The sequence below is a fragment of the Candidatus Bathyarchaeia archaeon genome, assembly GCA_035283685.1.
GTDB lineage: Archaea > Thermoproteota > Bathyarchaeia > Bathyarchaeales > Bathyarchaeaceae > DATETJ01.
The window spans coordinates 285,296-342,499 of sequence record DATETJ010000009.1 but is presented as its reverse complement, the minus strand read 5'-3'; the positions used below and the strand labels follow the sequence as shown (position 1 = coordinate 342,499).

Genomic DNA, 57,204 nt, shown 5'->3' with positions numbered 1-57,204 from the left:
GACGGTAAAAGCCTATTTCAGTCCGACAAGGACGGAACCCACGATTTCGTGTGCGCCGAATATGGCGCACTTCACACCGAAGCATTCGGAGGTCTAAACGCTTGGAGTCTCCCTGAATCCACACGAAACAAACTCACTAAAATCGATCGAGGGTGCAAGGCAATTCGGACGTCCACCTTCAAGTACATACTCTGGAGGGATAGGGAAGAATTGTACAACATTCGGGACGATCCAGATGAGTTGCTGGACATTTCTAAAGAACACCCTCAAGTAACAAAAGAACTGAAGAAAAAACTTGCTAACACAGTTGATCTGTCATACGCAGGGGCGCGAGAGTTCCCAAAGGAACAGAAAAAGCAGATAATAGATCGGCTTAAGGCACTAGGATACGTGTAGTTTAGTGCTTTAGCAATCTGTTTACACGTTTGTGGTGAATTCAGGCTTGACGACGGTTAACCTCGGCCTAGTAGGTCTCGGAGGAGTAGGAAGATTTCATTTAAGAAACGCTATGCGTCTGAAAAACGCGCGTCTAGTTGCAGTAGCTGATACTCAGGAGCGTGCTCGTGGCGTTGCCAAAGCTATGGGTGTAAAGAAGGTTTACGAAGACTACTCAAGACTCATGGCAGACTCGGAAATAGATTCTGTGGTTATCGCGCTACCCACATTTCTTCACCAGGAATGCGCGGTTGATGCGGCTGAGCATGGAAAAAACATTCTTCTCGAGAAGCCTCTAGCCAGAAATCTAGCTGAAGGGGGAGAAATAGTTGCCAAAACCTCCAAAGCCGGTGTCAAGATCATGGTGGGATATCCGTTGCGATTCTCGAAGTTTGCAACTATCAAGTCGGAGATCGACAGTGGACACTTGGGAGAGGTCGTAGTAGCTCATGCTACAAATGTATGGCACGGGCCATTCTTTCCTGCAATGAATGTCTCGTCTCCTCCACCAATTCCCCAGTGGTGGCTTGACCCAGAACTTACAGGAGGCGGAGCGCTCCTCGACTTGGGCTCACATATGATTAATCTTCTTCTCTGGTATTTCGAAGACGAGCTAGCTGCCGTCCAAAGTTATCTTGGTTACCGATTCAACATGCCTATGGAAGACCACGCCTTATGTCTGATTAGATTCAAAAGCGGAGTATCAGCAAGCGTAAACGTCGGCTGGTTCGCGCAAAGAAAGTCAATATCCATGGAAGTGTTCGGCACATCAGAAACCGTTTCAATGAATGTGGATAGACAAAGGAAAATAACTCATGCGCTTAATCTTCTGGGACTCAAACCAACAGAAGAGGAACAGGCGTTCCATAATGAGCTTGAGTATTTCGTCAACTGCATCTTAAACGATATATCCCCCGAACCCTCGGCTGCCGACGCCTTTCGAGACTTGGAAGTGATTTCAAAGGCGTATGAGAACTCGATTCACTTCACTAAATCACGAGTGAAGACAAAATGAGCCTAGTAAGCCTAGTATCCTCTATAAATTCAGACTTCCAGGAAACCATACAAGAGTCCCTCAGACTGATACAATTTGATATGCATTCGAACATAAAAAGTGTCGTAATCAAGCCTGACTTGTGTTACTACTGGGACCACACTACGGGTCTAACAACTAATCCGCACGTTGTTGGCGACGTCATAGACCTGTTGAGATCATCAACATCACAGAGCCTTGACGTGTTAATCGTTGGTTCAGACACACAAGCTGCACCCTGTGAAGTTCTCTTCAAGTTCCTCGGATACTCTAGGGTAGCCACAAAGAAGAACGCACGGCTTGTCAACCTAAGCAAAACCGACTGCCATGAAATCGAAGTAAACGTCGCAGGAACCCCCTATGAGCTTCTCGTTCCAAGCGTTCTTGACACTGCCGACTTCTTTGTTACCGTCCCAAAAATGAAGTTGTCCTCAGAATTCGTAGTCTCATGCGCACTTAAGAACAGTCTTGACATAATTCAAGCTCAAAACAGGGCGATTAACTCCTCTCCCATCGATGCAGCAATAGTGGCAGCGAACAAGGCTCTAAAGCCAGACCTCTGCCTCGTAGATGGCACGTGGGTTCGAGGAAAGCAAACGAAGAAGCTGGGGCTCATCATGGCCAGCATCGACCCGGTTGCAGTTGACTCGCTGGCCGCCAAAATCCTGGGCATAAACCCACAAAGAGCAGCTCACATAGCCTTAGCCCACAAGGAAGGACTGGGAACAATCACTCCCAAAGTCGTTGGCGATAGCTTAGCGCACTACACCCCCTTCTTTCGGAGAACTACCAAGGACAAAGTTTGGGATCTCATCTCCAAGATGGGCCTAGCTACCGTTAGAAAACTTGGTATTGCGAAGCAATAGGCGACAAGTACTGCCTGTCATTTCCAGACTCTTGGGAAGGGTGGTTTCACAACCGTCGCTTGAGGAAGAGCACCGAAGCAAGAGCGACAACGATCACCACAGATATGATCAGAATCAATATGAAGTTGTTGGATTGCCACGGTTGTAGGGGCTTTTCTTCAACAACGATCTGAGCAACTTCAGTGTCCCACAAGCCTTCGCTGTCTGTGACATTAAGCGCAACGTCATACGTGCCTTTCGCCTGAAAAACGTGTGTCGAAGTTGGACTGTTTCCTGAGGTTCTTGCCCCCTCTCCAAAGCTCCAAGAATAGGCAATTATTGTCCCTCCTTCGGGAACAGAGGCTTCTGCGTTAAACGTCACTGTCTCGCCAACAAATGCGCTTGACGGATACGCGACGAAGCTTGCTCTCGGAGGCTTAATGATGACGACATATTGTGACTCTGTATCCCAGAGTCCTTCGGTGTCTGTAACATTGAGTGTTACGGTGTAGACCTGCGGCAGACTGAATGAGTGTTCCACAACTGATGAGGACTCGTTGACTGTTGTCCCATCGCCGAAATCCCAGTGATAAGACAAGATTGTTCCTCCTATTGGTCTGCTCAATGAAGCGTTGAAGGCCACAACCTGATCGGCGCGCGGTGCGGCAGGCAGATACGTGAAAGAAGCTTGAGGGATTCCTTGAACAACAATGGACTTCCTTTCCAAGTCGAAGAGACCTTCGTAGTCGATAACTGTCAGAGTGATCGTGAAGTTCCCGTTTGAATTATAGGCATGGGTCACTATGGCGCTGCTCCCTTGGGTTCCGTCGCCAAAATCCCATAAATATGACGTGATAATGCCGTCAGGGTCATAACTGCCAGCGGCGTCAAAAGTGACATTCTCGCCGATCAGGGGTCTGTTTGGCAGAGAAGTAAACGATGCTACAGGAAACTGAACCGCATGTGTGAAAACGGCTACGGCACCATCGAACTGACGTACGTTGTCAGCGATGTCAATTTCACCTGCAACAACACTGGCATTTGCCTTGATTATATAGACCCCAAGTGATCCGGTTGTGTTCCAAGAGAAAACCTCGGTTGATGATTCTCCAGCTGCCAAAGCCAGATTTCTCCAGCCAATGAGCGTCGAGTTTGCGTAGGCTGCTACTGTAAAAGTCTCGGCATACGTGCCTTCATTGTGGATTACAGCAGTAACGTTAACGGTTTCTCCCGGAAAGACCGTGATTGGAGATGCAGAGACACCTGTAATGGCGACATCATGAATCTCCAGTGGATTGACGGTAACCGTTCCATCGATGAACACGTTGTCACTTAGATCAGTTTCGCCCTGCACGGCGCTGACCTCTGCCTTAAGCGTATAGGTGCTCTCGCCGACTCCGCTCGTGTTCCATGAGAAGCCCACGAGTCTGCTGTTTCCAGCTGCCAGCGATATTCCTGTTCGTTTCCCGACGACTTCATTATCATAGTACAGAGTAACGTTGAAAATCTCCTGCGCGTTTCCTTGGTTGGTCACAGTAACGTTTACGTTTACAAGTCCACCCCTCATTACGTTCGTAGGTGCGGCTACAACGCCCGTGACCGCCAGGTCGTGAGTTGTGGGCGGTGCCGCTCCTAACTCAATTTCAGTGTAGTCAATGTTACTGTATGGTGGATCGTGCTCTCGAATCCCCAGTCCTGCTGCTTCGCCAGCCAGAAGCTGTGGCTCATTGAGAGCAGCAAGCGTCTGCCCCGCGATTTGATCTTGAGCATTTCTTTCTGCGAGAATATGGTCGTACATTATGCTGTCGATGGCCACGGGGTCAACGCCGAAGAAGAGGACGCTTGGTGCGTCGTTGTTGAATGTAAGCCAACGTTTGGGAATGTCATTTACTTGTGTAGTGAGGGTGTCTGTTCCTCCGTAGCCCCCGGTGAAGTGTTGTCCGGTCCAAGCTCCGTATAATCCGTCTGCGAGAATCAACCTTGTCTTGTCGTTGATGTGCTGGTTTTGGTAAATAAGCACGTCTGGGTTATCCGCCGTTGCTCTAATCAACTGGCCATGAAAAGAGCTTACGTCTTCAATCACTCCTTGCATAAGTTTGATCGAGCCTGTTACTCCCCATGATGGAGTAATGGCTTTCATTATGGGCATGAGTATCAAGTGATCCATACCTGCGATTTGATCATTGATTCTTTTTGAACCTGGCGAGTATGGAAAATTGACAGTCGTGCCTGCGACCGTTCCAAAAGTTGGATTGATGTCTGTGTCGTATCGAAAGACCACGTTAGGATACAGAGCGATGATTTTGTTCTTGTAATAGTCCGGTATCCTCCTCCAGGTGATATCGGGGTCTGTGTTTTCAATTATGTATATGTCAGATTCAGGAACTCCTATGCTCTTCAGCCCCTTAATTGCGCTGTTCACTATCTGAGGTATCGAATCAATTTCCCGGTGATCGGTGTTCCACCAGTCATTGCCGTTGACTTTGATTCCAACTCTGTTCCCCGCTGCATATGCTGACATTATTGTCTGCCAAGCAGTTTGCGCGTCTGAAGCTCCAGTGAGAGCTTTTACTCCTTCTTCCACCATTCTGTCGATCACTGATTGGTCAATGTTTTCCCAGTAATAGCTGGTTGAGAAGTCCCAGCTTGTGGCGTTATTGCTGTGAACTCTGATGACTCGCTGTGTTGGAAACCCGTATGTTATGTTGCTTAGGGTCAATTGTGGACCGCTGGCAACGCTGAATCTATATTGGAAATAGACTTCTGTCAGGGGCTCAGTGAGTGCAACTCCAACCAACGCTAACATACCCACGGTTTTGATTGATCTTCTGTTGAAGAGGGACGTTGACGACAGAATAAGTGCGGAGAGAGAAATTCCCAGTTTGGCGAGAAACAGGCTGAGAGTTGCCTGTTGGCACGGATACAACGCGCGACTGGGCTTTGGTGCAACGCGGATGGAAAACCATAATGCAGCTAATGGCAAGGCAACGTTTGAGAAGTCGCGTTTGGTAACCGTTGAGAAGAAGACTCTGACTCTTTTAGTAAACATGGCCCACCAACCGCATCCAATGTAGGAAGACTTAATAAATCTTGTCGTCTCTTCGTACTCCAAATATACGGAAACCGTGAACTAAAGTATATTCGTTTTGGCGTCTAGGTCAATATCAAGAATCCACAAGGCTTCTTATCCCCATCAAACCTCAACCAACATCACGATGGAGACCTCATCTTCTTGGCATATCAGAAAAACAAGACTTTGGTCATAGGCTTTGACGGAGCATCGCCCAAACTCATCGAACAATGGATAGGCAGTCTTCCGAATCTCGCGAAGTTCAGGGAAAAAGGACTTCTTGGGGAAACTATACCTCCGATTCCAGCCCAAACACCTGTCGCTTGGACAACTTTCATGACTGGGCAAAACCCAGGCAACCATGGAGTCTTCAGCTTCGCGTTCAGGAAAGCCGGCACCTATGAAAGACAAGTCGTCGACCCACAAAGGCTTGAATCAAAGACCTTGTGGAACTTGCTTAGCGCGGCTGGAAAGCGTGTCGGCGTTGTCAACGTCCCGATGTGCGACATAGAAAATCTGAATGGATTCATAATCCCAGGGTTCATGTCAACAATGGAGGGAGTTCCGCATCCAGCAAGTCTGAAGTCAAAGATAGAGCAAATATTCGGGACGGACAGGTTAGTTGGGGACCTGCCGACTGATGTTCTGGATCGAGTTAGCAGCGATCCAGATCGGTTTTTCGAGGAAGTGAACAGGATCACCGATGAGATGGCTGACATATGCTTTTACCTCGTTCAAGAGGAAGAATGGGACTTTTTCATGGCGGTCTTCATGGGCATGGATCGGATTCAACATTTCTTCTGGAAGCATGTAGATTCAACTCACCCAAAATATGAGGAAAACATGTTCAGTGGACTTGTCAAAGATTTCTACCTTAAGGCTGACAGAATCATTGGCAACTTTCAATCATCAATGGACGAAAATACTTTGTTTATGGTTCTCTCGGATCACGGTTTCTGCCCCGTCTTTCAGGAAGTTATTGTCAACAACTATTTGGAAGAAGCAGGATTTCTTGTCTCAGATTCTAGCAAGGTAAACCTAGAAAAGAGCAAGGCTGTCTCCTACGGGTACGGCGACATCTGGCTCAATGTCAAGGGTCGAGAGCCCAACGGAATAATTGACCCCAACAGAGATTATGATGCCCTGAGAACCACGATCTCGGACAGTCTAAGAAAGGTTAGAATAGACGGAAAAAAACCAATCAAAGACACAAGGAAACGAGAAGAACTGTATTGGGGCAAACACCTACAAGAGGCCCCAGACCTAACCATACTGTTTAATCCTGGATGGCAGGCAGCGCGACAGCCTGAAATAACGCAGAGAAATGAGCTCAAGAGGTACGTCAATGATAGCCCACGATGGGATGGTGGTCACGATGGCGCACATGATGCAATGGATGTTCCTGGGATTCTGGGCATCCTCGGTCCAAGGTGGGACCAACGCAGCGACGTAGCTGTTCAACTGTCGAATATTGCTCCCACAATACTCACTTGGATGGGAGTTCAAGTTCCAAAGGATATGGACGGGAAGCCGATGAAGCTTCAACCATCTTGACCGAGGCGTACGCTTTTAAACAGACATCGCTGATGTATATCGGGACGACTTATGTCAAAATACGTGAACCTCTCTATCCCCAAGCCATTGTATGATAGACTTTCGAAAGCTTTGGAGGGAAGCGGTTACCGTAGCCCAACAGAATACATTGTCTTTTTGATCCGTAAGTACATGCCTGAACTGGAGTCTGAGAACCGGGACAGACGACTTGAAGCTCTTGGGTACAAGTAGGAGTTGTAAGTTATATATACGTGAAATAACATTTATATATCACTACATCCTCTTCTGTGTCAGAAAAAGTGGAGCTCATGGAGAGTTCTTCAATGAGCAATAACATCGATTCTTATCTGAACGGGCTTGAAAGAAAGAGCATAGCAATGATCAGGGAAGCTAAGGCGCAGTTCAAAAACCCAGCTGCACTCTGGAGCACAGGCAAAGACTCCTCAGCAGTGATTTGGCTCTGCAAGAAAGCCTTCTTCGGTGGAGTTCCGTTTCCAGTCATCCACATAGATACTGGATGCAAGTTTCCAGAAATCTACGAGTTCAGAGACCGAGTAGCCAAAGAATGGGACCTTAACTTAATCGTGGCCAAAAACGAAGAAGCTATGAAAGCGGGGGTCGGGCCAACGAAGGACAGATTCGAATGCTGCACGCTGCTCAAGACTCAAGCTCTTAAGAATCTCTTAGCCGAAGAAAAATTCGACGCATTGCTTTTAGCGATTCGGCGCGACGAGCACGGTATTCGAGCCAAAGAAAGATACTATTCCCCAAGGGACGAAAACTTCAAGTGGAATTACGAGGACCAACCTGCCGAAGTTTGGGACCTTTATGTGAAGCCATCGGAAGACTTTTCACATATGCGAGTTCACCCGATACTGCATTGGACAGAGCTGAACGTGTGGCAATATGTAAAACAGGAAAACCTGCCTGTGAACCCCCTCTACTTCGCTAAGGATGGAAAACGCTACCGAAGCTTGGGCTGCCAACCATGCACTGTGCCTGTACCTTCAAACGCACAGACAATTGATGAAATCGTCCAGGAGCTGGAGACATCCAAAACCCCAGAGCGAGCTGGACGCGCACAGGACAAGGAAAAGGCGTACATGATGCAGAAGCTTCGAAGTTTAGGCTACATGTAACCGGAAGACACACGCAGTCTGAACGCAAAGAAAGTGCCCAAAATGAGCCTGCCCACAGTCAACCTTGTGATAATAGGACATAAAGATCATGGAAAATCCACTTTGATCGGGAGACTCCTGTACGATGCAAATGCCATTCCAGAACAGAAACTCCAAGAAGTCGAAGCTGAGTTAAAAAAGGCTGGAGATGAAGGCTTCAGGTTCGCCTTCTTGCTCGATTCACTTGAGGAGGAGAGAAGAGGTGGACTGACAATAGATATAGTGCAGACCCCGTTCAAAACCAAAAACCACTGGTACACAATCATTGACTGCCCCGGTCACAGGGAATTCATAAAGAAAATGTTCACTGGTGCATCCCAAGCAGACGCTGCAGTGTTGGTCGCCTCGGCTAAAGAAGGAATTCAAGACCAAACCAAACAACACGCGTTCTTGATCAAGACACTCGGGATAAAACAGTTGATCGTAGCGGTCAACAAGATGGATGCTGTTGGCTATGAAGAAGGGGGTTTCAAGAAAATGCGTGAGGGCTTGTTGTCGATTCTTGGCTCTCTTGGGTACTCACGGTCGCCAGTGGTTCCGCTATCAGCACTTAACGGCGAGAACGTGTTCAGAAAGTCTGACAAGATGCCTTGGTACAAAGGATTGAGTTTGGTCGAGACCTTGGACGCGACGGTCAAGTCCGAGGAGCCGCCTATCGACAAGCCTCTCCGGGCGTGCGTCCAAGACATCTATAATATTGAAGGAAAGAAAATCGTGGTGTGCAAAATCTTGACAGGACGACTCGAGGAAGGCAAGAAAGTGTGCTTTGATCCATCGGGAGAGACCGCTGTTGTCCACAAAATAGAAATGTTTGGCAAAGAAGTGAACGCAGGAGAACCTGGAGATTCTGTCGGGCTAGTTGTAGATGAAGTTAGATCCGCCAAGAGAGGTGAGGTGATCAGTTATCCACAAGACAGAGCCAAGGTTGTCAGTGGTTTTCAAGCCGAGACTATCTTGTTTTCTGATCTTGAGGTTCGAAAAGGCAGCGTGTTTACTATCCGCTGCGGAACAGCCGAAGTCCGATGCAGAGTTGAGGAGATTTTGGAGCGAATTGATCCGGTTAGCTTGACAGTTGACGCCGAGTTTCCGGAAGTCATGACAAATGGAGACGTGGGACTAGTACTCTTTTCGCCTACTGAACCCATGTGCGTGGAGAACTTTGCTGAATTTCCGGAGCTTGGTAGATTCGTTGTTGAAGGTAAGAAGGGAACGGAAGCTGCCGGGATAGTCGTGAAGACAAATCTCAAACCATGACATGGTTTACCACAAGGTCAAAAAGCTCCAGCAGAATGTTCAACACTTGGAGTCGCAAATAGGCAGGCGGTCTAATGGCAGCGCGAATAAAATCTCTTGTTGGTTCAATTGGCTCGTCGAAAAAGATGATACTTGTAGTAATCATTACAGTAGCTGCAACACTCGTTGTGAGCACGTTTGTCTCCATGCTCCTAAGCGAGTCAGACTTGTCTATACCCAGCGTAGGCACAATAAAAGCATCGGGAGTTGAAGCCTACTGGGACAGAAACTTGACAAACAGGACAATGAACATCAATTGGGGCACGATTTCCCCGGGATCATCAGCGAACGTGACACTCTACCTGAAAAGTGTGAGCGTTAAGGACGTTAACTTGAGCCTAGCCCCGGACAACTGGAACCCAGGCAATCTCTCGGTGTTCATGAGCCTCGCATGGAGCTATAACGGAACAGCAGTTCGTCCAGGTCAAGTCATTCAAGTGACGATAGTCCTCTCAGCTTCCTATTCCAACGCGTTCATCCGCTACATAATGAGCAACGACATCAAGCAGTTTAGCTTCGACGTTCTGATCGATGCTCATGAGTGAGGTAGGTCTATTCTTGAGAACGGAAGTTCCGCGAAAAATCGTTGGGTTTGCGAAGCGCAATTTTCATTCAATAATTGCCTTGTCTCTGATTGTGCTTACAGTGTTGGTCGTTTATTGGCAGGATTTGGTGATTCTCTTCAATGAAGCGGTTGGCAGCGATGCAATGAGCCACATATTCTTCGTTCCGTTCCTTGTTTCATACCTGTTTTATCGGAAAAGGGAGGTTATCAAAGCTCACTTCGTCCTAAACGAGGTGAGTTCAGAAAAGCCTGTGTCAGTAAACTTCCTTGTCGGAATAATGCTCTGCTTAACTGCGTTTCTCGTTTACTGGTATGGCTCTTACACCTTTTATCCGCTTGAATTCCACGTTGCCTCTCTTGTCCTATTCGTGGCAGGCGTTGTCCTAGCCCTAACTAGTTTCAAGTTGCTTCTGGCTCTGATCTTTCCTGTTCTATTTCTTGCCTTCTTGGTCTTTCCTCCCTCGGTTGTAGCGTATGAGGCTGGCGCAATCGTGGCATACGTAAACACGCAGGGTTCCTACGCGCTGCTTAAAGCAGCTGGCTTACCCGTGTCACTCTCCTACAATTACGGCGCACCGATAATATCGCTGAGCACGGCTTCCGCTGACATAGAATTCGCCGTTTACCAAGCATCTTCTGGAATCTATTCGTTAATCGCGTTCACCATGTTCGCCACTTTCATAGTTTACATTATGCATGGACCACTCGTCAAGAAAATCGGCGTGTTCCTATTGGGCATGCTTCTCTTGCCAGTTCTGAACATCATACGAATCTCGGTAATTGTCTCAGTTGCACTCTGGCTCGGCGAAGAAATAGCTATGAACGTTTTTCATACGTTTGCTGGCTGGATTCTGATTTTTGTTGGAACGTTGTTACTATTGCTAATCGGGGAGAAACTGCTTCACCTGAGGTTGACTAGGGACAGGAAAGAGGCTCTTTGCCCAGAGTGCATCGAAAGCTCCAGAACACAAGCTCCGTTCTGCCTAAACTGCGGAAAGCTTCTGCACACCGCTCGTTCAAGAATTTCAAAGGTTCTCTGGGCGAAAGTAATGGGTCTGTTAATCGGTGCTTTGCTGGTTACTGTAAGTCTTCAAGCGCCTGCCTTCGCCTTTGCTCCCGGGTTTACCGTTTCGAGTTCAGACCCGCAGTCTAACACAAGCATGTTTCCCGAGGTTCCTGAGCATCAGCTACGGTTTCTGTATAGGGATGAAACCTATGAAAGGGTTGCCCATCAAGACGTGTCCCTCGTATACGTCTATTCACCTGAAAACTACTCCACCCTACCAATCTATGTGATTGTAGGTGTTGCCAGCTCAATATCTAACTTGCACAACTGGGAAGTCAGCCTTATCGCGTGGCAGACTTCAAGAGGACAACAACCCCTGGTATCGCTTATAGACTCCGCAGACTTTCAACTCACCGAGAATCCACGAATAGTAGCTCGCTTCTTGGTATTCGAACACCCGTCCAACTGGACCTACGTCGCTGTCTACTGGTACCAGCGGGCCTCATTTAACACAGGATTAACGGTTGAACCCAGATACGTCAGAATAAATCTCTTGGTGTTGACAAGGAACCAAGAAGACTGGCTTGAGATCAAGGATCGGCTGCAAACTGTTGGCGAGTCCATAGCGGTCTACTGGGAACCGCTTCGAGTTCAGTCGCTATTTTCTCTGGCAATTCCATTGCAACAGCTTCTATTAGCATCGACGGCATCTGCTGCCGTGATAGCCCAAGTGTCTCAATACGCGCTGAATCAGAAAAGAAAGAAAACCAACACACAAATCTTCATCAAACTCGCATCGTCGGATGATAAATTGCTGCTTCAGGCTGTGAGAGAAACCAATCAGAAAACAAGAGAAGCGACCAGTCAGGCTGTTGCTTCGACCCTTACGGAGACCGCAAACAAATCGATGAAGTTGAACAGGTTGGATGCAGCATTACGTACCTTGGAGAAATCTGGAATAATCAAAGCAGACCTTGTAAACATGTTGGATCAACCTAAACTTGTGTGGACATCCTAACAATCTTATATTTTACAACGTGTAACTGATAGACTGACTAAAATGGTTTCATTGCTGCGCAAGAGAAAACCTAAGAACCGGCAAGAAGACGAAACGAAACCCGAAGCGGTCACGGTTCAGTATCTTTTGGAAACCGTGAAAACCCTACAGAAAGAGAACGAACTTCTGAAAAGAGATCTGTCCAAATCACGACGGACACCGACTGCCACAATAGCGTCCCTGTTCCTTATCCTAGGAGCGTTGGCTCTCGCGGGATCTTATATAAGCACCTCCACAGTCCTTGCATTCATTGGACTAGGCCTCGCGTTCTGGGGAGCCTTGTTCCTTTTCGCAAGACCAATCAAATTTGTCAGAAGCACACTCCTCGACAGTACAGCGATCTCGTCCTACACCACGATCGACAGAATTATAGATGACTTGGGCTACAAAGGAAGACCAGTGTACATTCCACCGTACCCAAAAGAAGCCTATCTTCCCGACTATCTGAAAAGCCTCAAGGAAATGATCGTCTTCATTCCTGCAGAAGAAGTTGCCGGCACACCGACAATAGAGGTAATGGCCAAGAAGCAATTCCTTCTACGAAACCCACGAGGAATATGCATTGCACCCCCTGGCTACGGGTTAACCGACCTCTTCGAGAAGGAACTAAAAACCGAATTCACTAAGATTGACTTGGACCAGCTCTTCAACAGCTTGCCAACGATCATTGTGAACAATTTGGAGCTGGCCAAAGAAGTTGAACTAAGCTCAGAAGACAATCTTGTTCATGTCAAAATAATTGGTTCGGTGTACAGGGAACTTTACCTGCCTCAACAAGGCCTAAGAAGCATACACAAAATCGGTTGTCCCTTAACAAGTGCCATAGCTTGTGCACTTGCTAAGACAACAGCTAAGTTGGTTACATTAGCAAAAGATTCAGTTTCCACAGATCTGCAAACCATTGAAGCTTGGTATCAGACCTTGGAGGCCTGACACACGTCTTTTCCGCTTTCTATTTGGGATATAAGCCTGTGGATAGCAATCACTGCAACCATTCTCTTGGTAACATCAGAGCTTCTAGCCCCCTACTCGAGTTATTTCGGAGATTTTGTCATAGAGAAGACACGTCTGCGCCTTGTGGCGTTGATCCTTGGAGTCGCTTTCACAGTAACTGTTCTCTTGAGAATAGTTGTGCCGCCTTGAAGCGGCGTCGTCTTGTGAAGTAGAGGCATGTAGTGGTAGATTTTTCTAGAAAATACTTGTGCGATTTCTAGTTGCCCATACCATAGGTGCTTAAACGTGGCGACGGTGTTGATGAAGTTTAGAACTAACGGGAAATGTGTATGGCAGCTTTAACGGTGTCAGTGATTATTCCAGCCTATAATGAAGAGAGGAGTATCGATGACGTATTGTTTAGGGCCGAGAAGGCACTTGATGCGTTGAGTCTGCCATATGAGGTCATAGTTGTCGACGACGGTTCAACTGACAGGACAAGGTTTCTAGCTGAAAACCACAAAGTGACCGTAATAAGCAATGGAGTCAATTATGGCAAAGGATACGCTCTTAGAAGAGGACTCAAAGACGCCACCGGTGAAGTTGTCATTATGATGGATGCTGACGGTTCACATAGACCTGAAGAGATCAAACGCCTAATTGAACCGCTGACAAATGGAGCTGACGCCGTCATTGGATCAAGGTTTGCCAGCAAAGAAGGAAGACGTTCAACCAAAAAGCTCCACGTTCTCGGCAACATGATGTTCAACCTATTGCTTCGAGTCTTCACTGGGAGAAGAATAACTGACAGCCAAACAGGATTCCGAGCTTTCAAGAAAAGGGTATTAGAGGAAATCCAGATAACAAGCGATGGTTACGCTGTGGAAATCGAACTAACCGTGAAAACACTTAGAAACGGATTTAGAGTTCATGAGGAACCGATTACATTTGACAGAAGAAATCACGGTAACTCGCACGTTAACCCTTTGCGAGACGGCATCCGAATTCTCAAGACAATGGTTCAGGCAACAGTCAAGGCACGAATGCAGAGATAGAACATTGAGGAAGATTTTCCATAGTCAACTATCATACCCGTTTAAATATCACAGCAAGTTCTATCATGATTTAATGGGTCGGTGAAATCCACGAAGAGATACCTATTATTGATCGCAGCAATTTCACTGGGGTTGCTCAGCATGGCAAGCTTGGCATATGCGCCTTGGGCAAGTCTAGGAACTGGCTATGCGATCACCTCAAATTATCATGGGATAGACGTTTTCCCGAGCACGCCAGTAACTGTAACTGCAGGCACACTTGATTCCAATGTCGTGCGGGTGATCTTCCGATGGCACATGCCCAATGAAACTGTTGCTAGAGAAGTACCCGTGCCTGTTTTCACCAACGGGACAACTGGACAGTGGAATGATGGAACCACCGCTCTAATTCGCTATGCTATGGACACCTTTACACCAGATGTGATTGGCGATTGGGGGGTCCAAGCATTCTTTCAAGGCCCAACAGGAAGAGATAGAGCAGGACTTGAGGATACCATAAAGATCCGAGCCACATCTTTCAACGCTATACCTGAAGTTCCGTTCGGCACGTTGACGATCCTGTTTGCCATGTTCGGAGCCCTGGGGTTCTTCGCGTTAAGAAAGAAAGGCACTTTCTCGAACGGAAGGCCAACCTAGACATCGTTTCTGAAATCCTTTTTTCTCAGCCCGAGAAATCTCCGTGGTGACGAGTCAACTTACTTTCAAAAATGCTTGTACGCTGAAAAAATTGTGTGTGGGTGATGTTTGCTATTCGTTTGCTGTAATTGTTATGTCAAAGCTGAAGTTCGTTATGCCTGTGATGTTAGATGATACTGTGAGCGTGAATCTGGCTTGAATGACCTCGTTTGCGTTCAGCGTCTGCCCACCGTAGTTCCAAATCAGCGTCATATAGTTCGATGCGTTCGAAGGATTCCAGTTTGATGTTGTCATTGCTAACGTTATGGGACTGTTGCCTGTATTCTTGATGTAGATTGTGGTGCTCTTGTTTGAGCCAGGGTCAAGCGTACCCCAGTTTATTGAAGAAACAGGATTAGTGCACGCCTGATCCCAGTAAACATCAACGCCGATAGCTTTCACAGATCCTGCATTAGATACCGTTCTGTTGGCAAGTGCCGATGAAACCATAGGTCCAATCATCGCGAGAACGAGAGTGTACAAAACGAGTCCTATGGCGGCGCCCGCGACAATTTTTTCTTTTCTTTCCACGGGTTACACCCAGATTTATCACATGTCTGAAGACTTAATAAACGTTCTCGTATTCATGCTGTACACAGATACAATACAAAACAATGAGATATCGCAACAGAACAGCATCCTAGCCGACTTAACTGTGAGACAGCGGGTAACGGATGCTACTTAGCGATAACTAGCCGATTCCGGCAATGACTATGTCAAAGCTGAAACCCGATATTCCGCTGATATTCGGTGAGGTTGACAGTGTGAGTATTGTCTGGCAGACGCCCGCAACTTCAATCACTCTTTCATCATAATTCCAGCCTAGAGTCAAATAGTTTGCGGCAGCCGAAGGGCTCCAATTAGATGTGTTTAAGGCTAAGGTTACTGGAGAGTTACCTTCGTTTCGAACGTAGAAAGTCGTGGCGCTGTTTGAACCTGGCTCGATCAATCCCCAATCGACGGATGAAACAGGGTTCGTTAGTGCGGAATCCCAGTAGATGCCCACCCCAATTGCCTTAACAGAGCCGAAGCTTGATATGGTCCTGCTTGTCCAGAAAAGCGATGTAACCTGAGTTAACATAAGTAGGATCAAGATGAAGGCCGCGACTGCTCCGATCAAGGGCATGACCCTTATCTCGGAGAAGGATGCTCTATTAGTCCCTCTTTTCAGAAGTGCATGAAAAAGCCTTCGTATTGATTGCACTTTCACTAACTAACATTCTCCTTTAGGATGATTTTCGGTCTGCTGTTGTTGAGAGGATTTATCGAATAAGGTTTTTTGAGAAGATGATTTCTGCATCTAGTGAACTCTTGCTGGAAAGCTGCGAATCGAAGTTGACAAAGTCTGCGAAGAGTGTTAAACAAGAGGTAGACGAGTTAGATTCTTAGGTCTATCACCGTTGTGCCGACGAACTTGTCGAAATATCTGACGTATCGTTCGTCCTTGACTTTAAGGCCAATGAGCAAGTCGAAAGGCAATAGAAATGCCTTGCCAAAATTTCTTACGGCGGCGTAGTCGTATGATAAGCCCTTTCCGTCTGTTCTGACAACCATCAGTCCAATAATACGTTTACCTATGCTTTGCCCTTTGAAACCCTCGAATAGGGTAGAGTAGAGCCACAAGAGGGCAAGGGTGAGAAGAATGATGTTAGGGTCGAAGCCTAGGATATTTCCTGCGGCAAGCAGGGACAACGTGTTCGGCAATGTTACGAGAACTGCGATTGCAAGCATCATGAACAGGTCGATAAGAAAAGCAAGGGTTCTCTTCTTGAAAGAGGCAATTGGAAGTGTGGGTGTTTTTCTCTGAGCTTCAACCTCTTCTGCCCATAATTTCAAATCCATGATCAACCGTATCGCGTTTTCGCCTACTTTGCTCAGCTTGTATTTTCCAGCTGTTGTCTGTTCTAGAAAAGGCGCAAGTGTTCGTATGTGAAAACTTAGCTTTCCTGTGTCGACGTTAAGAGCGTTCATCAGGTCGGTAAAGGAAGCCTCTCCCTTATCACTGAGGATCTGAAGGATCTCTCGTCTCAGGGAATGAGACAAAACGGATAGTATTCGGGACACGCTTTCCTGATTTACCGCCATCCCTCGGGCTCCAGTTCATTGTGCAATACACCCTTGAGTCAAATAAAGCTAGCGTGGAAACTAAATCGAGCGGCGAAAAACTCAGTTCATGGTCTTTACCGGTTTGGAAACACGCAGCGCATTGTTTTTGGGCAACCTGCACATTCATCTGGTAGGATAGAGCCGTCGGGAAGATTTCTCAAATAGCCAAAATGGTGAGCGCATTTCTGGAAGCTTGTTGCCGGACGGGTCGAAGGGGTCTCTCCTGAAATCGTCTTGACGGCTGCCCCCTGGTTCTCGAATGGTTTTTTTTGATTCAATCTGATGCTTTCCGACTTTGCTGACTTATTCTGCATTTGCGAGAGAAAAAGCGCCAGGACAACAGCAATAGCTATCAACAGCACGAAATCCACAACGGACAACTCGAAGGATAGCATCTTTCACACTAGAGTCTTCTTGGTTCCAACTCGGATTTAGATTTGATGAATCTCATTTAAAGAGCCTGCCTGTAGATTTCAACAATGAATCACAGGTATTATCGTCTGTCGTTTGCCCGGTTGTTGCATCGCTGGTTTTCTGCTGAATGAGCCCTACAGCAACTTGCGATTATTAGCGGTAGCTAGGCAGCTTTTCAGGTTATGTCTGAATGGGTCAGAGATGCAGGGGTGTTAGATTCCGTATGCAAGCATGCCTGCCAGAGAGAACACTGCTACCAATAATAGCATTGTGACGACCAGCGCTCTTTCTCTCATTGGTTGCATTCTTAAGATGATGCTTCTCAGGCTCCAAAGGCTTGGGGCTGGAAGAGTCCCGTCTGGATTCATCTGCGCATCTCTTGGCGGCGGCACTTTCTTGAGTTTTCCAATGAAGAACAGAAATGCGTTGACGAAGTAAGGTATGAACATTACAAGGGCTGCTCGCTCTAGATCTGCAAGTATCGCCACACAGGCAACCACTGCACCCATGCCGAAGGTGCCTACATCTCCTGGAAAAACACGGGACGGGTACTTGTTGAAGTACAGGAAGGCGATTAGAGCTCCAATGAACGGCAACAGGATGATGTAACCAATTGGTTTTTCGAGGCGAAATGTGAGAAACAACAGAGCAAGAGACATTATGAGGGTTGACCCTGCCTCTTGTCCGTTCAATCCTGCAAACATGTTGATTCCGTTGGCTGACGCTGTAACAGCGAAAAGAAGTACAACCGCAAAAAGAACCAGTCCTATGGCGCCTAGAGCTGCAAAATCTAGAACACCGAAAGGGGTAAGGACTGTTGTTCTGCCAAGGCGCATAACTGCAAGCGGAACGCCCCCAAGCAACGGGGTGAGGACTTTTGTGCGCCACCTTATCTCAAAAATGTCGTCTGCGAATCCGATAAACGACGTCAACATTACGGTCGCAGCCGTTCCAATGATCTCCAGATTTAGCAACTCACTGTTGAATGGTATGAAGAAAAACAATCCGAGCAAATAAGCCAAAATAAGTATCACTCCGCCGCATTCAGCAATAGCAGGTGAACCTGGCTTGTGAATGTCCTTTCCAGTGATATCCACTTGTCTGGCTCTTTTGATATAATATGGGAGCGCTACCAAGCATGTTACCAGTGAAATAATGAAGCTCTCCACGAGAATTATCGTTGTTGTCAGGTCGACCATCAGTTCCCATCCGAGGTTTGAAGGCTTATCATCTGTTTATGAGTGGTTTAAGCGTTTTCTATCGACCTGCTTCTCGCGGTTAAGGCCGTTTCGGACTTGAAGTATACCACTCGACCAGTTTCCTCAAGCCTTTGTCAATAGTGAACATTGGTTTGTATCTCAAGGTTTTCTTGGCTTTCTCGATGCTGGCGTAGCTGTGCTTGATTTCACCAGGTTTTAGCTTTCCGTATGATGGCCTGCGATGCGTCTTGGTCATGGTTCTCATGAGCGTCTGTACCAAGGTGTTTATGCTTGTTGCTGTGCCTGTAGCGATGTTGAAGACTCCGCCGGAGGCTTCTTTTTTTGCCAGTGCTAACATGTTTGCCCTAGCGACGTCTTCAACGTAGACGAAGTCTCTGGTTTGCTCGCCGTCGCCGTAAATCGTCAATGGATGGTTGTGTAGAAGCCGGTTCATGAATATGGTTATGGCGCCAGTGTACTCGCTGTATAGCTGTCTGGGTCCATAAACGTTGAAGTATCGGAGGCAAATGGTTTCTAATCCGTAGACTTTGTGGAAAACTCGGGCATAGTTTTCGGCGGCAAGTTCCGAGACAGCATACGGAGAGATGGGTTGCGGAGACATATCCTCGGTCACTGGCAACGTCTTTGTTTCTCCATAGATCGAAGCAGACGAAGCCTGAACAAAGCGTTTCACACAGCAGTCTACACTGGCTTTCAGTAGGTTTAATGCGCCATTGACGTTGACGGCATTTATTAACAGTGGATTCTCGACCGATAGGCGAACACTTACCACAGCGGCGTCGTTGAATACGGCGTCAGCATTCTTAATTGCTTCTCTTACGTGTCCAGCTTTGCGAATGTCTCCTTTGACAAAATGTAAGTTCTTGTTATGCCTGTGCTGTTTCAGGTTTTCCATGCGGCCTGTTGACAAGTTGTCTAGGACAGTGACGTCAATGTTCGCCTTCAGCAATTCGTCGACTATGTGGCTGCCGATGAACCCTGCGCCGCCTGCTACTAGAACTCTTTGATATTTCTGAAGCACATTGCATCACTTTTTGGCTTTGATATGAGAGCGTGGTGGTAAAAATGCTTATTCCCTAAGGGTGCGCTGTGTCAACGACTAGTTTAGAATAGATATTGTTATGTCAGAGTTGTCTTCTCAGAGAAAGCTTTACTCTTTGGCGGGAGAAATAGTCCACAGACTAAGTTGACTGCGCCTCATGGTTGAAGCGAGAACGGCTAGGAAGATTGTGTTCTGTATCTTGTCTTTTCTGAGAAAAGATCCATAACCCTTGATCTTCTTCGAAATCGAGCATGGTGTCTTGCATGAGCAGGAATGACATATTCGTCACCTTTTCTGCAGACTTGTGTCTTGCCATCGATGGTTAATTCCATTTCCCCGTCTATCATGAGTCCCCATTGAGCATAATCATGCCAGTGCTCTGGTACTATGGCAGAAGGTTCCATTTCAAAAAAGACTATTTGATGTTTTTCGCCTTGCGCTACCCATGCCTTTATGCCTTTAACCTGAATGTCGGCTTCTGGAAAATCTGTTATAACCTTGGGATAACCACGTAATCGCTTGCTCTTTGAGTAGTTCATATGCTCTGCCTCGAGACATGAGCAGGGAAAAAGCTGTATTAATGCTTATGTCTTCGTCATGGAGCAACAAGGTTTTCGATTCTGAGGTCGCCTGAGAGGCTACGGTTTTGCTGTTAGATTAAGAATACCTGCTATCTCTAGTATCATGTTCGCTACTTCCGTCCAAAGGCTTCGCGATGAACAATGTCACTTAAGGATCTTCTGGGTCTTGCTCGAGGGTTTTCATCAGCGTGACCAACTGGGATGATGGCAATAGGTCTCAGGCCGTCAGGCGCGTTCAAGACTTGCTTGGCTTTTTCTTCTTTGAAGGCTCCTACCCAGCATGTAGCTAATTCCATGGCGTGCGCTGCTAGCAGAATGTTTTGTGTAGCCGCCGCTGTGTCTTGCAGACAGTAGAGGTTGATGCCTCTTGAACCATAGCCTTGGCCCGATCTCGCTGGATTGGCGCACACCACTATGACGACTGGAGCTTCTTCAATGAACTTCTGGTTCAACGCAGCCTCGCATAAGCCACGTTTGACCTCCGGGTCTCGAGCTACAATGAATTCCCAAGGTTGAATGTTGCCTGCTGAAGGCGCCCACCGTGCCGCGTCAATCAGCTTTTCGACTTCTTCCTCTGATACTGGTTGATCAGTGAAGGCTCTTACGCTTCTGCGACTCTTTATGGCCTCAATAACATCCAATGGCTGTGTCTCCCAGAATCCTAGACAATTCTGACGGCTGTTTCTATGGTTATTCCGCGTTCAGTTATGTTGAAGGGAATTAGTCGTGGTTCGTATACTGCCCTGCGCATTTTCTTGATTCTTATACGCCGGTCGATTCCGCCTGCGGTTTCATTTGCTGTGAACTCCATTACTCCGTCAGCCAAATGTTGCATGGTTGTTTCAGTCTCAGTGTCATGCATCTTCTGAGTTAGCAGTAAGAAGTGGATTCCGCCGTTTTTCCGAGCGTTTTCGAGCAGAAGCTCCACCGCTTGCACGACTGGATAGTATTTCTGGGTGAGAATGAGGTAAGAGAGTGAGTCGAGTATTACCCAGCGACCTTCGGCGACAGCTTTCGGAATATTCTCGGTCATGACTTGTATGGCATCCGCCACAGAGGCGTGATGATGGACCCAGTTGCCCTTTTCTTCCAAAGGTGCAATATTCCAGCCAAAAGTCGACAAGTCTTCTTTCAGTGTTTCAGCTGACCGAGAGGTTGAGAAGTAGGCTACCTTTTCATTGTGAAGAGCACGCTGGTACATTATTTGTTGAGCTAGAATGTCATATCCCGAGCCGGGTTCGCCAGTCATAACAATTACGCTTTTGTCAGGTAAGCCGCCGCCCAACATTTCGTCTAATCCTTCAATCCACAATCGAAGAAGCTTCACACCTTAAACCTCGGCGTAGTACGCTGTTAATATTGGCTGTCAGGCAGATATTTTACGTTTGTTGCACAAAGGTCCACTTTTTCAGAAAACTGCGGCTGCTGTCCCATGTTAGTAGTTAAAATCGCATTCGAAGATTTTGGGCCCGGGTTTCCATACGTGCCCAGACAAGTCCATGAATAGCTCGATGAACCCAAGGTTCTTGAACCCCTGTTCATACAGGAATTGTATCGTCTTGCGGTTTCGAGCCACCGGCTTTACGTTGAGGTTTCTTGTGCCTCGCCCTCGCGCTTCATTGATGACGTAGCGTATTAATTGCGTTCCTATTCCTCTGCCTCTGTAAGCCTTGGAAACTATGAGAGGCTCTATCTCTGCTTCCCTTTCCTCGACGATCAGACCGATGAGTCCGACTACGCTTGAAACATCAACTGCGACCCAAAGATTGTCTGATCCCACCTTGCTAAGATGTTTGTCAAAACAGTCTTCTGGATGCTCTCCTCCGATTTTCGTGTCCTCATAGATCTCGCGGTGCCACTCGGTTAGTTCCCTCCACAAGTTGCGGCATTGCTCGTGGTCGTCAAGCTGATATTTGCGGACAATGATTGATGCGGCCATTTATTTCACCACGATTCAAGCTCTGAGTAAGCCACAATGGGTCAATCGCTGCATAAAAAGAAGGTTATCTAACAGAACGTGTAATCCGCAAATATCTAGCAAGAGGGTTGTGACATGTCAGAGGCACAGGCGGGGTTGGCGCATCTGAGGTTCTGAAGCGTATGTTCAAAGGCAAAGGCGTTGAACGTGTTGAGTTTCGAGCACAAACGTCTTAAGGTACTTGTATCACCCTTCATATTTGGATGATGAATACGAGAGTCAACAGAGCATTATGCTGTGATGAACTCTCGACGGGCGAACTGACAAACCTAACATAAGTATTAACATCTAGCCTGCAAAAAGCTTATTATACGAAGAGTTTTTAGACACAAATGCGTCACAGTGAGGTAGGTGAAAAAGGGAACATGCCGTGCTCGGTCGTGGTTTGCGGGTTCTTCGGAGACACAGGCAAGGGCAAAGTCATTTCTTACTTGGCGTTAAAGGACAAGCTGGACATCACTGCCCGTGGAGGAGTTGGACCAAATGCTGGACACACGGTTGTTTTTGAGGGCAGGAAATACGGGCTTAGGATGTTGCCCAGCGCCTTCATGCAGAAGAAATGCCGCCTACTGATAGGACCCGGCGTTCTGATCAACCCGGAAATTTTGCTGCAAGAAGTTGAACAGACCAAGTCTAAGGGGAGAGTGGGCGTCGATCCCCAGTGTGCCATTATTGAAGCAAGGCATATTGAAGCAGACAAAGCTGGTCATCTTGCTCGAAACATAAAGACTACCGGCACAGGAACTGGACCTTGCAATGCTGAACGCGCGCTTAGAAAAGTCAAACTGGCAAGAGACGTGCCAGAGCTTCAGAAGCACTTGGCTGATGTTCCGCTGGAAGTTAACAGAGCCATTGATGAAGGAAAACACGTCTTAATCGAAGGTACTCAGGGCACTTATTTGTCGCTTTATCACGGTACATATCCATACGTCACTTCCAAGGATGTAACTGCTTCAGCTGCGTGCTCAGATGTAGGCGTCGGACCCAGCAAGATTGACGACGTTATAGTTGTGTTCAAAGCTTTCACGACACGAGTCGGAGCGGGACCGCTTCAAAACGAGATTTCATTGAAGGAAGCAGAACAACGCGGATGGGTAGAGTATGGAACAGTGACAGGCAGACCCCGTCGTGCCGCGCCTTTCAACATTGACCTAGCTAAGCGTGCGGTGATGCTAAACGGTGCAACTCAAGCGGCTATAACTAAGATTGATGTGTTATTTCCGGAATGCAGAGGAGGAAAATCATACAGTCGATTGACCAAAGATGCGAAGATGTTCATTGAAAAGATTGAAAGCGAGATCAAGATTCCAGTGGTTTTGGTGGGCACTGGACAAGACGCTTTGGAAATGGTGGATCTCAGACGTAGCTAGAAAGTTCTTTTAGACACCTCCGTTCAACTATATTGCTTTCGCATATCAGCAAACGCTTAGCAATGGGAAAAATGGCTTGGCAAACTCCAACATAGTGAAATATCTTGATCGGCTTTCGTCTCAACCCGTTTTGCGACATCTGATTTACTCTTGTTCATTAGTCTTCTTTTTCGGGATAATTCTCATTCCGCCTATTTTGGGCATTTTTCTCAAGTGGAACACCATAGGCGAAATGTTTCAAGATCCAACTTTGATGGCGAGAGCGTCGTCAGCGATTTACGCGTCATTCGCCATCGCCTTTCTGGTTGCCTTTCTCGACCTGATCGCAGGGCTACCTCTCGCATGGTTTGTTGCTAGAGGCAAATCACGATGGCTTAGCATAATCGACACGCTGGCAGACTTGCCGTTTATTATACCAACGGTAACGCTCGGCTACTCCCTTCTTTTGTTCTGGAACCAGTCGGAGGGGGTCTCTCGGTTTTTTGTCGGTGGTGCTCTTGTTCCAGAAGGTTGGCTATTAATCGCGCTGCTGCACTTTGCATTTTCCTATCCAGCGGCGGTCAGAGTCATCGTTGGCGCAATCTTAGACTACAAAGTAGTGTATGAGGAAGCCGCAAGGACATTGGGCGCTCCCCCTGTCACTGCTGACAGAACCGTGACACTGCCCATCTTAAGGTCAAGTCTTATTGCAGCTTTTACTCTGGCTTTTTCAAGGTCGCTTAGTGAAACTGGGGCAACCGTTATTGTGGCGGGAGTTTTCGAAACAGGCGTCGTCTTCATCAACAACACTAGGGCTCAAGGCCAAGAAGGTCCAATGGTGTTTGTAAGTTTCGTGTTGATACTAGCTGCGAGTCTGGTGTATCTCGCCATTAGATTGCTCGGGCCAAGGTTCAAGATGCCCGTGAAACGAGTCTGGCCGTATGCTGAGAGAAAGTTAAGTGGTTTCAAAGTCAGAGTTTTCAGGGATTCCTTAACAAGCCTCGTATTCTTTGTCTTCGTGCTGATTCCCTCCCTCTTCATTGTCTTGCCGATTATCGGCGCTGTTATGGGCGGCACGCTGAATCAAGCGATAGCGGGCGTGGGCGTTTGGCAAGGCTACTGGCAGAGTCTTCTCTTGTCCTATTTGGTGGCAACCATAGTTACATTGCTCAACGTCCTGTTCAGCTTGCCCATGGCAGTGTTGATTGCTCGAAAAAGATGGGGCGCTGGAACTTCCACGGCTTTGGATGTGCTCTCAAATGTTCCGTTGATTGTTCCATCCATTGCGTTAGGAGCGTCGATGGCCATTTTCTGGAAAAACTTCGCGTTCATTCCCGAGGTAGCTTTGATAATATTTGCCCATCTATCCATCACCTATCCATATTTCGTTAGAGCAATGGTTGGAACCATAGAGAGGGTAACTATGGACCTTGAGGAAGCCTCTCGCACTCTCGGAGCCAGACCCTTCGCAGTCTTCAGAACCATCATCTTGCCCTTGAGCAAATACTCTCTGTTCGCTGGAACCATAATGATGTTCGCAAGAAGCGTTGACGAGACAGGCGCAACCTTGGCCGTCGTAACCCAATTGAAGACTGTGCCGGTTTTGCTCGTAGGCTGGGTTAAGAAAACAACAGTCCCACTTGCCACGCCTTTAGACATTGCCTTAGGTGCCGGGGTGCTCGTCTTATTCTCTTTCATTATCCTCTTGGTTTTGAGGCTGGTTGTGAGAGGGCGGTATTGACATGATTAATATAGCAGTACTTCGCATCACCAATAGTTCGCCCTCTTAGACGGAGGCCTGCACACACTGCCCGAAATCAGAGTCGAAAAGGTTTCCAAACGGTTCGGCAAGAAAATCTTGGCAGTGGACAACGTCAGCCTCCAAATTTATGATAAAGAGTATTTTTCGTTGCTGGGTCCAAGCGGGTGCGGCAAAACCACTCTGTTACGCATGATAGCAGGCTTGGTTGATCCCAGCGAAGGCGAAATTTACATCGACAACAAGTTAGTCAATAAGTTGCCGCCTGAAGACCGAGGCATAGGCTTCGTGTTTCAGACCTACGCGCTATTTCCACATATGGATGTCTGGGACAACGTAACTTATGGACCAAGGGTGAAGGCTTGGGAGGAAAACAAAAGCGAAAGCATCGGGCGCGAAATGCTGGAAATGGTGCGTCTCCATGAACGGAAAGACGCTTTGCCCCATGAGCTCAGCGGCGGAATGATGCAGCGTGTTGCGTTGTCAAGGGCGCTGGCGGCGGGAGCCAAACTGCTCCTCTTAGATGAGCCATTGGGCGCTTTGGACGCCAAGATTCGGTTTGAACTTCGATATGAAGTGAGGAAACTTGTCAAGGACTTGGGCTTAACAGCCATTCATGTAACGCATGATCAAGGTGAAGCCATGGCGATTTCAGATAGAATCGCCGTGATGAAGAAGGGTGGAATTCTGCAGGTTGGAACCCCTCAGGAGTTATACATGAATCCCCGGCACATTTTTGTAGCCAATTTCATTGGAGAGAACAACTTTCTCGAAGGCCATGTCACAAAGACCACCGATAATGTTATCCAGATTGAACTACGTGGCGGGCTTACCGCGTCAGGTTCAGATACATCTATCAAGGAAGGCGAACGTGTGGTTTTGGCGGTTCGCCCAGAAACCTTTACAATCGAAAAGGGACAGAAGAAAAGGACCAATTCGTTGATTGGAGTTGTTGAAAGGGTGAGGTACGAGGGTACGAACGTGCGTTACGAGGTTAGGCTGGAAAACGAAGACCTTGTTGTGGTTGTGCGGCCATCTCTCATGGAGGAATGGTTTAGCGCAGGTGACAAGGTCACGCTTAGCTTTTCAAGCGGGAAAAGTTATGTGTTCCCATATCCAAGTCGAGGATTAAGGGAGGAATTAGCTGTTGAGTGAGCTTATGAAATGGTTTGAAAAAAGACGCGAATCAAAAGCTATGTCGACGATGCAACGCCACTTGGCGCTTACCATGTCTACAGTTGAAGACTTGGAAAGAGCGGTCAAGGCGTCGGTTAGCCTGAATGACAAAGAGGCTAAAGCTGCAATTGAGAGAGTAACAAGTTCGGAGCGGGAAGCTGATAGACTAAGGAGAACTGTTATGACTGAGCTGGCAGGTGGAGAGTTGCCGCCTACTGACCGAGAAGACCTGATGCACTTGATGAAACGAGTGGACATGGTAGCTGATTGGTGCAGGGAGTCAACGCGCGTGCTTTCAGCTATTTCAATGAAAGACGTGCCCGAAAGTCTTCGTGAAGCAGCCGTGAAAATGGCGGAAGGCGTCAAGGAATGTGCCGCTGCACTGCGAAAAGCAATTGGTCGTATGGCGGATAAACCTGAGGAAGCGTTACGGGCGGCTGATGAAGTTGAGAGGCTTGAGGAGAAGGTGGACGACCTCTTTGAACAGTCTAGGCAGATATTGGGTAGGGAGGAGAAACTCACGGTAGGCGTAGGCATTTTGATGAATGAGCTTTATGAGGCTATTGAGATGGCTGCTGACTGGTGTGAAGACGCTTGCGACCAACTGAGAGTGATAATAATCCGTCGATAATGATGCGCAAAGAGGTGAAACAATTGTCTAACATGGTAATTGATATTTCTGAATTGCGCGCTGCCGAGAGCGAGCTGATAAAGGAGCTTGAGGATTTCCTCAAGGAACGAGTCAAAGCTAAAATCAGTGTGGCTGATCGAGAAATCACTTTGGAGCCTGCTGAGAAAGGGGAAATGCCCTCAAAAGACTACCTTCGAGTGCTTCTGAAGAAGTATTTGCACAGGGCTGAGCTGAAAGAGGACTTTCGAGTGATCGCTGGCAAAGAAAGCACATTCATGATCAAAGAACGTAAGATGGCTGGCGAAGCCGAGTAGCTCGGTCAAGTTCGAGGACTTATTTTCCTGGTGTCACGTGGCTTATGCCTGCTTCCTTCTCCACTCGTATCACGTGTTCGGCTTTTTCGGCGAAGACCTCGCTGTGCGTGACTGCGATTATCTGCTCGATTGCTTTGAGCCTCGATACTGCTTCTGCTAGGCGGTCGATGGAGCCGTCTTCGGGTCCTAGGCTTTCCGTGGGTTCGTCGAGAAGCATCATGTAAAGCCCGTGACCGGTCCGTGACTGCATTATGAGTTGGCCCATGCCCAATCGATAGGCGAAGGCTAAGAGGGTGCGCTCTCCGCCTGAAAGATTCGCAACTTCGCGTTCAAAGCCTTCTTCACCTTTCACGACAGGTGAATACGTGTCGTCGACTTTCACGATAAGTGCTGGGCCTACTCCGCCAACAAGTTCGTCTAAGGATTGCTGAATCATGCGTTGAAGATAGGTTACAAACTCGCTTCGCATTTTGGGTTGGATGCTTCGGTAGGCGTCGCGGACTCCAACGGTTGTTTCCAACAGCTTTTCAATGCGCTGTTTCCGCTCAAGCTTCTCCTGCGCATTGTCTAATCGTTGCTTGAATTCTTCCATTCTGCCTGCTAAGTCGTTTTTTCGGTTCTTCGTCGTTTCGAGCTTGTTTTTGACGTCTGAGAACTCGACGAAGGCTTGGTCTCTCATCATGCGAGCCGTGTCTAACAGAGTGAGGTCAAACTTCGTGATTTCCGCCTGCACTGTACTCAGTTTCTCATGCAGCGACTTTTCAAGTAGCTGTTTTTCCTCGAACTCTTTTGAAAGCCTGTCAAGCTGTTGCTGTTCATCGGAAATGCGGTTTTGGAGATCCTCAATCTTGGGCACAGTCATTTGCATGTTTCGTTCAACAGTGCTGATTAGGTCTCGCATTTCGTCGAGTTTTTCAAGGCTTTTCTGAAGCTCAGCAAGTTTTTGTTCTCCTTCAGCGTTGCCCTTGTTCAGTCGGTCCAGCAGATTCGTCTTGTACTCCGAAGACAGGTCTTGTGAGCATAGTGGGCATTTGCTTTCAGCGGTTAGGGTGGAGATTTTTTTCCATGCTTCCTGTATCTCTTTGCGTGAGGCTTCTTTCTCTCCTCCAAGGATGCGCAGTTGCTCTTCTAAGGTTTGAAGGTGTTTTCTCAGTTCGTCAGGCGTTTGGTCTGGGTTTAAGCCTGCTTGCTTGAGTCTTTCGCGGTGTGTTTTTAGCTCTGTTTCGAATGACTGTAGTTTTTCGTTGACGCCGTCTATGTTGCTTGTTTTCTGTTTGATTTCGTCTGCTAGTCGTGTGATGTTGTCTGCGGCGTTTTCAATGCTGGTTTTCAACTGTGCTTCGTTTCGCCGTAGTTCTTCGGTTTGCTTGCGTAGCTCTTCCAAGCCTTGAAGCCTTTCTGTTGCTTCCTTCAATGTTTTCTCTGCTTCAGCGTGTTTTTTCTTCAGTCCATCAATTTGGGCTTCGATGTTGACGAATTCTTGCACAGCTTTGTCGTATTCTGTGTGGAGTTTGTCCATTATGACGATGTCGGGGTCGCGTTCGTAGGCTTTCTTTTCACCTTCGTATTCTCTCTGAATGCCCTGCAGGTTCGTCCAGCCCACTTCATAATCAGATAATCCGAACAATTCGTCTAGTCGTTTTTGACGTTCACGTGGAGTCATGTCCAATAATTGCTTCAGCTGCTCTTGACGAACCCAGACGATTTCGCGGAACAGGTCTTTGTCCAAGCCTGTTATGGCTTTCAGCTGTTCTGCCACGGCTTCACTTTTGACGCTGGCTACGGTGGTGCCGTCTTGCGTGAGCTTTAGTTGTTCCCAGTCTTGGCTTATGCCTTTGCCGCGTTTTCTCATGCCCCGCGTGATTGCGTATGTTTTGCCTTCATGAACGAATTTGAGCGATACTTTGCCTGAGTCTTCGCCTTCTCGTAAGAGATAATCATAGCTTCTGCCGATCGGGTCGCCGAACAAGGCGAAGTCGATGGCGTAAAGCACGCTGGATTTGCCCCAGCCTACTCCGCCGACTAGGCAGTTGAATCCTCGCAGAAATTCGATTTTGGTCTTTGTATGTGACCTGATGTTCTCTAGTTCGATTGATTCAACTCGCATTCATGTATGCCTCCATTTCTTGTTTCGCTTTTTCTTCATCCTTTCGAACCAAGGGTTCCAGAATGTTCACGGCTAGGCGGGCGATTTTTTCAGCCTGCTCGCGGCTGTAGCGTTCGCTGAAAATTTGCACGAAGTATTCGAAGGATTTCGTTTTGAGGTCTTTTAAGCCGCCTTCGAATATGGTGCGGATGAGTTCTTCGGGGATTTCGGTTTCTCTTAGGCGCAGTATGGGATATACGAATAGGGCTTTTTTGGCTGATTCGCGGATTTGAGTCAAGTCTACCTCGGCTCTGCTGGCTTCGGCGGGCAAGACGCCTTTCACCACCAACACGATAACCGCGCCTTCTTGGTCGTTGTCTTTGATTTGCTGGATAGCTGCTTGCGTGATCTTTGCGGGTAGCATGCCGGTGTAGTCTGGTTCCAGAACGATGAAGCGTCTGGGCGTTTCCAGTTTGACTCGGTTTATTGTGGGTTCGCCGTGGGCGTCAACTTCAACGTGGTAGAAGCCTTTGTCGATATGGGCGTCGTCGTAGTTGACGGTTTCTGTGCTGCCGCTGTAAGCCAAGGTGCCGTCTTTGAACTTGCTTGTTGATGGTTTGTGTACGTGTCCGCCTGCGAAGTAGTTGAATCCGTCTGGCATGAGTTCTGGTGAGCCTTCGGCTTCCATTTGGTAAGGCTTGTCTATGTAGGGTAGGTCCATGGCCATGTGGAACATGAAGATGTTGAAACGTGACTGATCAGGCGTGGGTTTGTTCTGGTTTAGGAATATGGGTAGTTGTTCGTCGGTTTTGCGTCTGGTTCGGTAGTTGGGGACGCCGTATATGTAGCTGCTTTCGTTGTGCCAGCTTGCGCCTTCATGCCTTGGTAGGTATTGTAAAAGTCCGGCGCTGTCTAATGGGTTTAGGATGGTGCCAGTGACTGTGTTGGGTGCTGAGTCGTGTCCGCCGTCTACGGCGAGTACGGGTATGCCTGCTTCTTTGAGGCGTCGGAAGTTGGATATGCCTGTTTCAAGCGTTACGTTTGATGGTCTGGGCTGGTGGAATAGGTCGCCTGCGACGAGCATGAAGTTTGGCTTGAGCTCGATGGTTTTGTCTACGACTTCTTTGAAGGCGTTGTCGAAGTCTTGGCGACGCGTGTCCAAGTTGTATTGTGCGTATCCCAGGTGTATGTCGGCAACGTGGACGAAGCTGAAGGGTTTCAAGCCGGGCGTCTCCTCTCTTTTTGCTGTATTCTAGTTGAGGCGTTTCCTTTTAAATATAAGAGCATTGTGAAACTACTGCAGCTCTTTGGGGGAAGATTGAAGCGTGAGTAGGGAGTATCCGACTCGCCCTTTGGTGGGCACTGGCGCTTTGATTCTGCGGGAGGGTAGGCTTTTGCTTGTTCGGCGTGGGGCTCAGCCGGGTTTAGGCAAGTGGAGTATTCCTGGGGGGATGGTGGAATTAGGCGAGAACGTGCAGGATGCAATGGTGCGTGAAACAAAGGAGGAAGTGGGTTTTGATGTTGAGGCTGTGAAGCTTATGGATGTGTTTGACAGCGTTACGTTGGACGATAACGGGCGGATTCAGTATCATTTTGTGGTGGTTAACTTTTTTGCGCGCATTGTGGGCGGGGAGTTGAAGACGGCTAGCGACATCTTAGAGGCTAAGTGGGTTTCGTTGGATGAAGTGGAGAAAGTTAATTTGACTAGGTCTTTTCGGGAGTTTTATGCGAAGCATCGTGAAAGGATTATGGAGTTAGCTGCTCTTAGTGGTGAAAAATAGTCGGTTTGTTCTCTTTGTTTGCATGTTGTTTGATGTTATGTTATGTCGATTTGTATGGTGTTTGTTTTTTGAGAGGTTGAGATGGTTATGTTATCTTGCGTGATGTTGTAGAAACTGCTTAGTGGAGGAGGCAGGTGAACTATGATGGAGTCGTCGGTTTTTTTAAACTCTACTTCGCCTTGCCAAAGCGCTTTTTTAGCCCATTCGTGAACGGGGTGGAAACTTAATGCTATTGTGTTTTTTGACAAGGCGTATGCCCTTAGATGTCTAACTCTGGGAACCTGAGATAGCATGTCTTTCGGTATTTCTACTTCGTTGGTTTCCATCTTTATGATTTGGGTCAGGTTATTTTCTCCTCACGTGTAAACCATAGACAATGTACTCGTGTATTAACCTATTGTGCCATTTCTCTCTGACGTAGATTTCGACTAGAAGAGGTGAAGCCTTGCCCTTTCTTACAAGGTAGGTCAGTTTGAATGAGCCGTCTGCAAGATGCTCCTTTTCTTTTTCTAGAGCCAACAAAACCCTTCGCCTGACAAAATCTTCTGTGATGCCATCTTTTATGTGCTGAGAGATCTGGGTAGGCGCCTTTCCAGCAAACCGTATAACTTCAAATGATTCGGGCATGGTAGTCTTGCCAATCTATGAGGCAGGAAACCTTATTACGCTTTCTCGGAGTGTCGCCTCTTAGAGGCAAGGGCGGGATGAGCGATGGAGTTCATTGTTTTGCTCTAGCCCTTCGTGGTAAAGAATAGTCGTGTTTGTCCCATTGTTTGCACGTTTAGGCTGCGTACTCTGGCTACGAGTGGGAAGTCTTTGACTGCGTTGCCTAAGAGTATGCAGTGTTGGGGTGGTAGGTCTGCGGCTATGGATTTGACGGTTTCTGCATCGACTTTGGCTGCGCGGCTTACGGTTTCGAGGTCGTGTTCGTTGGTGAAGTTGAAGAGGAATATGTTGTCTGCTTGGCGGTAGATGTTTTCTCTTATGGTGTCGGGTTGGTTGGTGATGAATGTTGTGAATACGCCGTGGTGTCTCATGCGGGTTACGATGTCGTCCCAGTAGGTTTCGCGTAGGTAGAGGTGGGCTTCTTCGGCGAATAGGAAGACAGCTTTGAGTTTGTGTTGGGTTAGGAGGTCGGTGAGTTTGCCTAGCATGTATTCTACTACGATTTGGCGGTCGAGTAATGCTGTGTCGCGTAGGTTGATGACTAGGCTGCCGCCGTTGCGGATGCTATAGAAGTGGTCTTCTAGGTTCAAGGCTTGTGACGGGTTGTCTGTGAAGAAGCCTGAGTTGATGAGTGCGTAGTAGCGTGAGTGGAGGGCGTCTTTGACGTGTTGGTTGCATTTGAGGTTGCGTAGTGCTTCGCCTAGGTTTTTTAGGGTTAGTTCGGCTCTTTCATCGAGCACTTGCCAGATGCGTTTGAATTCTCTGGCTGATGTGCCGGGCAGGTTCAATGCGTGGATGAGTATGTTCATGATGACGCGGAGTTTCATTTGGGCTAAGGTTACTTTGAAGTTGCTGCCGGGTGTGAGCACATGGATTTTGTTGTGGTGCTGGTTTTTTGTGCCGTTGGCTTCGTAGCCTATTTGTGCGTATTCTCCGTTTAGGTCGAGTACGACTGTGGGTGCGCCGTGTTGGATCAAGCCTAAGACAAGGATTTTTGACAGGTGTGATTTGCCTGTGCCTTTTTTTCCTGTGACGATGTTGAGTGCGCCGTCTAAGGTTGTGGCGTCGATGTTGAGTTGGGTGTTGTCTTTGGTTTCGCCGAGGTTGATGGGTAATGCGTGGTTGATTTTGATGAGGTTGAGCAGGGTCGTTGTCGATAGGCGCTTTATGGTTGATTGTGTTCTGCTGGGTAGCCATGTGCCGCCTGTGGTTAGGCGTGCTTTTTCTAGGCTGGCTCTTATTTTGCATATGAGTATGCGGCTGTCTTGTATGATGGTGATTTGGCTGGCTATTTCTAAGGGGTCGTAGTCTGAGCCTGTTGCTTCGCTTTCGCCGTTTGATGAGTCGCGTAGTAGGTCTTCGATTAAGCCGGGTATGTTGGCGAATTGGATGTCTATGACTTGGACGATTTGAGCTCGGTTCTGCTGAGGGTCTTCGATGAGTAGGTAGTCGCTTTTTTCGACTGTTTCGTTTGGGAAGCTTAAGATCTGAATCGTGTTGCCTTCTTTTTTGTACAGCCGCATGTTGGGTGGCTCCTTCAACTGTCGTGTCTGGTTCCGTATGGTCCGAATAACAGGCGTCGTATGTTGGGTCTCTGGACTATTTTGATGCCGTAGGCTTGGCTGAGAAAGCGTTGGATGCCTATGACTTCGTTGGCTGTGAATGTGGCGTAAATGTGGGCTAGCCTGAGGGTTTCGGGGTAGCCGTCTGTGATGAGGTCGTTTGCGATGAGGTGTTCAACTGCTTCAACCGCCTGCTGGCTGGGTGTGTCTGCGTCTATGTCGAGGCGGAATGTGTATGGGGTGTGGTTGAGTTTGGCTACGTAGATGGCGCCCATTAGGCGTATGTGGTTGTAGGCTCGGGCTGTTTGGTAGCCGTCGAGTTGGAGTAGGCATGGTTTCTGGTTTGCTTGGATTAGGTTGGTTATGTTGTGTCCGTTTAGGCGTAGCCTTGTGATTTTGGTTAGGGCTAGTATTGTGTTGTGGTTGTTGCGTGCTGTTTCTAGCAGGTGTGTGACTGCGCTGGGTGGGTTGTCGTTGGTTCCTGCGGTGAGGCTGCCGTCTAAGAGGATGAGGCTGTTTCTGGCTTGGGCTGCGGTTTGGGTTTGGAGCCATTTTTCTAGTAGCGCTGTTATGCGGGTTTGTGTTTGGTTGAGTTCTGGTATGCTAGTTAGTTGATTGAGTAGGCTGTTTGTGCGTTGAGTTGGGCTGGGTTCGTGGAATAGGTTGAGGATGTCGTGTTGGTTTTGGTCTGTTATGTGTATTGGGAATGGTCCGAAGCGCATGTAGCGATATGCTGTGCCTCTTTGTTTCCACACGGTTGCGGCTCTCAAGGCGAGTAGGATGCCTGTGTCTGTTTCGCCTAGTCTTATGCTGGACACATCTATCGCTATGACTGGTGTCTGATCGGGCTTGGGCTGGAGTGGGATTGGTTTGTGTTGTAGTATTGTTTGTCCAAGGAAGGCTGGCGTGAATTCCTGTTGAGTTTCGTCTGCTTCTTCTGCGGTGGGCTGAGGAGGCGGGGTGTGGGCTGTGTTGTTGTGGATGTTTTTTATTGTTCTTAGGCTGAGTTCCATGAAGCGTTGTGGTAGGGCTGATGTGTCTTCGAGTCTCATTAGTGGAAAGTTATATTTGCTGGTTGTTGGCGTATATTGTGGTTGTTGAATCAATTGAATTCACCAATAGGCAATATGTGGTATGTTGGTGAGTATTTAAGAATTGCGCATGTGCAAGTTGCGCAATACAATATGCAATAAGGAACCATCATGACAGAACAGCCCCAGAGTGCTCAGCCGATTAAGGTTAAGATGAAAGTGGGCAACGTGGAATTCGAGATAGAAGGCACAGTGGACCAAGCCAACGAAGCGGTGGGCAAATTCCTGCAAACAGTAACGGAGAAACTGAAGGAAACACCGCTCATATCAGGACAGGAAGCAGCAGCGCCCAGAGCAGAAACATGCAAAGTAATCATACAACGCCTCTGGGAGGAAGGATGGTTCTCTTCTGGACGAGGACTTGGGGAAGTGCACAGTGAAATGGCAAGACGAGGATTCCACTATGACAGGACAGCAGTAGCACACGCACTGATTGATTTGGTCAAGGATGGAGTCCTGAACAGAGAGGGACGACCAAGACGCTACCAATACGTGCAGAAAAGACCGCCTTTAGCAACTCGCCAGTAATCTAAGCACGCTCAATCATCTTCAAAACCTTAGCGTCTGGAACCTCAGCAGAGCTAACATTAATCACGTCACGTACATCATCAACGGGCACGCTTGCCGCTGTTGGCTCTGGCCCCAAACAGAAACGAGAAGAAAGCCTAATTTAAGGAATTTTGGCTAGAAAAATCATGTCGAAAAAACTGTGTCGAAAATGATTCGCGTGTATGCGTTGTGCCTATTCTATTTTGCCTCTACCTGAACACTGGGAAAAACCTGCCATCTGGATTCTATTATGTAGCCGTCAGCGTTGGACAGACTGCTTATCCCTATTGTGTAGTTTCCAGAACCGAATTGAAAGACAGGTGGCGACAGGTGGAGTTCAGTGAATCCATCAATTGCAATCCAGGCTGTAGTACTCATAACCTCTTTAGTTAGATGTCTGATATAGAGGATGAATGCACCTCTAAACGCTGTTCCATTAAGATAGGTTATTGTAACATTCCCCGAAACGGGATCCTTATAATAGTAAGTTGTGCGATGAAGAGCTAACGTGATATTCAAGTCATTGACCGTCGTGAAGTTCGATACAGGTTTGTTGAGAAGGTTGTAATGAAAAAGCAAGTCCTCATATTCTCTTAACAGTTCAGTGTAACTTTCGTTCAAAGCATTGATTTGAGTTAGTTTGCTCTGGAGTTGAGCATCAAGTTCTTCTATCCTGTCAGACAAGTTATAAACTTGATTTTGAAGCGTCTGAATTTGGTTATTTTTCGCATTTAACTGAGTTTGTGAGTCATTTACCTGACTTGTTAATGCGGTCTTATCCGCTTGCAGACTCGTCACCGTAGTAAACAGCCAAAAATTCGAAACTCCCAATAAAACGATGAGTGCAAGGCTTCCTGCAAAAGCAATTTTGACTCTGCTCAATACTCATTCCCCTACCGAAACATTCTGGAAGAGACAAGATATGCGTTTCCGTGCCAAATTTAAGGAATTCTGGAAAAATCATGGGAGAAACTGTGTTGAAATAATTCTTGCCTGTGCGTGTTATGCCAATTCTATTTTGCCTCTACGAGAACCCTTGGTCCTGGCTCATCAGCCACAATATAGCCATCTGCTGTGTTAATCCGTGATATTTCTATACCGTAGGAACCCGGTCCACTACGAAAAACTGGCGGTGGACACACAAAGTCTGCGAATCCATTCGATAGCCTAAATATAAAATATACGGCCAATCCAGGTCCTTCAGTCTGAATAGCAAAAACGCGTAGGATGAACTCGCCCTCAAAAGCCGTTCCGTTAAGGTATCTTATTGTGGCATTGCCAGAAACTGGATCTTTGTAGTAGTAGATTGTACGGTCGATGGCAAGTGAGATATTTAGGTCTTTGACTGTGGTGAAGTTCGATGCGGGTTTGTTCAGGATATTATAATGGAAAAGCAAATCTTCATATTGCCTTTGAAGTTCGGTGTAACTTTGGTTTAGAGCGAGGTAATTTTGATTCAAAACGTTGATTTGACTGGATAAGTTTTCAACTTGGTTTTGAAGCGTTGTTAATTGGCTGTTTTTCTGGTTCAGCTGATTTGATAGGCTGTCAACTTGGCTTTGGAGAGTTTGAACTTGGTCGTTCTTCTGGTCCAGCTGGGTTTGTGACTCCTTTACTTGACCCGTTAACGTGGTAAAAAACCAAATATTTGAAATGCCCAACAGTACAATGAGGATAAAGCTCCCTACAAAAATCAATTTGAATTTGCTCACTATCCATTCCTCTGTCAGAGACATTCATGGACAAGCAAAATATGCCTTTCTGTGACTACTAAAGCGGATTACACTTTATGTGATGTGCGCGTTAAATCAGAATTTCTAAGAGTTTTTCACCCTTTTGCGTGATTATGTAGACGCCTCGGCTGACTCGTTCAACATAGCCATTGATAAGCAGATAGTGATAAAACTGTTTTCTAACGGTGTTTGATGTTGCGAAGCGTAAGCATGTTGCAACCGCTTTCTTCTCAAATATCCGTATAGTGCACATGACCCTTCTTGACGAGTTCAAGAATGGTTTCGCGGAGAACATCTCTCCTAGTCTTTCATGAGAGAGGTCATGTCTCTCTTGGAACTCGACAATGTGACCAGGGGCCGTTGTTTGAGGAATGAGTCCGCCGCAGTATTGGCAAGGAACAATCACGACCTCCTTAACTTCAGGCTTCAGCAACAGCTCATTTACATCGTCCAAGCCGCTATCACACTGTTTGGCGTATCTTGACATAAGGTCTCATACCACGTTTATGCAAGAAGCCTCACAGAAAAAACCATCAGCACCGCAAAGACAATCTATGCTGCCGCCTCAGACCTCCAACCTACCATGCACGCGCAGATTTCCCCAATCGACTCGCGTTCAAAAAGGCATAAGTATATACCACGTTACATACATCGTTTCTATTGAAGGCAGAACATGACACTCGGAATCATTGCTGTTTTCGTTCCAATTCAGACATCCCCGTATAGACCAGTGGTGCTCATCTGTCCTAAATGCCAAACTCGTATTCCAGTAAGTTCAAAGTTCTGCCCAGAATGTGGAGCAGATCTTCAACCTAAGAAGCAATAATAGTTAGCAGTGTACGCATTCTACATCTAATTGTACGGTCATAATGGTAACTATGCACTGTGAAACAATGGGCTGGAAATTATTAGATCCGCCGTCGCCCTGTTACAGGCAGTGGGCACATTGTACAAGACAGCTATTCTAAGAAGTGCCTTAACGTCGACGTCGTGGGGAAGAGACTGCAAAGGATCCCAGAAGAAAATCAAATAGTCCAATTTCTCATTAGCAATCAAAGCGCCAAGCTCCATGTCGCCGCCATAAGACCCGCCTTTAAGCAAAGTAAGCCTCAGACTAGTCTTCTCCATTATCCTCTTCCCAGTATCCCCAGTCGCATACAAGTTATGAACAGCCAAAGTTCCCTTGTTAAAATCAGCCCACTCCACCAAATCATCCTTCTTATTATCATGCGCCACCAACGCAATATTTCTACGAGGAATCAAAATCTCACACCAAACCAAGCCCAATATTCTCTAGGAGCTTAAACATTTCTGAACACCAATCGACCGCGCACATCCTCACAAAACAGAAAACGCCCTTTCACCCACAATTCAACAAACACTAAACAAGTTTGAATCTAAACACCGCAGCGACCTTAAAAAAACTCGAAATCTAACATTATGCAGTTTCTTATTCGGTTTTCGGACATTTCGGCAAAAGTAATGTGGCGTTCCATGGAATAACGTCTATATCAAATCATGCCAAAACAATAAAATGACATCACGCTGCGGTTGTGACGCATATTGAACAATAAAGGTCGCCTCGCTCTTCTTCTGGGATTAATCTCGTGGGTCACAGGCTGGATAAGCATCGACTGGGTCTTGAACTACTCAGTTTACCGCGGCATGACCGAACTCTGGTTAATACAAATACCCCTCACATCCATAGACGTGGTCACAAGCCCATGGCAAGCATACTTCATATCCTTCATCCAAATACACATCGCATTATTCCTATTCATCTACGGAATGATAAAACTGACGAAATACCCCACTTAAACCGCAACTTACACGTGAAGTCTCAAAGGCTTAATCCATAATAGCTAGAAACCGCTGGTGACCGTGGAAACCTCTCTGCCAAAGACAAACGAACCTTAGAACTCAGAGACTCGTTTGCGGCATGATGATGGTTCTGAGCCAAGTTTGACTTCAACATTCAAGCGGTTGATGTACGAATAACAGAACACCCTGTTCGAATGCCCAAGCAAAAAATCAAGCTTAAATCCTATAGGCCATTTACTGGATATTCGAGCAGAACGGTCCTTGATGAAAGACCCAGCATACCGCGCAAGATGCATCGACAAGGTCCTAAGCAAAAACTCCAGCCTAGACGTCATGCTAGGTCTAGCCGACATAGCCTACGACATATTCCTCATCAGTCTAAAAGAAGAAAACAAGAAACTCACCACAAGACGCATGCGACAAATAATAAAGGATCTCAGCAAATTGAAAGAAGCCACATCAAAAACCTAATCTCTTCACAACACACACCCGCGACCCCTCAACCTTGACATAGAAGTAGTCGGCGCAAAGCACTGCCCAACTGACGACGGCTCTGACCTGATTCGGCGCGTTCACGCTAAATCTTAAGTGCAGAAAGCCTTGCTTTCAAGATAAGCGGGTGATCGCCATCAGCTCACTTGAATCCGTAAACATCCTTCTAAAAAAATCAAAAATGTTTATGAGGTCAGCCGAAGGCAACATTGAAAGAAGATTGTACGATGTGACATGTTTCGACGCTGAGCAAGCAACGCAACTGTTTCTGAAAGCGCACATATTGAAGCATCTTGGATACGTGCCGAGAACACATAGCATACGAACCTTGTTCAGCCACTTAGCGTCTGTTCCAAAAATAGACAGGAAAACACTAAACAAGTTTGGATCTGAACACCGCAGCGACCTAGTCATGCTTGAGGTCGCATATTTGAAATCGCGCTATTCAGGTGAAGAATATAATAGGCAGGATGCACACGAGTGTGTTGAGATCGCCAAGAAAGTGATACAGCTTGTCAAGCGAGTCGCCGTCCATCTATGAAATCAGACAAGACTGGAAGAACATAGTTAGGAAATTGAGCGACGCAGCTAAAGCGGTTCTAGGTGAAGCTGAAGTCGTGCCCTTCGGCAGCGTCGTCGCAGGAAACGCGGCAGCAGCAAGCGACATAGACGTCTTGATCATAGCCAAAGATCTCCCCAAAAGCGCTTGGCGCAAAGCCCAAATCATAGGCAAAATAGAGGAAGAAACTGGTCTCCCACCGTTTCACCCAGTTCAAATACACCTCGTAACATGGCGGGAAGCCCAAACCAACCCGATATACACAGAAGTCTTGAAAACACGAAAGAAATAGCATAGCACAAAACAAGACGACTACATTGAGAAAAGCACGAAAAAGAAGAATCTCTCCCGCGACCCAGACCACTACTGCTGAACAAAAATCGCCTCGGTATTATTACAATTTCTAAGCAAAAGTTAACGACCCATGAAAATCCAGACCCGCTACAACAGTCCTGCGCTTGCATGTTCAACTACAACCGTCCAAGCCAACACAGCCGTGCCGGGCGTTGATGTCACCCGGAACACTCTGACGACGATGTCCACACAGCTTCAGCCACACCCAAGATAGAAGAAGGCCCTAAGCGATTGTCCCCTTCTTCTCTTGAAATTTCTCTTCCCACAACTACCCATGGATCCATCCTGATCATCCTGGCAATTGGGTCTACTTCATCGAAGCAAGCTCAATCTACTAAGTAGCAACACCTGTACAAGCGTCGAGCAGATGCCAGAAAAGATATAATATTAAGTCTTACGACATATGATTCTGGCTCCTGAAATGGCATACCCTTCTCAAAATAGACAAATCGTTGTTCTAATCGCAGTCGCAGTAATAACCATCCTCATAACCGTCGTCGCTCTCTACACAGTCATGCTACAAAACCCAGGAAACGTCACATACATCCAAACCATCGACATTGAAGCCTACTGGGACACCAACCACACAAACAAAGTGTCAGCAATCGACTGGGGCAACATCGAAGCAGGCACCACAAAGAATATCACGATTTACGTGCTTAACACGGGCAACACGAACATTAGGCTCTCAATGAACACAACAAACTGGACCCCGACAAACGCCTCAGAAAACATAACACTAAGCTGGGACTACCAAAGCCAAACACTAAGCCCAAACCAACTGCTCAAAACCACCCTGATCCTAAACGTAGAGCCCAACACTCGAGGAATCACAACATTCAGCTTCGACGCCATCATCAGCGCAACCCAACCTCCATAGCACCCGCATCGACACTCGACCCCTACGATAATTCTACCTGTACGAATCGCAGAACACCCTGTTCGAATGCATGGAATTAAGTCCCAATCTCGCCCCATAACACAATGGTAACCTTGGCATGCTGAGAAACAAAACCACGATCAGGAAATTCCTGATAGGTCCAATAATCCTAGGATTCCTTCTAACATTCGCATCAGCATTGTACAGGTCCGAATTCGTCTTCCCTCAACGCGCAGAGCCATGCATATACTCAATTTTCAAAGTTCCACTAAAACAAACCAGCTACGGTCTGCCAACTCCATGGCTCACCACAATCGAAGGCGTCTACAAATACGGCTGCGGACCCATCGTAAGCCACTACACAGAATACCAACTCATATGGCAAGGCATACTCACAGACACAGCAGTCTACGCACTCATCTGCGCATCACTCCTCTACCTCAAAGACAGAATCAAACGCACAGCAAAGACCACGACTTCTGAACCCATTCACCCCAACATCCAAGAGTTGTTGTTGTGACACTGTAACTACTGAAGGCAACAACAACTTCGAAACCGCCCACAGCCCACAGGCACACAACCTTCAACTGCAAAACGTGCCCGCAACAAGGGTAGAAGAAAACCTTAAGAGTATGTCACCTTCTTCTTCCGAAATCTCTTTTTCCCGCAAAGACAGCAACGGTCAAAAGCAACATAACAACCCCCACAACATCTAGAGCTACCCCGACTGCCCCACCTCAAAGCCTCAACCCAGCTGAAACATGACACAACTCTAAAAAAACCAAAAGAATTAAGTCCACTAACCCCGACCCGTTACTCCCTATTCAACTCCCAGGAGTTTGACCAACACGCCAAACACTGAACCCCTAAAAATCGCCCCCGATGTCCACTGGGTAGGAATCAACGATGAACAAATAGAACTGTTCGAGGGACTCTGGGAAATCCCCGAAGGCGTCTCCCTCAACTCCTACCTAATCCTAGGCTCCGAAAAAACCGCACTCATCGACTCAGTACTCAACCTCTACGCCGAGGAGCACCTAGAAAAAATCAAACACTTAATCAACCCTTCAAACGTCGATTACATAATCCTCAACCACATGGAACCAGACCACACAGGCGCCTTGCCCCGAATCCTAGAAACCGCACCCAACGCGCAAGTAGTCCTCACACCCATGGCATTAAACCTACTCAAACACTACTACCACACAGAACCCAAAACCATCCTCACTAAAAGCGACAACCTAACCATCAACCTAGGCGGCAAAACCCTCAGATTCATCCAAACACCATGGCTCCACTGGCCAGAAACCATGACCACCCACCTAATCGAGAACAACATATTATTCACCTGCGACACATTCGGCTCATTCAAACGGCTCCCCAACGGCTCAATCATGGAAACCGACATCAAAAACATCAACGAATACATGCACAACGCCTCAAAAAAATACTTCGCAGGCGTCTTCAGCGGACAAAGAGAATGGATCCTCAAAGCCACAAAAAAACTCCAAGACATGAAAATCGAACCAAAAATCCTAGCTCCAAGCCACGGCCCAGTCTACACCGTCAACGCCAAAAGAATCATGAACACATGGACCTCATGGAGCAGACCCGACTACACCCGAAAAGTGGTCATAGCCTCAGGCTCCATGTACGGAATGACCGCCAAACTAGTCAAAGCCATAACCGAAGGCATCGAAGAAGCCAAGGGTCAAGCAGTCGCCTTTGATCTTTCACACCAAGTGCCCGTTGACGTATTGACCGAAGTACTGGACGCGCCCGCCCTGATGATCGGCTCCCCAACATACGAACACGAAATATTCCCCAAAGTAAAACAATTCATAAACCTCCTAGAACTAAAAAAACTCTCAGACCGACATGTAGGAGTCTTCGGAAGCTACAGTTGGAGCGGCGAAGCCACAAGAAAACTAGCGGAACAGCTTGTCACAATAGGCTTCAGACTCGTAGGAAAACCAATCACAGTTCTAGGAAGCCCCACACAGGAAGACCTGGAAAAAGCGAAAGCACTCGCCAAAAAAGTAACGGAAACCGCTTTCTCTGAACGCGGACTATGACACTTCACTGTCTTTATTCGCCTGCTTACCATCCATGTGATATCGTCGAAGGCGGAGTGCCTTCTCTCCTCCGCTTCTCTTGCTTCTTAGCCTTCTCAAGCAACGTAACCTTAACAACCTCGCCCTCTAACGCGACCCAATACCTTCGATTCAAATTTCTGCGGTAAACAAACTTGTTCACTAATCGCTTCAACTCCTCCGACGACACCTGCCCAGAATCAACGAACACCTTACCACCACTCAAAACAACGTCAACACCAAGACCAGAACGCAGAAAACCACACAAAGACTCTCCTTCAACCGACTCCAACCCGTTTAAATCAACTTCCAACCGCTTCCTACGCCGCAAAAACACACCAATCAACCTCAACTACAACAAGAAGCCCTCAGAATAAAAGACACGCCCCAAGAAACATAATTAACAAACACGTAACGCAGACTGCGCTTGCGAACATAGACCGCTCGGTATTATTACTTGTTCTAAGCCGAAGTTAATAACATCCAAAAAGAAACCAGCCCCACACGCCGTCCTTGACAAAACCCACCTGAACCGTGACAAAACCTGACGCAAAACAGCGCACGAATAGAACCCAGAGCATCATACAGAAACCCAAACAGACCCGAAAGCACAACGTCCAGACTCGTTGATGTCACTGGGAACAGACTGACGACGACATCCATACAGTCACAGCCACACAACCCATCTCGACAAGGTAGAAGAAGACCTTAAGGGAAAGGCTTCCTTCTTCTTCGACAATGTACCGTTCAGTAAGGTCAAAGATTGCTGATTTCCCGCGCCTTAACCAGTCCTGCTTGTGACCCTAGGAATATGACGTTGTTGTGAGCCTTGATCAAGTCAACAACAAGTTGAACCTGATCCTGCTGCATAAGAACGGGCAAGCTGTAAGCACATATGGCAATCAACGGCACGTCAAGAACCCTGTGCAATGAATTCTCATATTCCAACAGCTTCTCTTTCATGTCACATTTGAAAAACCATGTAGTGTCACCTGCCACTCTCAAGCCCTTAAAGCCGTCAGCTAACGCATCGCCGAGAAGCCTAGCCCAAAGAGCAATCGTCCTCTGCACATTGAACTCGCCACCGATAAGGTACCAGTCCTTGTAACTCATTATCTGCAACATACCCTTCTTCTCACACAGGTCCGCATCAATTCCACGCTTCTGCATAAGATTTCTGACTTGGCTCGGCGTCTCATCAATGCCGGCAACGTAGGCTACAGCTTCCTGCGAATCCAAACCAGCCTTCAAATAATCAAAAAGCACACGATACTTGTCCTCAGGATATTCATAGAACATGATGGCATGATCCGTGGGCTTCAACTGCGGCACCAAATCCAACACAGCTTCCTTCTCCATTCCGCAAATCATCCTTCAGTGCAATTACACTCCACTCTAATAGCAGCTATAAAGAAAATGTGAACCACAAATCAAGACCAACACTACGCAACGCAGACTAGTCCAGGAAAACCCCAAACCCTCAACATCCCAGAAGTTACTATTACTTGTTCTAAACCGAAATTAATAACACATGAACAAAAACAGCCCCCAACCCACACATCAACACAGCCACAGAGCCACAGACAAGTCTGCGTTTGCCTGTTCAACTACAACTGTCCAACCCAGAGTAGAAGAAGGTATAAGAGGCTTATCCCCTTCTTCTTTTGAAATTTGTTTTTCCGCAGGCACATGCTCGAACCCCCTAGAAACAGAATGTTGGCGCACGCTAAAAACGAGATTTACCACTACGACTCGTTGAGTGAAATCTTGCTTGTTTGCAGCCGAAACGGGAGTAACTAGGCTATTTCTTGAGCAGAACCTGAACGTGCCAATGCAACTTATCCGACAAACCTGCAGCATTGACATCTAGCTTGTTCTTCTTAACGTAATCCGAGACCAGCTTCTTGACCTTGTTCTTCACAGCTTCTGATTCAAGTTCCGTTACAAGCATTTTTCCAACACTATCAGACAGTTCAACAACCTGCTTATCAGTTAAACCGTGTACCATTTTCTCACACTAAACGATTGTTATCACTTAACCCATATAAATAACCTCTCAAAAACACGCCCAAAAAAACTACAAATACGCCATACTTCTAATCAAAACCATCTCGGACCAGCTTCCTCTGCAACGTCTTAAGCCAATCAATATCCCGCCTATAACGCTGAAGCTCCTCAGACTCCTTCTTAAGACTAGCCACCTTACGCTTAAGCTGCTCAATCCCCTCACTCATACTTCCACAAAAAACAGACACATACTTCCTAAGGGACAAATGCGTTATGAAGCCAAAGTAAATATCCATAATCAACGAGCCGCGCACCACAATTAACGTTGAGGTTCGGCTACTACTGTGAAGGGGTCAACTTGATCTCATAAAGCTGAGACCATCTTTTACCGGTTACAAAAAGCCTGTCTCCCACAGCATCATAAGCGATTCCATTAAGCACATCCGCACCCGGACTCTGCAAGTCTCGTAAACCAGTTAAGTCTATCCACTTCACGACTTGCCCACTTTGAGGATCAATTACAGCTATTCTCTCTTCCTGCCAAACGTTAGCATACACATACCCCTCGATGTACTCAAGCTCATTAAGCCTAGCCACAGAACCAGCTTCAGGATCACGAACCTCAACCTGCCCAACACCCTCAAACGTCACAGGATCCAAAAAATACAAAGTCGCAGACCCATCACTCATAATCAACCGACCACCATCATGCGTGATTCCCCAGCCTTCCGTAGGATAAGAGAACTCCTGCAACAAATCAAAAGAATACTTATCATAAACAAAGCCCTTGTTAGACCGCCAAGTCAACTGAATAACCCGGTCACCAAAAACCGTAACACCCTCACCAAAAAACTCCCTCCCTAAATTGTAAACCTGCAAAACCTCACCAGTCTCCAACTCAACACGGCGAAGCGACGACTGACCATAAAGCCCCGTGCCCTCATACAAAAAACCATCCTCAAACACAAGCCCCTGCGTAAAAGCACCGGCGTCATGAGGATACACATTAACGATATCAAAAGCATAGTGCAGCGGCACAGGATTTTCAGGACCATTCGTCAGCAAAACAAATGCAACAGCGCCAAACACAAGTACCATTATGACAACTAGTACACCGGCTAAAACTCGCTTTCTCATCGCGCCTCACAAAGCCTACACACAATGACAACTTTAACATTTCCACGAGCACGCAGTTGTTAGTGTTTCTAAGACAACGTCAACACTAACACGCACGCAGCCTCAGCCCTCTAAACCCTACATTGCCACAACTTCGCAAACAAAAAAAAGAAAGAGAGAAACGCGCACTCACACGTGCGCTCTTCAACGCGTTCAGGTTGGCGCTTTTGGTTTCCTCAGCGCGTAGATAACAGTGCCTACGCCCATCAAAGAAAAGCCGAGAGCAAAGCCCATGCCGATGAAAAGCCATCCGTTAGCGTTGGTCCACGCTGCCTCAGCCTGAAGTTTGGTAGCGTTTGCCTCCAACAGAGCCGCGTTTGCCTCAATCACAGCCGCATCCGCCATCTTAGCGTTAGCAGATGCCTCAGTCAAAGAGATATTCAAATCAGCAGTTTCCATCTTAGTCCTCCAAACTTCCTCAGCCGCAATCGCTTCCTCCCACAAAGTATTAGCCAAATTGTACTTCGCCAAAGCTGAAGCATAGTCTCCACGATCGTAGTACGTGTCACCTAAACCTTTCTCCACCACGGCCAAAGTTGCCTTCTCCTGCGCAGCAATGCTCTCCCAACTGTACCACCAGTAATAATCCTCGTACGCCTCGTATTTCTGAAGACTATCCAAAGCATCCACTTGAGCAGCAGGGAACACTTCAAACCGCTCCATGCCAAGCCACTCTCTCTGCCACAGCTCATAGCCAACGATCTTCATAGGACCAGATGTAGCATTGACCCACTCAATAATCAAATCAAAGTCCCACGAGCTCCCAGGAGGAAACTCAGCAACATCAGCAGTGAAGCTCAACGTGAAAGTCCCCACCTGGTCATGCTGCAACTGAACTGGACTCGCCGAGAGATCCAAAGTCTTGTTTATACCCAACGAATAGAACTCGAAGACTATCTTGGAAACATTCATCAAGATTGTAGGAGACACATCATTGACGTAACCCACCATCGCTGAAGCCGTTGCACCGTGTCTATACGCCACTCGACTTCCGTCGATATCAGCATAAGGCGCCAGCCACTGACCAAACGTGAACTCCGCTCCAGCAGGCTTTATCATGGCCACCGAAATCGCTGAGATCAAAGCGAAACACAAAAGCATCACAATAGGTTTTTTCATTCTTTCACCTTTAAGCTGACGGTTATCATCAGAAACACTATAAAAAACTTCTGGAGCCAAAAGACAGAAAAAACAACACAATCGGCCGCTTGAGAACGGAAGAGCTTGTCACGTTTTCCTTGGAGCTTGACAATTAGGGCATCTTGTCGCTGTCGTAGGCATAAGCCCGCCGCAATATTGGCAAGGCACCATAACCACTTCTTTGACAATAACTTCCCGAGGAGTTGCGATCCGCGCCTGCTCCAACGGCTTATGAACCTTCAAGAAATAAATAATAACGAAAACCATAGGCAAGCCAATAACAAAGAACAATGAAAGAAAGACTATCAAAGCCGCGTCAACCATAGCCTACTGCCCTTCCACCCACTATAGCCGTTTTACGTTGAAAGTGAGATTATAGATTTATGAACCACAACTAAGTGAACCCAGCTTGAATGTACATTTGACAAATCACCCTAGCTCTCTCAATACTGAAACCATCCGTAAACGAGGTCAAAATGGACCCGGACGCGTAGCAAGAAACCCCGTGTAGGTGTCCCACAACTCTTAAGCTCGCTTAAACATGCGCATCATATACTGACTCAAGCTTTTTCCCACGCGCACCATCTGTGGAAAAGCAGCTTCACGAACCTTGAGTCAACAGCGCACATGCGCACTTGCACCCAAAAAGGGTCATAGCAAAAAGCTGACTCGGTTCGAATTGAGCCGCTTTTCCCACAGGTGGCATGTGAGGGTTTATTAGAAACATTAGGCGCAAAAACCTTGCGTGGTTTGAAATGTGGTTCAAGTACACTGGAATACGCGTCAGAGACATGAAACGTTCAATCAACTTCTACACCAAAACCATGGGCATGAAAGTCATACACCGAGGAACCATGCAAGCAGGCGGCGAATACGTCCAGCTGAAAGGTGACAACTCCCCACAGGAACTGGAACTCAACTACTACCCACAGGGCGCCAAACACCACGAAGAATACGCTGAAGGCTCAGAGCTAGACCACCTAGCATTCTGGTGCGAAGACGTTCGGAAAAGCTACCCCAAAGTACTCGCCGGCGGCGCAACGTCAGCCATCGAACCATGGGACGAAAGAGGCTACACACTAGCATTTGTCAAAGACCCGGACGGTGTCTGGATCGAACTAATCGGAAAGAAAGTCAAATCAGCTAGGCACAAAAGAGCATAGGCAATTTACTCCTTTTGTAATGTGTAGTGAAAGCTTAAAATTCCTGTACTTCGCTTGAGATGTTCAATCAGCCTGCGCTGACTGAGGAGAGCACCAATGAAAAAGGAAGAGGTTAGAACAGAGGAAGATGTGATTCGTTTCTTATCCGACAAAACTGAGTTCGAAAGAAAGGTCTTAGTTGCAACGTTTAGGATTCCAAGTGGAAAGGTCAGCACTTACAAAAGGATAGCGGAGAAAATTGGAAAGCCTCGTGCCTACCGGGCTGCCGCAAACGCTTTGCACAAGAACCCTCTGCATCCCGTCGTTCCGTGCCACCGCGTTGTTAGATCCGACGGAAGATTCGGAGGGGAAAAGAAAGCCGCGGCTTCAAGAAGAAAGCTCGTCGAGAGAGAAGGCGTACCAATAGAGAACGACGGAGTCAAAATGAGCGAGAAGACTCTATATTAGTTTCCCGAAGAAACGCATGTTCACTTTTTCTTGCCGGTGAGATAGAAACCTCGTTTCTCAAGTTGTTCTAGCAGTTCATTCGGCTCCGGGTCCCATTGACCTAGCTTGCGGCTGATGTGTTCTGTCCAGCTGTAGTTGTCGTACGTGAATGCTTCTTCACGGTCGACTGATAGTGGTATTTTTGCGTTGAGCTTGCGGTAATAGTCTTGGCTAAGGTATCCCTCGTCCATTTGCTTCATGGCTTTTTGGACAGTGTCTTCATCCAGCTTTGGATATTTGTCTTCGAAGAGAGTAAACTCCAAAGGATATCTTGGTCGCGGCGGAGGGTCTTCCGCTGGAAATCCCATAACCAATTGCACGAGTGGGAATACTCTCTGTGGTAAATCGTACTCTTCCGCAATCTTGTCTGCTCTGTAAGGTGCATTTCCCAAAAGACAGCTCCCAAGTCCGAGGCTTCTTGCTGCAATAATCATGTTCTCCGCCATCAAAGCCGCGTCTTGAATTGCCAAGAGCAACAGTGCAAGGTCGTTTATGATTAGCTTCCAGTTTCTTCTAGCCATAATAATCTCGAACTTGTGGCAGTCAACGCAAACCGTGAACAACAAAGGCGTTTTGTAGGGATTTCGTCTCTGGTCTCGCGACAATAGTATGCTGTAACACTGAGTGGCGAAAGGCGCTTGCTGACCTGCTCTCACAATTGCCTTTATCACATCGTCCGAAGGCATCTTGTCAGAGTATTTTCGGATTGATTTGTGGCTTAGCATAGTTTCAATGACAGGATTCTTCTTCATGGCATCGCCCTCTAGGGAAGACAGTAACTAGCTTTCTAGGCATATTTAACCGAATCTGGCATATTGAGAACGCTTCCTGAGTTCGCATGTCCGCGCAGGAACTGGACGCGCTTAAATGGTTAAATGCAGCTTAATTGAAGTGGTACCTCAGAGGGTATGAGATGAAGAGACCAAAGGACACTGACCGCAGGATAATATCTGAGTTAATCAAGAACGCCAAGCTTAGCGACAGACAGATAAGCAGGAAGCTTGGGGTGTCGCAGCCCACTGTGACAAGGAGGAGAACTCTGTTAGAAAAACAGCTGATAGAGGGTTACACGCTTGTGCCAAAATGGGACAAATTCGGATACGAAATATTCGCCATAACACTTGTCAAGAGCAAACCTAGCCTCTCCACAAAGGAACAATATGAAGCAGTTCGTAAGCGAGGGACGGAGTGGCTGATGAAACAACCCAACGTAATAATGGGCGGCGGATGTCGAGGGGCAGGAGCGAATTCATTCATGATTTCCCTTCACAAAAACTACAGCGAGTACGACGAATTCATGTATCAGTACAGGCGTGAATGGGGAGACGCCATAGACGATGTTCAACCTATCCTCGTAAATCTGGTCGGAAGAGAGCTTCTAAAGCCCCTGAACTTGAAGTATCTTGCGGAAACCACATAGCCTTAAGATAGTTCCTACAACATCATTTCTTTCTTTCTTTGCAGTTGCGCTATTGCTTTGGTTGTTATTCTGTAGCTTCCCTCTTCCGTCTTGATTACGTTTCCCTGCTTGATCAACTCGCCCAGTCTTGTGGTGGTTATTTTCATATTCTTGCCAAGTTTTACCTGCAGTTCCTCTTTTGTCATCATGTCTTGCTGCAGTTTTCCAAGTCGATGGCCTATGTGAGCTGCTAGTAGGTGGAGTTGAAGAGTTTCACTGTCTGTCAGCCTCTCTTTAGATATGAGTAGCTCTGGGCCTTCAGGGGTGATGGCTACGACATCCTTAAAGTCTTCGATCAGTTTAGCCAAGTCAACCGTCAAAGTTACCTTTCGAGCAATGTCAAAAGCTGGAACAACTTCACTGAAAAACCTGTTAACACTAATCCAGACGTCATTGACATTTCCATTGAACGTCTGCTCGACGCCCTGATACTTGACGTTAACTGTAACCGTGTGCTCCGCCTCACTCAATTGGGCTCACCTGTCATGCTTTCCCTCTTGCTGGCACCATTATTCAAGAACATGGCATAACGCTTTCGCAGATACCGGCACAGCACATAAGAAGATGCCTGTTACTTGGCATTATTGAGTTACGCCTTTCAACCGAGCCAGCACGTCATCTTCTATCCATTTTTCGCCTTGCAGTGTCAATTTGAACTCGGGTCTTGCTGGGTCAGGTTTGAACACTAATCCTCTTTTGGTCATTTCATTTAGCCGTGCGGGCACCATGGACTTTATGCCGCTTGACTTGAGCAAATCGGCTATCTTTGTCGCTGTGCCTGTCTTTCTATCCGAAGCAAACAGAATGAGTCCAATGGCCTCATAGTGACTCAGTTTCTCGCGAGTTGTCACCACTGGGCCTTCAGTCGTTATTTCGACTACACCTTCCAACCCAGCTTTTGAAGAAACAATGACCCTGCTGGACACCAACCCACCAACTTCGCCAATAAACTCGGGTGTAATAGTCTTCAAGGCTTCAATCAGATCCTGCGCTGATTCGCCTTCAACTTCAAGTTCGCCGAAGCCTGTCCTGATGTGCGCTTTAATCTTAGCCACTGTCTTCATACTCCCTCAGTTGACGCTTCAGCTGTTTCGCTCGGCGTCTGCGTTGGTGGCTGGTTTGGCATAGCGGTTGCTTGAGCCAGAACATATACGTAACCCTTATCGGTCTTCCAACGTTTCACCTTGCCCTTCCTAACCAACCAGTTCAGAACGCCCGACAACGTCGTCACAGGATAATGAACAGCATTGATCCGCATGGCCTCAACAATCTCGGGCAACGTCCGAGGCGCGACCCTACCCCAATCAGTTACCAACAATCTCACAACAGCATCGGCACAACCACCAGACGACTGAATACTCGGATAAGCGCTTGCACCAGCGGAAGGCGACAGGGATTGAGACAACGGCATCGGAGATGCGGACTGCATGGGCGTCTTATTCGACGGGGCTTCTGCGTCAGCCTGCGAGAATGCCTCTGAAACCACGGCAACAAGATTCAGCAGGTCCTCAAATGTGCGTAGAACATCGTCTTTGCTGCCACTGACCTCAACTTCGTACTGCCCCAAACGAACGCGCAGCGAGAAAGGCACGTTTGTCGACACTCTCTTTCGCCCAGAACGAATACTAGCAACCTACACTTTTAGAATTTGCCATCCCAACACACGACTGAATCAGGTTTTCTCCTGTGTCGTCTCAGGCTTCCTGTTGTTCAACCCTGCCTCAACACCAAACAGTCGCATAAGGAACTTAAACACGTTAAAAGCCGCGTTCTTATCGGCTTTCAGGCCTGTCGTTGCACCGAGCAGGCAGATGCCTTCCCATCTGCGTTCCTTTGCCAAGCCCAGCATTAGACCAGCCGCGCCTGCAATCCGCCCACTGCCATATAGTACGGCGCCTTTTTCCATGGTTTCAACTGCCAACTTCGCCGATGTCGCCGCAACATAAACCTCGCCAGCTGGGCGAGGTTGAGGCACGCCGCCCATAGTCGCCAGAAACTTGCAGCCAAACTGCTCCCCAAAATCCAAGATTTCGCTACAAAGCCTGTAATGAGCCAAAACGTCGTCACGTGCAAGCTGAGCCTCGCCAGTCAAAACCAGAAACTCCGCTTTGCCAAAAACCGCCCTACTAAACTCGTAATGAGGCGGACGAGCCACACCATCCTTTTCAACGTTCACAAAGTCTGGAAACGCAGGCGAATACAACTCAGCAAAAGTCTCACCACGCGTAAACTCGATCAGCAAACGAGCGGCCAATCTACCCACATTGCCAAAGCCGGGCAACCCCTCAACTAAAACAGGCTTCTCAAACACAGGCTTAGACAACACGCGGAAAACAGACTTGTCCAAACTCGGAACACTCACCTATGGTGCCAAACGGGTTATAGCCATATCCGATGCAGCCATAAAAACCTTTTAAGCTCGCGAATCCATCAACTCTGAAGATGGCGGGGAAAAACCGTAGCGAGACCTAGCTGCAGGTCCTACACGGGTGGGGTAGCCAGGTTAACCCGCTGGGCTCATAACCCAGAGATCGGTAGTTCAAATCTACCCCCCGCTACCAAACATCGCAGCCTCTGCCCTCGTTGAAAACTTTAATAGAGGCTAAGCTTAATTTGCCGAAAGGGATTGCGGATGATTCAGTTGCCCACTTCTCTCTTGCCTCAGTTAGGCTTTCTCTTTGAGGTTATTCTTCTGCTGGTGCTTCTCGTCATAGGCCTTATCGTGATTATAGTCATCGCCAAAGTCATGCTTTTCTTCTTACCTGCAGCCATTATTGCAGTGGTTGTGTGGTTCCTCACTGGCGGCAACTTCTTCTGGGCTGGAGTAGCATTCCTCGCAGTAGCTCTTCTCTCAGTTATCAAAAGAAAATAGCCTAGTTTCTATAGAAAGAAAAGAGATGCTTAGGCTCGCGCAGCTGCCTTCACTAATGCTACGACCCCTGGTAACTGCTCGCCCATGAGGAATTCTATGAGAGCGCCTCCAGCCGTGCTGACGTACCCCATTTTCTTGGCTAGTCCAAGCTCTTCGACCGCAGCGATTGAATGTCCACCTCCCACGAGCGAGAAAGCTTTAGACGAGGCTATGGCTTCAAAAGTCTTAGTGGTTCCGAGAGCGAACTGTTTGTTTTCAAAAACTCCCATGGGTCCGCTGACAACTATTGATTTGGCGCCTTTGACAATTCCCACATATTTTTTTGCTGTTTCGCTTCCAATGTCAAAGATCGGATACTTGGTTGGCAGCTTGCTGACTGGGATTTCCATCCGTTTTCCATCTGTTTCTACAGCTAAATCCACAGGAACTTCAATGTTCCTCGCGTAGTTCTTCATGAGGTCTTTGATGCCCGAGATGAACTGAGTCAGTTCTTTTTTCTCCAAGAACTCCATGTTGGGCTTGCCCAAGTCGATTCCCTTAGCTGCTAGGAAGAGATGACCGACCACACCTCCCGTCAACACATGGTCGGCGATCTTGTTCTTCAGCACATATTGGCTGATCTTAAGCGCATCATCAGCTTTGGCGCCGCCTAAGACGTAGACGCATGGCTTCTCAGGATTTTGAACAACTTTCGTCAACGCTGTGACTTCACGTTCCATGATTCGCCCCGCCACACTAGGCAATACACCTGTGAAGCCTACAATTGATACATGGGCGCGGTGTGCTGCTGCAAAGGCGTCGTTTACGAACACATTGGCTAACGGAGCCAGTTTCTCAACCATTTCTGTCTTTGCGTGGTCTTCTGGAGTTCCCTTCTTTTGTTCGTCTGCAAAGCTACGAACGTTGTCTAGGATGAGAATTTCTCCGTTTTTTAGCTCCTTGATGGCTTTTTGAGCTTTTTCGCCGAAAACGTCGTCAACGTACTTCACTGGTTTTGCCAGAATTTTGCCGAGTATTTGAGCATGTTCTTTCAAGGGTGTGAAGTCTGCGTCGCCGGGTCTGCCCTGATGCGCGAGAATCACGACTTTGGCGCCTTTCTGAGACAACTCCTTAACGGTAGATTCCCCATGCGCTTTGATGCGCGTGTCGTCCAAGACTTTCTTAGTTTTTGGGTCAATGGGGCTGTTAAAATCCACCCTGACTAGGGCGGTTTTTCCTTTAAAGTCATAATCATCCATCGTCAGGATTCGTGGCATACTATTCACCTGTTTCTGAACGTGTGATGCTGAGAGAAGCGTAGTCTAAACTTGCTGTATTTATCACTTGTCCAACAAAAAATAAAAGAGAGGGTTGGAATTCGGCTCTTAGAATCCTGCTTTCTTGCCGATGAGCTCGATGAGCTCCGTCATTCGGCAGCTGAAGCCCCACTCGTTGTCATACCAGGCAAGCACTTTAACAAAGTTACCACCAATGACCATGGTTGACTGCGCGTCAAAGGCCGCTGACCAAGTGCTGTGCAGAAAGTCCTGCGAGACGACTGGGTCGTCTGTGTATTCCAGAATACCCTTTAACGGTCCTTCAGCTGCTTTCTTGAACGCCTCGTTGATCTCTTCCTTGGTTGTGCTCTTCTCTAGGACACAGGTCAAGTCTACGATAGAGACGTCTGGAACAGGGACTCTGAGGGCGATTCCGTCCATTCGTCCAGTTAGTTCCGGCAACACTAGCGTTGCTGCTTTCGCTGCCCCCGTTGAGGTCGGTATAATGTTTACTGCACCAGCTCGCGCTCTCCGAAGGTCCGAGTGAACCAAGTCTTGTATTCTCTGGTCGTTTGTGTATGCGTGTGCTGTCATCATGAAGCCGCTTTTGAGGCCGAAGCTGTCATGCAGAACCTTGGCAACGGGAGCGACGCAGTTGGTTGTACATGAAGCATTGGAGAGTATGTTGTGTTTTGCGTGATCATACTGATTGTCGTTTACGCCCATGACGATGGTTATGTCGGGGTTTTTAGCTGGCGCTGAAATCAGGACTTTCTTTGCTCCAGCTGTCAAATGCATTGCGGCTTTTTCGCGGTCGGTGAACAAGCCTGTAGATTCCACGGCTAAGTAGACATCAAGGTCTTTCCACGGTAGCTTTGATGGATCGCGTTCCCTCAGAGTCTTGATTTTCTTGCCTTTGACGATTACGCCATCGGGCGCGGCTTCAACTGGGAAAGGTGCGCGTCCGTGCACTGAATCGTATTTCAGCAGGTGTGCTAGGGTCTTTGGGTCTGTTATGTCGTTGACTGCGACAAAGTCGATGTTGGCGTTGCGTTCCACTGCAGCTCTGAAGAGAAGTCGTCCGATTCTGCCGAATCCGTTTATGGCTACTTTGATTGGCATCCTTTCGCATCTCCATCTTTTTTCATGCTTGTTGTAAAGAGATTCACCTAATAGGGCTTCCCTCATTTATAACTTTCACAATAGGAAAAATGAATGAAAAGGGATGGCGCAGACTAGTTGTGGGCAGAGTCTATCTGCCAAGTTTTATTATTGCTGCTTCAGCTGCTAACGCCATCAATTCCCATGTTTCGCATAGCGGAGGCGCATAGCAAGTGTCCGATTTCGCCAACTCATGCACTGTTATGTTCTTCTGTATTCCAATCGATATGGCATTAATCCGCTGTGTGACTTCTTCTCCACCGGTGATCTGTGCGCCAATGATCCGTTCCATTGCTTTCTCAACCACAATCTTGACCTTTATCGGCTGAGCTCCGGGGTAATACTGCGCTCGTGTTTTGCCGCTGATTACGCCTGAAACCACGTCAAAGCCAGCTTTTCTTGCAAAGAATTCGTTCAGTCCTGTTACGCCGATCTCGGTGTCAAAGAACTTCGTAACCGCGGAGCCCATAGCGCCAGGAAATATGGCATATCCACCTGCAGCGTTGGTTCCAGCCACTTTGCCCTGTCTAACGGCTACTGTGCCCAGCTGTGGGCAGTATGGTCTTTGAGACACCATGTGGGTAGTTTCGGTGCAGTCTCCAACGGCATAAATGCCTGGTACACTGGTCTCCATTCTTGGATTAACTTTGACAGCTTTGGTTTCGCCTAACGTTAGGCCCGCTTTCTGTGCGAGTTCAGTGTTGGCTCTCACGCCAAATGCGGCTACGCACAGGTCAGCGTTGATTTGTTCTCCTCCAGCCACTACGCCAGTGACTGTGTCGCCTCCGACGAATTCTTCTACGCCTTTACCAGTCATTATGGTTATGCCTCGGGCTTCCAGCATTTCATGCACAGTCTTAGCCATGTCAACATCGAGCATAACGGGCATGATCTGAGGCAGCAATTCGACAACGGTTGTCTTCACGCCTCTCTCTGTCAAACCGATGGCGACTTCGAGGCCTATTAGGCCAGCACCTAGGACAACTGCGGTTTTGGCGCCTCTCTGTATTGCTTGATCGATCTTTTCTCCGTCGTCAAGTGTCCGAACAGTGTGTATGCCTTGTTTTTCTTTTCCTTTGATTGGTGGAATGAACGCGTTGGCTCCAGTGGCAATTACAAGGCTGTCGTATTGGAGGTTTTCTTGCTTTCCGGTTTTGTCCACGGTTTCAACTGTTTTGGCCTTTGGATCGATGTTTGTGGCAGTGGTCTCTCGGCGCAGGTCAAGTTTCATCATTTGGTAATACGAGGACGGATAGACAATCAGGTCGGTCAGTTTGGGTATGTGTCCACCTATGACAAATGGGATGCCACATCGTGAATAGCCTGAGTACTTTTCAGTTGTAAGTAGGATAATCTCGGCTGTGCGATCGGTTTTTCGTGCAGCGCTGGCTGCGTCTACGGCGCCTGCATGTGCGCCTATGATCACAATTTTTCGCGGCAATTCTATGCGCCTTTTAGCCCTTGGCGATTAGACTCTTGTGCCATTCCACTGACTTGTTGAAGTCCATCAGAGCGCTGAGTTCAGCGTTCAGGTTTGAAGGCGTAATG

General features: G+C 47.4%; 65 protein-coding genes and 1 tRNA gene (2 of these 66 only partly in view). 31 read left to right on the top strand and 35 right to left on the bottom strand.

The features are described 5' to 3' along the window. The 3 genes in view from VJ249_08465 to VJ249_08455 are tightly spaced (at most 46 nt apart) and all read left to right on the top strand, a layout consistent with a single transcriptional unit that may run on beyond the window. Positions 1-396 carry the end of a sulfatase gene (locus VJ249_08465; protein ID HKZ94595.1) on the top strand. 1,092 nt of this gene lie to the left of the window's left edge, so only the last 396 of its 1,488 coding nucleotides appear in the window; its start codon lies beyond the left edge, outside the window; its stop codon occupies positions 394-396. A 46-nt stretch (positions 397-442) separates the two neighbouring features. Next, a complete protein-coding gene (locus VJ249_08460) occupies positions 443-1,450 on the top strand; it encodes a Gfo/Idh/MocA family oxidoreductase (protein HKZ94594.1) in 1,008 nt (335 codons plus the stop codon). After that, positions 1,447-2,334, top strand: a complete 888-nt coding sequence (locus VJ249_08455; protein HKZ94593.1) for a DUF362 domain-containing protein — start codon at positions 1,447-1,449, stop codon at positions 2,332-2,334. Before VJ249_08460 ends, VJ249_08455 begins: the two co-directional genes overlap by 4 nt. A 46-nt stretch (positions 2,335-2,380) precedes the next feature. Here the strand turns inward: VJ249_08455 and VJ249_08450 are convergent, their stop codons facing one another. Further along, positions 2,381-5,362, bottom strand: coding sequence for a PKD domain-containing protein (locus VJ249_08450; GenBank protein ID HKZ94592.1), 2,982 nt, complete (start codon positions 5,360-5,362; stop codon positions 2,381-2,383). 183 nt (positions 5,363-5,545) lie between these two features. Here VJ249_08450 and VJ249_08445 point away from each other — a divergent pair, with 183 nt between their 5' ends. From VJ249_08445 to VJ249_08405, 9 genes are all read left to right on the top strand, one after another. Next, positions 5,546-6,937, top strand: a complete 1,392-nt coding sequence (locus tag VJ249_08445; protein ID HKZ94591.1) for an alkaline phosphatase family protein — start codon at positions 5,546-5,548, stop codon at positions 6,935-6,937. A gap of 51 nt (positions 6,938-6,988) precedes the next feature. Then, positions 6,989-7,168, top strand: a complete 180-nt coding sequence (locus VJ249_08440; GenBank protein HKZ94590.1) for a hypothetical protein — start codon at positions 6,989-6,991, stop codon at positions 7,166-7,168. A 92-nt stretch (positions 7,169-7,260) separates the two neighbouring features. Beyond that, positions 7,261-8,076 (top strand): sulfate adenylyltransferase subunit CysD, encoded by an 816-nt coding sequence (cysD, locus tag VJ249_08435; GenBank protein ID HKZ94589.1) that lies wholly within the window; start codon positions 7,261-7,263, stop codon positions 8,074-8,076. A 42-nt stretch (positions 8,077-8,118) separates the two neighbouring features. Beyond that, positions 8,119-9,369, top strand: coding sequence for a GTP-binding protein (locus VJ249_08430; protein ID HKZ94588.1), 1,251 nt, complete (start codon positions 8,119-8,121; stop codon positions 9,367-9,369). Between the two features lie 74 nt (positions 9,370-9,443). Next, the gene (locus VJ249_08425; protein HKZ94587.1) at positions 9,444-9,953 is read left to right on the top strand and encodes a hypothetical protein; all 510 of its coding nucleotides are present in this window, start codon (positions 9,444-9,446) and stop codon (positions 9,951-9,953) included. 13 nt (positions 9,954-9,966) lie between these two features. Further along, a complete protein-coding gene (locus tag VJ249_08420; protein HKZ94586.1) occupies positions 9,967-11,997 on the top strand; it encodes an exosortase/archaeosortase family protein in 2,031 nt (676 codons plus the stop codon). A 42-nt stretch (positions 11,998-12,039) separates the two neighbouring features. Beyond that, positions 12,040-12,969 (top strand): hypothetical protein, encoded by a 930-nt coding sequence (locus VJ249_08415; protein HKZ94585.1) that lies wholly within the window; start codon positions 12,040-12,042, stop codon positions 12,967-12,969. Positions 12,970-13,319: 350 nt separating this feature from the next. Further along, positions 13,320-14,024, top strand: coding sequence for a glycosyltransferase family 2 protein (locus VJ249_08410; GenBank protein ID HKZ94584.1), 705 nt, complete (start codon positions 13,320-13,322; stop codon positions 14,022-14,024). 141 nt (positions 14,025-14,165) lie between these two features. Next, positions 14,166-14,660, top strand: coding sequence for a hypothetical protein (locus VJ249_08405; GenBank protein HKZ94583.1), 495 nt, complete (start codon positions 14,166-14,168; stop codon positions 14,658-14,660). A 111-nt stretch (positions 14,661-14,771) separates the two neighbouring features. On the opposite strand, the gene VJ249_08400 is transcribed toward VJ249_08405, so the two are convergent. From VJ249_08400 to VJ249_08360, 9 genes are all read right to left on the bottom strand, one after another. Further along, positions 14,772-15,230, bottom strand: coding sequence for a hypothetical protein (locus VJ249_08400; GenBank protein ID HKZ94582.1), 459 nt, complete (start codon positions 15,228-15,230; stop codon positions 14,772-14,774). Positions 15,231-15,390: 160 nt separating this feature from the next. Beyond that, entirely contained in the window at positions 15,391-15,909 is a 519-nt protein-coding gene (locus VJ249_08395) for a hypothetical protein (protein ID HKZ94581.1), read from the bottom strand. Between the two features lie 167 nt (positions 15,910-16,076). Beyond that, on the bottom strand, positions 16,077-16,784 hold the full coding sequence (locus VJ249_08390; GenBank protein HKZ94580.1) for an RDD family protein: 708 nt from the start codon (positions 16,782-16,784) through the stop codon (positions 16,077-16,079). Positions 16,785-17,431: 647 nt separating this feature from the next. Next, positions 17,432-18,418, bottom strand: a complete 987-nt coding sequence (locus tag VJ249_08385) for a hypothetical protein (GenBank protein ID HKZ94579.1) — start codon at positions 18,416-18,418, stop codon at positions 17,432-17,434. A 79-nt stretch (positions 18,419-18,497) separates the two neighbouring features. Further along, positions 18,498-19,460: an SDR family NAD(P)-dependent oxidoreductase gene (locus VJ249_08380; protein ID HKZ94578.1), complete on the bottom strand. Its 963-nt coding sequence runs from the start codon at positions 19,458-19,460 to the stop codon at positions 18,498-18,500. A 197-nt stretch (positions 19,461-19,657) separates the two neighbouring features. Beyond that, positions 19,658-20,020 carry a cupin domain-containing protein gene (locus VJ249_08375; protein HKZ94577.1) on the bottom strand — a complete coding sequence of 121 codons (363 nt, stop codon included), beginning with the start codon at positions 20,018-20,020 and terminating at the stop codon, positions 19,658-19,660. A gap of 152 nt (positions 20,021-20,172) precedes the next feature. Beyond that, complete coding sequence (locus VJ249_08370; GenBank protein HKZ94576.1) at positions 20,173-20,703, bottom strand: nitroreductase family protein; 531 nt, start codon at positions 20,701-20,703, stop codon at positions 20,173-20,175. A gap of 20 nt (positions 20,704-20,723) precedes the next feature. After that, the gene (locus VJ249_08365; protein ID HKZ94575.1) at positions 20,724-21,389 is read right to left on the bottom strand and encodes an RAD55 family ATPase; all 666 of its coding nucleotides are present in this window, start codon (positions 21,387-21,389) and stop codon (positions 20,724-20,726) included. A 108-nt stretch (positions 21,390-21,497) separates the two neighbouring features. Further along, on the bottom strand, positions 21,498-22,001 hold the full coding sequence (locus tag VJ249_08360; protein ID HKZ94574.1) for a GNAT family N-acetyltransferase: 504 nt from the start codon (positions 21,999-22,001) through the stop codon (positions 21,498-21,500). A gap of 404 nt (positions 22,002-22,405) precedes the next feature. Between VJ249_08360 and VJ249_08355 the strand changes: the two genes are divergently transcribed. The 5 genes from VJ249_08355 to VJ249_08335 all read left to right on the top strand — a co-directional run bounded on the left by VJ249_08355 (position 22,406) and on the right by VJ249_08335 (position 27,269). Beyond that, positions 22,406-23,410, top strand: coding sequence for an adenylosuccinate synthetase (locus VJ249_08355; protein ID HKZ94573.1), 1,005 nt, complete (start codon positions 22,406-22,408; stop codon positions 23,408-23,410). Positions 23,411-23,486: 76 nt separating this feature from the next. Then, on the top strand, positions 23,487-25,130 hold the full coding sequence (locus VJ249_08350; protein ID HKZ94572.1) for an ABC transporter permease subunit: 1,644 nt from the start codon (positions 23,487-23,489) through the stop codon (positions 25,128-25,130). Between the two features lie 123 nt (positions 25,131-25,253). Then, complete coding sequence (locus VJ249_08345; protein HKZ94571.1) at positions 25,254-26,303, top strand: ABC transporter ATP-binding protein; 1,050 nt, start codon at positions 25,254-25,256, stop codon at positions 26,301-26,303. After that, a complete protein-coding gene (locus VJ249_08340) occupies positions 26,296-26,955 on the top strand; it encodes a DUF47 family protein (protein HKZ94570.1) in 660 nt (219 codons plus the stop codon). Before VJ249_08345 ends, VJ249_08340 begins: the two co-directional genes overlap by 8 nt. A 23-nt stretch (positions 26,956-26,978) precedes the next feature. Then, positions 26,979-27,269, top strand: coding sequence for a 60S ribosomal protein L22 (locus VJ249_08335; GenBank protein HKZ94569.1), 291 nt, complete (start codon positions 26,979-26,981; stop codon positions 27,267-27,269). Positions 27,270-27,288: 19 nt separating this feature from the next. On the opposite strand, the gene VJ249_08330 is transcribed toward VJ249_08335, so the two are convergent. Together VJ249_08330 and VJ249_08325 are read right to left on the bottom strand one after the other, a co-directional pair. Further along, positions 27,289-29,376, bottom strand: coding sequence for an SMC family ATPase (locus VJ249_08330; GenBank protein HKZ94568.1), 2,088 nt, complete (start codon positions 29,374-29,376; stop codon positions 27,289-27,291). Beyond that, complete coding sequence (locus tag VJ249_08325) at positions 29,366-30,577, bottom strand: metallophosphoesterase (GenBank protein ID HKZ94567.1); 1,212 nt, start codon at positions 30,575-30,577, stop codon at positions 29,366-29,368. The genes VJ249_08330 and VJ249_08325 overlap by 11 nt, the downstream gene beginning before the upstream one ends. A gap of 103 nt (positions 30,578-30,680) precedes the next feature. Between VJ249_08325 and VJ249_08320 the strand changes: the two genes are divergently transcribed. Then, on the top strand, positions 30,681-31,136 hold the full coding sequence (locus tag VJ249_08320; protein ID HKZ94566.1) for an NUDIX hydrolase: 456 nt from the start codon (positions 30,681-30,683) through the stop codon (positions 31,134-31,136). Between the two features lie 35 nt (positions 31,137-31,171). Here the strand turns inward: VJ249_08320 and VJ249_08315 are convergent, their stop codons facing one another. From VJ249_08315 to VJ249_08300, 4 genes are all read right to left on the bottom strand, one after another. Beyond that, positions 31,172-31,384, bottom strand: coding sequence for a hypothetical protein (locus tag VJ249_08315; protein ID HKZ94565.1), 213 nt, complete (start codon positions 31,382-31,384; stop codon positions 31,172-31,174). Positions 31,385-31,481: 97 nt separating this feature from the next. Further along, a complete protein-coding gene (locus VJ249_08310) occupies positions 31,482-31,763 on the bottom strand; it encodes a hypothetical protein (protein ID HKZ94564.1) in 282 nt (93 codons plus the stop codon). A 104-nt stretch (positions 31,764-31,867) separates the two neighbouring features. Further along, positions 31,868-33,325 (bottom strand): ATP-binding protein, encoded by a 1,458-nt coding sequence (locus VJ249_08305; GenBank protein ID HKZ94563.1) that lies wholly within the window; start codon positions 33,323-33,325, stop codon positions 31,868-31,870. 14 nt (positions 33,326-33,339) lie between these two features. Then, positions 33,340-34,470: a hypothetical protein gene (locus tag VJ249_08300; GenBank protein ID HKZ94562.1), complete on the bottom strand. Its 1,131-nt coding sequence runs from the start codon at positions 34,468-34,470 to the stop codon at positions 33,340-33,342. 96 nt (positions 34,471-34,566) lie between these two features. Here VJ249_08300 and VJ249_08295 point away from each other — a divergent pair, with 96 nt between their 5' ends. After that, entirely contained in the window at positions 34,567-34,983 is a 417-nt protein-coding gene (locus VJ249_08295) for a hypothetical protein (protein ID HKZ94561.1), read from the top strand. Between the two features lie 219 nt (positions 34,984-35,202). Here the strand turns inward: VJ249_08295 and VJ249_08290 are convergent, their stop codons facing one another. The 4 genes from VJ249_08290 to VJ249_08275 all read right to left on the bottom strand — a co-directional run bounded on the left by VJ249_08290 (position 35,203) and on the right by VJ249_08275 (position 38,000). After that, positions 35,203-35,886, bottom strand: a complete 684-nt coding sequence (locus tag VJ249_08290) for a hypothetical protein (protein HKZ94560.1) — start codon at positions 35,884-35,886, stop codon at positions 35,203-35,205. 131 nt (positions 35,887-36,017) lie between these two features. Continuing rightward, the gene (locus VJ249_08285; GenBank protein HKZ94559.1) at positions 36,018-36,716 is read right to left on the bottom strand and encodes a hypothetical protein; all 699 of its coding nucleotides are present in this window, start codon (positions 36,714-36,716) and stop codon (positions 36,018-36,020) included. 91 nt (positions 36,717-36,807) lie between these two features. Beyond that, positions 36,808-37,224: a hypothetical protein gene (locus VJ249_08280; protein HKZ94558.1), complete on the bottom strand. Its 417-nt coding sequence runs from the start codon at positions 37,222-37,224 to the stop codon at positions 36,808-36,810. Between the two features lie 389 nt (positions 37,225-37,613). Further along, positions 37,614-38,000, bottom strand: coding sequence for a methylglyoxal synthase (locus VJ249_08275; GenBank protein HKZ94557.1), 387 nt, complete (start codon positions 37,998-38,000; stop codon positions 37,614-37,616). A gap of 300 nt (positions 38,001-38,300) precedes the next feature. On the opposite strand from VJ249_08275, the gene VJ249_08270 reads away from it, so the two are divergent. The 7 genes from VJ249_08270 to VJ249_08240 all read left to right on the top strand — a co-directional run bounded on the left by VJ249_08270 (position 38,301) and on the right by VJ249_08240 (position 42,918). Continuing rightward, a complete protein-coding gene (locus VJ249_08270; protein HKZ94556.1) occupies positions 38,301-38,555 on the top strand; it encodes a hypothetical protein in 255 nt (84 codons plus the stop codon). Between the two features lie 267 nt (positions 38,556-38,822). Continuing rightward, positions 38,823-39,029: a hypothetical protein gene (locus VJ249_08265; protein ID HKZ94555.1), complete on the top strand. Its 207-nt coding sequence runs from the start codon at positions 38,823-38,825 to the stop codon at positions 39,027-39,029. A 208-nt stretch (positions 39,030-39,237) separates the two neighbouring features. After that, positions 39,238-39,591: a HEPN domain-containing protein gene (locus VJ249_08260; protein HKZ94554.1), complete on the top strand. Its 354-nt coding sequence runs from the start codon at positions 39,238-39,240 to the stop codon at positions 39,589-39,591. Further along, a complete protein-coding gene (locus VJ249_08255; GenBank protein ID HKZ94553.1) occupies positions 39,563-39,901 on the top strand; it encodes a nucleotidyltransferase domain-containing protein in 339 nt (112 codons plus the stop codon). Before VJ249_08260 ends, VJ249_08255 begins: the two co-directional genes overlap by 29 nt. 483 nt (positions 39,902-40,384) lie before the next feature. After that, the gene (locus tag VJ249_08250; protein ID HKZ94552.1) at positions 40,385-40,843 is read left to right on the top strand and encodes a hypothetical protein; all 459 of its coding nucleotides are present in this window, start codon (positions 40,385-40,387) and stop codon (positions 40,841-40,843) included. Positions 40,844-40,961: 118 nt separating this feature from the next. Then, positions 40,962-41,363, top strand: coding sequence for a hypothetical protein (locus VJ249_08245; protein ID HKZ94551.1), 402 nt, complete (start codon positions 40,962-40,964; stop codon positions 41,361-41,363). Between the two features lie 319 nt (positions 41,364-41,682). Then, positions 41,683-42,918 carry an FprA family A-type flavoprotein gene (locus VJ249_08240; GenBank protein ID HKZ94550.1) on the top strand — a complete coding sequence of 412 codons (1,236 nt, stop codon included), beginning with the start codon at positions 41,683-41,685 and terminating at the stop codon, positions 42,916-42,918. A gap of 25 nt (positions 42,919-42,943) precedes the next feature. Here the strand turns inward: VJ249_08240 and VJ249_08235 are convergent, their stop codons facing one another. From VJ249_08235 to VJ249_08210, 6 genes are all read right to left on the bottom strand, one after another. Continuing rightward, positions 42,944-43,267 (bottom strand): hypothetical protein, encoded by a 324-nt coding sequence (locus VJ249_08235; protein HKZ94549.1) that lies wholly within the window; start codon positions 43,265-43,267, stop codon positions 42,944-42,946. Between the two features lie 425 nt (positions 43,268-43,692). Further along, positions 43,693-44,295, bottom strand: a complete 603-nt coding sequence (locus VJ249_08230; protein HKZ94548.1) for an MEDS domain-containing protein — start codon at positions 44,293-44,295, stop codon at positions 43,693-43,695. A 442-nt stretch (positions 44,296-44,737) separates the two neighbouring features. Next, on the bottom strand, positions 44,738-44,944 hold the full coding sequence (locus VJ249_08225; GenBank protein HKZ94547.1) for a hypothetical protein: 207 nt from the start codon (positions 44,942-44,944) through the stop codon (positions 44,738-44,740). 88 nt (positions 44,945-45,032) lie between these two features. After that, a complete protein-coding gene (locus VJ249_08220; GenBank protein HKZ94546.1) occupies positions 45,033-45,170 on the bottom strand; it encodes a hypothetical protein in 138 nt (45 codons plus the stop codon). Between the two features lie 112 nt (positions 45,171-45,282). Beyond that, entirely contained in the window at positions 45,283-46,080 is a 798-nt protein-coding gene (locus VJ249_08215; protein HKZ94545.1) for a glutaminyl-peptide cyclotransferase, read from the bottom strand. 192 nt (positions 46,081-46,272) lie between these two features. Next, positions 46,273-47,238, bottom strand: coding sequence for a hypothetical protein (locus VJ249_08210; protein ID HKZ94544.1), 966 nt, complete (start codon positions 47,236-47,238; stop codon positions 46,273-46,275). 776 nt (positions 47,239-48,014) lie between these two features. Between VJ249_08210 and VJ249_08205 the strand changes: the two genes are divergently transcribed. Both VJ249_08205 and VJ249_08200 read left to right on the top strand, forming a co-directional pair. Continuing rightward, positions 48,015-48,422: a VOC family protein gene (locus tag VJ249_08205; protein HKZ94543.1), complete on the top strand. Its 408-nt coding sequence runs from the start codon at positions 48,015-48,017 to the stop codon at positions 48,420-48,422. A gap of 96 nt (positions 48,423-48,518) precedes the next feature. Then, a complete protein-coding gene (locus VJ249_08200) occupies positions 48,519-48,869 on the top strand; it encodes an MGMT family protein (protein ID HKZ94542.1) in 351 nt (116 codons plus the stop codon). A gap of 20 nt (positions 48,870-48,889) precedes the next feature. Here VJ249_08200 and VJ249_08195 read toward each other — a convergent pair whose 3' ends face one another. Further along, the gene (locus VJ249_08195) at positions 48,890-49,660 is read right to left on the bottom strand and encodes a nitroreductase family protein (GenBank protein HKZ94541.1); all 771 of its coding nucleotides are present in this window, start codon (positions 49,658-49,660) and stop codon (positions 48,890-48,892) included. Positions 49,661-49,821: 161 nt separating this feature from the next. Here VJ249_08195 and VJ249_08190 point away from each other — a divergent pair, with 161 nt between their 5' ends. Continuing rightward, positions 49,822-50,328: an AsnC family transcriptional regulator gene (locus VJ249_08190; protein HKZ94540.1), complete on the top strand. Its 507-nt coding sequence runs from the start codon at positions 49,822-49,824 to the stop codon at positions 50,326-50,328. 14 nt (positions 50,329-50,342) lie between these two features. Here the strand turns inward: VJ249_08190 and VJ249_08185 are convergent, their stop codons facing one another. The 4 genes from VJ249_08185 to VJ249_08170 all read right to left on the bottom strand — a co-directional run bounded on the left by VJ249_08185 (position 50,343) and on the right by VJ249_08170 (position 52,714). After that, on the bottom strand, positions 50,343-50,837 hold the full coding sequence (locus VJ249_08185) for a hypothetical protein (GenBank protein HKZ94539.1): 495 nt from the start codon (positions 50,835-50,837) through the stop codon (positions 50,343-50,345). A gap of 111 nt (positions 50,838-50,948) precedes the next feature. Next, the gene (locus tag VJ249_08180) at positions 50,949-51,422 is read right to left on the bottom strand and encodes a hypothetical protein (protein HKZ94538.1); all 474 of its coding nucleotides are present in this window, start codon (positions 51,420-51,422) and stop codon (positions 50,949-50,951) included. Positions 51,423-51,427: 5 nt separating this feature from the next. After that, positions 51,428-51,970: a hypothetical protein gene (locus VJ249_08175; GenBank protein HKZ94537.1), complete on the bottom strand. Its 543-nt coding sequence runs from the start codon at positions 51,968-51,970 to the stop codon at positions 51,428-51,430. A 69-nt stretch (positions 51,971-52,039) separates the two neighbouring features. Continuing rightward, positions 52,040-52,714, bottom strand: coding sequence for a PAC2 family protein (locus VJ249_08170; GenBank protein ID HKZ94536.1), 675 nt, complete (start codon positions 52,712-52,714; stop codon positions 52,040-52,042). Between the two features lie 113 nt (positions 52,715-52,827). On the opposite strand from VJ249_08170, the gene VJ249_08165 reads away from it, so the two are divergent. Then, a tRNA-Met gene (locus tag VJ249_08165) sits at positions 52,828-52,928 on the top strand. Positions 52,929-52,999: 71 nt separating this feature from the next. After that, a complete protein-coding gene (locus VJ249_08160; protein ID HKZ94535.1) occupies positions 53,000-53,239 on the top strand; it encodes a hypothetical protein in 240 nt (79 codons plus the stop codon). 29 nt (positions 53,240-53,268) lie between these two features. On the opposite strand, the gene VJ249_08155 is transcribed toward VJ249_08160, so the two are convergent. The 4 genes from VJ249_08155 to gcvH all read right to left on the bottom strand — a co-directional run. Continuing rightward, entirely contained in the window at positions 53,269-54,495 is a 1,227-nt protein-coding gene (locus tag VJ249_08155; protein HKZ94534.1) for a phosphoglycerate kinase, read from the bottom strand. Positions 54,496-54,603: 108 nt separating this feature from the next. Next, positions 54,604-55,617: a type I glyceraldehyde-3-phosphate dehydrogenase gene (gap, locus tag VJ249_08150; protein HKZ94533.1), complete on the bottom strand. Its 1,014-nt coding sequence runs from the start codon at positions 55,615-55,617 to the stop codon at positions 54,604-54,606. Positions 55,618-55,747: 130 nt separating this feature from the next. Continuing rightward, positions 55,748-57,097 (bottom strand): FAD-dependent oxidoreductase, encoded by a 1,350-nt coding sequence (locus VJ249_08145; protein ID HKZ94532.1) that lies wholly within the window; start codon positions 57,095-57,097, stop codon positions 55,748-55,750. Between the two features lie 13 nt (positions 57,098-57,110). Continuing rightward, positions 57,111-57,204: the end of a glycine cleavage system protein GcvH gene (gene gcvH, locus VJ249_08140; GenBank protein HKZ94531.1), read on the bottom strand. It continues 323 nt past the right edge of the window; only the last 94 of its 417 coding nucleotides appear in the window; the start codon falls outside the window, past its right edge; the stop codon is at positions 57,111-57,113.

What these genes read in the sequence shown, in the direction of transcription:
- VJ249_08455 (HKZ94593.1), top strand. Translation starts at nt 1,447, where the DNA reads ATGAGCCTAGTAAGCCTAGTATCCTCTATAAATTCAGACTTCCAGGAA.
- VJ249_08450 (HKZ94592.1), bottom strand. Translation starts at nt 5,362, where the DNA reads ATGTTTACTAAAAGAGTCAGAGTCTTCTTCTCAACGGTTACCAAACGC.
- VJ249_08440 (HKZ94590.1), top strand. Translation starts at nt 6,989, where the DNA reads ATGTCAAAATACGTGAACCTCTCTATCCCCAAGCCATTGTATGATAGA.
- cysD (HKZ94589.1), top strand. Translation starts at nt 7,261, where the DNA reads ATGAGCAATAACATCGATTCTTATCTGAACGGGCTTGAAAGAAAGAGC.
- VJ249_08430 (HKZ94588.1), top strand. Translation starts at nt 8,119, where the DNA reads ATGAGCCTGCCCACAGTCAACCTTGTGATAATAGGACATAAAGATCAT.
- VJ249_08425 (HKZ94587.1), top strand. Translation starts at nt 9,444, where the DNA reads ATGGCAGCGCGAATAAAATCTCTTGTTGGTTCAATTGGCTCGTCGAAA.
- VJ249_08415 (HKZ94585.1), top strand. Translation starts at nt 12,040, where the DNA reads ATGGTTTCATTGCTGCGCAAGAGAAAACCTAAGAACCGGCAAGAAGAC.
- VJ249_08410 (HKZ94584.1), top strand. Translation starts at nt 13,320, where the DNA reads ATGGCAGCTTTAACGGTGTCAGTGATTATTCCAGCCTATAATGAAGAG.
- VJ249_08405 (HKZ94583.1), top strand. Translation starts at nt 14,166, where the DNA reads ATGGCAAGCTTGGCATATGCGCCTTGGGCAAGTCTAGGAACTGGCTAT.
- VJ249_08390 (HKZ94580.1), bottom strand. Translation starts at nt 16,784, where the DNA reads ATGGCGGTAAATCAGGAAAGCGTGTCCCGAATACTATCCGTTTTGTCT.
- VJ249_08385 (HKZ94579.1), bottom strand. Translation starts at nt 18,418, where the DNA reads ATGGTCGACCTGACAACAACGATAATTCTCGTGGAGAGCTTCATTATT.
- VJ249_08375 (HKZ94577.1), bottom strand. Translation starts at nt 20,020, where the DNA reads ATGAACTACTCAAAGAGCAAGCGATTACGTGGTTATCCCAAGGTTATA.
- VJ249_08360 (HKZ94574.1), bottom strand. Translation starts at nt 22,001, where the DNA reads ATGGCCGCATCAATCATTGTCCGCAAATATCAGCTTGACGACCACGAG.
- VJ249_08355 (HKZ94573.1), top strand. Translation starts at nt 22,406, where the DNA reads ATGCCGTGCTCGGTCGTGGTTTGCGGGTTCTTCGGAGACACAGGCAAG.
- VJ249_08330 (HKZ94568.1), bottom strand. Translation starts at nt 29,376, where the DNA reads ATGCGAGTTGAATCAATCGAACTAGAGAACATCAGGTCACATACAAAG.
- VJ249_08310 (HKZ94564.1), bottom strand. Translation starts at nt 31,763, where the DNA reads ATGCCCGAATCATTTGAAGTTATACGGTTTGCTGGAAAGGCGCCTACC.
- VJ249_08305 (HKZ94563.1), bottom strand. Translation starts at nt 33,325, where the DNA reads ATGCGGCTGTACAAAAAAGAAGGCAACACGATTCAGATCTTAAGCTTC.
- VJ249_08295 (HKZ94561.1), top strand. Translation starts at nt 34,567, where the DNA reads ATGACAGAACAGCCCCAGAGTGCTCAGCCGATTAAGGTTAAGATGAAA.
- VJ249_08280 (HKZ94558.1), bottom strand. Translation starts at nt 37,224, where the DNA reads ATGTCAAGATACGCCAAACAGTGTGATAGCGGCTTGGACGATGTAAAT.
- VJ249_08265 (HKZ94555.1), top strand. Translation starts at nt 38,823, where the DNA reads ATGAAAGACCCAGCATACCGCGCAAGATGCATCGACAAGGTCCTAAGC.
- VJ249_08260 (HKZ94554.1), top strand. Translation starts at nt 39,238, where the DNA reads ATGAGGTCAGCCGAAGGCAACATTGAAAGAAGATTGTACGATGTGACA.
- VJ249_08250 (HKZ94552.1), top strand. Translation starts at nt 40,385, where the DNA reads ATGGCATACCCTTCTCAAAATAGACAAATCGTTGTTCTAATCGCAGTC.
- VJ249_08245 (HKZ94551.1), top strand. Translation starts at nt 40,962, where the DNA reads ATGCTGAGAAACAAAACCACGATCAGGAAATTCCTGATAGGTCCAATA.
- VJ249_08230 (HKZ94548.1), bottom strand. Translation starts at nt 44,295, where the DNA reads ATGGAGAAGGAAGCTGTGTTGGATTTGGTGCCGCAGTTGAAGCCCACG.
- VJ249_08225 (HKZ94547.1), bottom strand. Translation starts at nt 44,944, where the DNA reads ATGGTACACGGTTTAACTGATAAGCAGGTTGTTGAACTGTCTGATAGT.
- VJ249_08220 (HKZ94546.1), bottom strand. Translation starts at nt 45,170, where the DNA reads ATGAGTGAGGGGATTGAGCAGCTTAAGCGTAAGGTGGCTAGTCTTAAG.
- VJ249_08215 (HKZ94545.1), bottom strand. Translation starts at nt 46,080, where the DNA reads ATGAGAAAGCGAGTTTTAGCCGGTGTACTAGTTGTCATAATGGTACTT.
- VJ249_08210 (HKZ94544.1), bottom strand. Translation starts at nt 47,238, where the DNA reads ATGAAAAAACCTATTGTGATGCTTTTGTGTTTCGCTTTGATCTCAGCG.
- VJ249_08205 (HKZ94543.1), top strand. Translation starts at nt 48,015, where the DNA reads ATGTGGTTCAAGTACACTGGAATACGCGTCAGAGACATGAAACGTTCA.
- VJ249_08200 (HKZ94542.1), top strand. Translation starts at nt 48,519, where the DNA reads ATGAAAAAGGAAGAGGTTAGAACAGAGGAAGATGTGATTCGTTTCTTA.
- VJ249_08195 (HKZ94541.1), bottom strand. Translation starts at nt 49,660, where the DNA reads ATGAAGAAGAATCCTGTCATTGAAACTATGCTAAGCCACAAATCAATC.
- VJ249_08190 (HKZ94540.1), top strand. Translation starts at nt 49,822, where the DNA reads ATGAAGAGACCAAAGGACACTGACCGCAGGATAATATCTGAGTTAATC.
- VJ249_08160 (HKZ94535.1), top strand. Translation starts at nt 53,000, where the DNA reads ATGATTCAGTTGCCCACTTCTCTCTTGCCTCAGTTAGGCTTTCTCTTT.
- VJ249_08155 (HKZ94534.1), bottom strand. Translation starts at nt 54,495, where the DNA reads ATGCCACGAATCCTGACGATGGATGATTATGACTTTAAAGGAAAAACC.
- gap (HKZ94533.1), bottom strand. Translation starts at nt 55,617, where the DNA reads ATGCCAATCAAAGTAGCCATAAACGGATTCGGCAGAATCGGACGACTT.